This is a genomic window from Streptomyces rhizosphaerihabitans, assembly GCF_025399795.1.
Classification (GTDB): domain Bacteria; phylum Actinomycetota; class Actinomycetes; order Streptomycetales; family Streptomycetaceae; genus Streptomyces; species Streptomyces rhizosphaerihabitans.
The window spans coordinates 57,672-115,342 of record NZ_JAODTZ010000028.1; the positions used below are offsets into that span (position 1 = coordinate 57,672).

At 68.9% G+C, this 57,671-nt stretch carries 27 protein-coding genes and 1 pseudogene (2 of these 28 cut by a window edge); 14 read left to right on the top strand and 14 right to left on the bottom strand.

Annotation, left to right across the window (positions count from 1 at the left end):
* The 8 genes from N4G66_RS26045 to N4G66_RS26080 form a co-directional block, all read right to left on the bottom strand.
* A protein-coding gene (locus N4G66_RS26045) for a hypothetical protein (protein ID WP_261706625.1) crosses the window boundary here: on the bottom strand, nucleotides 1-161 show its 5' portion. It extends 64 nt beyond the left edge of the window; only the first 161 of its 225 coding nucleotides appear in the window; the start codon lies at nucleotides 159-161; the stop codon falls past the left edge of the window.
* Nucleotides 162-752: 591 nt separating this feature from the next.
* Nucleotides 753-1,427, bottom strand: a complete 675-nt coding sequence (locus N4G66_RS26050) for an aspartate/glutamate racemase family protein (protein WP_261706626.1) — start codon at nucleotides 1,425-1,427, stop codon at nucleotides 753-755.
* Nucleotides 1,427-1,771 carry a GNAT family N-acetyltransferase gene (locus N4G66_RS26055; RefSeq protein ID WP_261706627.1) on the bottom strand — a complete coding sequence of 115 codons (345 nt, stop codon included), beginning with the start codon at nucleotides 1,769-1,771 and terminating at the stop codon, nucleotides 1,427-1,429. The genes N4G66_RS26050 and N4G66_RS26055 overlap by 1 nt, the downstream gene beginning before the upstream one ends.
* 50 nt (nucleotides 1,772-1,821) lie before the next feature.
* Complete coding sequence (gene panD / locus N4G66_RS26060; RefSeq protein ID WP_261706628.1) at nucleotides 1,822-2,241, bottom strand: aspartate 1-decarboxylase; 420 nt, start codon at nucleotides 2,239-2,241, stop codon at nucleotides 1,822-1,824.
* Nucleotides 2,242-2,387: 146 nt separating this feature from the next.
* Nucleotides 2,388-3,479, bottom strand: a complete 1,092-nt coding sequence (locus N4G66_RS26065) for a DNA helicase (RefSeq protein ID WP_261706629.1) — start codon at nucleotides 3,477-3,479, stop codon at nucleotides 2,388-2,390.
* Nucleotides 3,476-5,329 carry a DUF1998 domain-containing protein gene (locus N4G66_RS26070; RefSeq protein WP_261706630.1) on the bottom strand — a complete coding sequence of 618 codons (1,854 nt, stop codon included), beginning with the start codon at nucleotides 5,327-5,329 and terminating at the stop codon, nucleotides 3,476-3,478. Before N4G66_RS26070 ends, N4G66_RS26065 begins: the two co-directional genes overlap by 4 nt.
* Complete coding sequence (locus N4G66_RS26075; RefSeq protein ID WP_261706631.1) at nucleotides 5,326-8,463, bottom strand: helicase-related protein; 3,138 nt, start codon at nucleotides 8,461-8,463, stop codon at nucleotides 5,326-5,328. The genes N4G66_RS26070 and N4G66_RS26075 overlap by 4 nt, the downstream gene beginning before the upstream one ends.
* A 63-nt stretch (nucleotides 8,464-8,526) precedes the next feature.
* Nucleotides 8,527-12,003 (bottom strand): sigma-70 family RNA polymerase sigma factor, encoded by a 3,477-nt coding sequence (locus N4G66_RS26080; RefSeq protein ID WP_261706632.1) that lies wholly within the window; start codon nucleotides 12,001-12,003, stop codon nucleotides 8,527-8,529.
* Nucleotides 12,004-12,469: 466 nt separating this feature from the next.
* Here N4G66_RS26080 and N4G66_RS26085 point away from each other — a divergent pair, with 466 nt between their 5' ends.
* The 4 genes from N4G66_RS26085 (at nucleotide 12,470) to N4G66_RS26100 (ending at nucleotide 27,234) form a co-directional block, all read left to right on the top strand.
* On the top strand, nucleotides 12,470-18,718 hold the full coding sequence (locus N4G66_RS26085) for a protein kinase domain-containing protein (RefSeq protein ID WP_391858883.1): 6,249 nt from the start codon (nucleotides 12,470-12,472) through the stop codon (nucleotides 18,716-18,718).
* Nucleotides 18,719-18,759: 41 nt separating this feature from the next.
* Nucleotides 18,760-21,708, top strand: a complete 2,949-nt coding sequence (locus N4G66_RS26090; RefSeq protein ID WP_261706634.1) for a DEAD/DEAH box helicase — start codon at nucleotides 18,760-18,762, stop codon at nucleotides 21,706-21,708.
* On the top strand, nucleotides 21,708-25,841 hold the full coding sequence (locus N4G66_RS26095) for an Eco57I restriction-modification methylase domain-containing protein (RefSeq protein WP_261706635.1): 4,134 nt from the start codon (nucleotides 21,708-21,710) through the stop codon (nucleotides 25,839-25,841). The genes N4G66_RS26090 and N4G66_RS26095 overlap by 1 nt, the downstream gene beginning before the upstream one ends.
* 142 nt (nucleotides 25,842-25,983) lie before the next feature.
* Nucleotides 25,984-27,234, top strand: coding sequence for a hypothetical protein (locus tag N4G66_RS26100; protein WP_261706636.1), 1,251 nt, complete (start codon nucleotides 25,984-25,986; stop codon nucleotides 27,232-27,234).
* A gap of 64 nt (nucleotides 27,235-27,298) precedes the next feature.
* On the opposite strand, the gene N4G66_RS26105 is transcribed toward N4G66_RS26100, so the two are convergent.
* Together N4G66_RS26105 and N4G66_RS26110 are read right to left on the bottom strand one after the other, a co-directional pair.
* Nucleotides 27,299-27,487, bottom strand: coding sequence for a DUF397 domain-containing protein (locus N4G66_RS26105; RefSeq protein ID WP_261706637.1), 189 nt, complete (start codon nucleotides 27,485-27,487; stop codon nucleotides 27,299-27,301).
* Nucleotides 27,484-28,339, bottom strand: a pseudogene (locus N4G66_RS26110) (helix-turn-helix domain-containing protein). Before N4G66_RS26110 ends, N4G66_RS26105 begins: the two are co-directional and overlap by 4 nt.
* A gap of 167 nt (nucleotides 28,340-28,506) precedes the next feature.
* Between N4G66_RS26110 and N4G66_RS26115 the strand changes: the two are divergent.
* A complete protein-coding gene (locus N4G66_RS26115) occupies nucleotides 28,507-28,983 on the top strand; it encodes an ATP-binding protein (RefSeq protein WP_261706638.1) in 477 nt (158 codons plus the stop codon).
* 21 nt (nucleotides 28,984-29,004) lie between these two features.
* On the opposite strand, the gene N4G66_RS26120 is transcribed toward N4G66_RS26115, so the two are convergent.
* Together N4G66_RS26120 and N4G66_RS26125 are read right to left on the bottom strand one after the other, a co-directional pair.
* Nucleotides 29,005-31,212, bottom strand: coding sequence for a serine/threonine protein kinase (locus N4G66_RS26120; protein WP_261706639.1), 2,208 nt, complete (start codon nucleotides 31,210-31,212; stop codon nucleotides 29,005-29,007).
* A gap of 664 nt (nucleotides 31,213-31,876) precedes the next feature.
* Nucleotides 31,877-32,275 carry an EVE domain-containing protein gene (locus tag N4G66_RS26125; protein ID WP_261706640.1) on the bottom strand — a complete coding sequence of 133 codons (399 nt, stop codon included), beginning with the start codon at nucleotides 32,273-32,275 and terminating at the stop codon, nucleotides 31,877-31,879.
* A 139-nt stretch (nucleotides 32,276-32,414) separates the two neighbouring features.
* On the opposite strand from N4G66_RS26125, the gene N4G66_RS26130 reads away from it, so the two are divergent.
* The 8 genes from N4G66_RS26130 (at nucleotide 32,415) to N4G66_RS26165 (ending at nucleotide 45,891) form a co-directional block, all read left to right on the top strand.
* Nucleotides 32,415-34,529: an AAA family ATPase gene (locus tag N4G66_RS26130; protein WP_261706641.1), complete on the top strand. Its 2,115-nt coding sequence runs from the start codon at nucleotides 32,415-32,417 to the stop codon at nucleotides 34,527-34,529.
* The gene (locus N4G66_RS26135; protein WP_261706642.1) at nucleotides 34,522-35,760 is read left to right on the top strand and encodes an McrC family protein; all 1,239 of its coding nucleotides are present in this window, start codon (nucleotides 34,522-34,524) and stop codon (nucleotides 35,758-35,760) included. The genes N4G66_RS26130 and N4G66_RS26135 overlap by 8 nt, the downstream gene beginning before the upstream one ends.
* Before the next feature lie 274 nt (nucleotides 35,761-36,034).
* Nucleotides 36,035-38,440 carry an AAA family ATPase gene (locus tag N4G66_RS26140; protein ID WP_261706643.1) on the top strand — a complete coding sequence of 802 codons (2,406 nt, stop codon included), beginning with the start codon at nucleotides 36,035-36,037 and terminating at the stop codon, nucleotides 38,438-38,440.
* A complete protein-coding gene (locus tag N4G66_RS26145; RefSeq protein WP_261706644.1) occupies nucleotides 38,437-38,835 on the top strand; it encodes a hypothetical protein in 399 nt (132 codons plus the stop codon). The genes N4G66_RS26140 and N4G66_RS26145 overlap by 4 nt, the downstream gene beginning before the upstream one ends.
* A 36-nt stretch (nucleotides 38,836-38,871) precedes the next feature.
* Nucleotides 38,872-40,509 carry a hypothetical protein gene (locus N4G66_RS26150; protein ID WP_261706645.1) on the top strand — a complete coding sequence of 546 codons (1,638 nt, stop codon included), beginning with the start codon at nucleotides 38,872-38,874 and terminating at the stop codon, nucleotides 40,507-40,509.
* 111 nt (nucleotides 40,510-40,620) lie between these two features.
* Entirely contained in the window at nucleotides 40,621-42,468 is a 1,848-nt protein-coding gene (locus N4G66_RS26155; protein ID WP_261706646.1) for a DUF4357 domain-containing protein, read from the top strand.
* Nucleotides 42,468-43,694, top strand: coding sequence for an McrC family protein (locus tag N4G66_RS26160; protein WP_261706647.1), 1,227 nt, complete (start codon nucleotides 42,468-42,470; stop codon nucleotides 43,692-43,694). Before N4G66_RS26155 ends, N4G66_RS26160 begins: the two co-directional genes overlap by 1 nt.
* 40 nt (nucleotides 43,695-43,734) lie before the next feature.
* Nucleotides 43,735-45,891, top strand: a complete 2,157-nt coding sequence (locus N4G66_RS26165; protein ID WP_261706648.1) for a UvrD-helicase domain-containing protein — start codon at nucleotides 43,735-43,737, stop codon at nucleotides 45,889-45,891.
* 7 nt (nucleotides 45,892-45,898) lie between these two features.
* Here N4G66_RS26165 and N4G66_RS26170 read toward each other — a convergent pair whose 3' ends face one another.
* Together N4G66_RS26170 and N4G66_RS26175 are read right to left on the bottom strand one after the other, a co-directional pair.
* Nucleotides 45,899-47,551, bottom strand: coding sequence for an SAM-dependent methyltransferase (locus N4G66_RS26170; RefSeq protein ID WP_261706649.1), 1,653 nt, complete (start codon nucleotides 47,549-47,551; stop codon nucleotides 45,899-45,901).
* Between the two features lie 264 nt (nucleotides 47,552-47,815).
* Complete coding sequence (locus N4G66_RS26175) at nucleotides 47,816-52,081, bottom strand: LamG-like jellyroll fold domain-containing protein (RefSeq protein WP_261706650.1); 4,266 nt, start codon at nucleotides 52,079-52,081, stop codon at nucleotides 47,816-47,818.
* A 291-nt stretch (nucleotides 52,082-52,372) separates the two neighbouring features.
* Between N4G66_RS26175 and N4G66_RS26180 the strand changes: the two genes are divergently transcribed.
* A protein-coding gene (locus N4G66_RS26180) for an RHS repeat-associated core domain-containing protein (protein WP_261706651.1) crosses the window boundary here: on the top strand, nucleotides 52,373-57,671 show its 5' portion. Its footprint extends 1,988 nt past the window's final position; only the first 5,299 of its 7,287 coding nucleotides appear in the window; the start codon lies at nucleotides 52,373-52,375; its stop codon lies off the right edge, out of view.

Consider the following 57,671-nt stretch of genomic DNA (forward strand, 5'->3'; position numbering starts at 1 on the left):
TGCCAGTGCGGTCGGCCCATCCTCTTGGCGCCACCGAGCGGGCCTCGCTCAAGGGCGCCTTCGATCCACCGGGCGAACCCGCGAGCGCCCTGTCCGGAGTCCTCGACGAAGCCCGGCTCCAGCCCCACAACACCGCACTGAGTGCACCGTATGTTGTTCACCGGGGGAGTGTATTGAACAGCTGCGGGCCCAGGTCATCAGGTCTGCTTCCTCTTGCCCGCGCCCGGCCGCAGGCGTGAGCCCCGATCGCTCACGCCTCCGGCCGGGCGCCCGTCGGGGCCGAACGCCGGACGTCCGTCAGGACAGCGGTTCTGGCCTGGGCTGGGGTTGCGGTACCGGGTCGGGGCCCGGCGGTTTCGGGATCGGGGAGGGGGACGGGACGGGCTCCGGTCCGGGGACGGGATCCGGGCCGCCGGGGTTCGGCGTCGGGTCAGGGAAGGGCTCCGGGCGGTCGGGGCTCGGCCCCGGGGTGGGTCCCGGCTTCACGGGGTCGGGATACGGATGCGTCATGGTGGTCCTCCAGCCAGTCGGTGCGTCGGCTCTGGACTTGTCCCACGCGTACCCGGCCGGGGCGCGCCCACTCACCCCGTCGCGCGGGGGACGGCGACCAAGTGGGCCCAAGGAGTGCGCTGCGCGGGTGCCTGGTGGGTCGCGCAGGGGCAATGCCCGGACCCGGACCGCGAGTGGCCTGCCCGCGGCGCTCGGACCACGGCAGGACCACCCGGGGCGCACTGCGCGGACAGCTGGTGGGCCTACGCGGAGTGCACCGCGCGGACCGCGTCCACCGCCGCGGCGAGCCCCGGGCGCGGGCTCGACAGCACCGGCACCGAGGTGGTGGTGAACCGCTGGGCCGCGGTCATGGACGCCTGCGCGAGGACGATCGCGTCGGCGTCGGTGACCGCGTCGGCGGCGTCGGCCACCACGCGGCCGCAGCCGTCCGTGTCACCCGCCTCGAACAGCGCCCACGCGCCGTCGACCAATTCCGTACGGATGTCCACGGGGCGGCCGACGCGACGGGCCTCATCCTCGACGAGCGCGACGGTCGGTTCCAGGGTGCTCGCCACTGTCGCGAGGACGACGACCCGGGGGCCCGCCGCCACCGCCGCGGCGGCCATCGGACGGTCCACGCGGAGCACGGGCACCCCGGCGTCGGTCCGCTCCGCGACCGCGCCGATGGTCGAGCAGGTGCAGAGGACGACCCGCGCACCGTCGGCGACGGCCCTGGCGAGCAGCGCCCGCACGTCATCGGCCACCGCCTCGGGCCCCTCGCTCCGGGCTCTCGCCAGCAGTTCCTCGTCGACCAAGTGGCGCAGTTCCAGGCCCGGGTGGGCCTCGTCGCGCAGCGCGTCGAAGACGGGGACATGCGTCGGGGAGGTGTGCAGCAGGGCGAGCGGCCCGTACAGGGGCGGGAGCGGGGCGTCGGCCATCAGAAGCGTCCCGGATGCGCCTTGAGCCACTCCACCGCGGCCTTCAGTAGCTCCGGGTCGGCCACCGGAGCCTCCTCGGGGTGCCGCTCCGCCCACTTCACGACGTACGGGCAGAGCGGCGCGACGACGACTCCCTCGCGGGCGGCGATGACGTACAGCTCGCGGGCGAGGGAGCCGGCGATGCCCCGGCCCTCGTGCTCGGGTTCCACGATGGTGTGCACGGGAACGAGGGCCCGGGCGGGTGCCTCCAGGACGAAGTACTCGATGTGCCCGACCATTTGGTCACCGGCGAACGCCTCAAGGCGGCCGGCCGACCGGTCGTCGCGGATCTCGATCTCACTCACGGGCACTCCTCGGGTCCTCGGTTCCAGGGGTCCTGCGATGCCGTCGCGGATCAGGCGGTGACGGCCTGCGGGCTGCGCTGCTGGTCCGAGCCCGGTACCGGCTCGGAGGGATCGGCACCGAGGGCCACGATCCGGTTGTCGCGGTCCACGTGCACGACGCTCGGCCGAAGCGCCCGCGCCTCGGCGTCGGTGACCTGAGCGTAACTGATGATGATCACCAGGTCACCGGGGTGCACGAGATGGGCCGCCGCTCCGTTGATCCCGACGACCCCCGAACCGCGCTCCCCCTCGATGACGTACGTCTCCAGGCGGGCGCCGTTGGTGATGTCGACGATGTGGACGAGCTCACCGGGCAGCAGATCGGCGGCGTCCAGCAGATCGGCGTCGATGGTGACGGATCCGACGTAGTGCAGGTCGGCCTGGGTGACCGTGGCACGGTGGATCTTGGACTTGAACATGGTACGAAGCATGAGGAAACTCCCGGAATGTCTGCTCCCTGCCTGCTTCGCAGGTCAAGGGCCTCCTCGGCACCCTACAACGATCCGGAAACGCGGTCGGCCTTCCCAAGGTTTTCAGAATTCACGCTGGCCCGTGGCCGACTCTTCTGAAGCCATCGTTATCCGCGAAGCAGGTCGCCGGAGCCCACCTGCGCGCAGAGAGGCGGCTCCGTGTCTCCCTCGTATGCCAGATGGAGCTCACGTCGTGCCCGGGTTGCCAGAACGTAGTACGTCATGCGCAGGGCGGCCGAGGTGGGATCGACGGCCGCGTCTGTATGCGTGTCCGGGATGACGACCGTGTCGAAGCCCAGTCCTTTGGCGCTCGCCCGGTGGACGAGCACGATCCCCGGGCGGCCGAGATCCAGCGTGCGGTACCGGTTGTTTCCCGCGCGGGCCTGAGACGTGTACAGCTGCGGTTTCAGCCGCGGTGCCCTGCGCTCCAGACTGCCGAGCAGTGAGAACTGGGTGTGTGTGGAATTCACGATCACACCGATGCTCTGCCGCGGGTGTCTTTGTGCCAGCAGAATCAGCAGGTCGGCCGCACCGTGACGCGGTAGATGGTGCAGGCGCGTTGGTGGCCCTTCACCTTCCGGGAGGACGGGCAGACCGCGCCCCGTGTGGAAGTGGGCGGCGAAGGAGGCGATCTGGCGTGTGTTGCGGTGGTTGCCGTCGAGTTCGAACCGTGTACAGCGGCCCAACCTCTCAGCTATCTCCGCGAGCGTGGCGTTGGTGTCGGTCAGGCGCTGGCACTCGTCCGCGAACACTGTTGTACGCGCTCCGAGCAGCCGGCAGAACCGATAGAACTCCGGGGGCAGGTCCTGGCCTTCGTCGACGACAAGAGTGAGTTCGGCGACAGGGCCCACCTGTGCGGCACGCTCGTAGAAGGCGGGCCAGTCGAACCAGCCGTCGGTGCCGCGCGGGGGCTGTCCCCCGTACCACTCGGTGAGCCACGCGTGTGCGGTCGCGACGCGCACGCTGCGGTCCGCCGGACCGAGCGTGTGTACGGTCGCGGCCAGTGACTGGCGGAGCAGATTGGACCGGGTCAGCACGACTACAGGGGTCCCGGTGAGAGCCAGCATGATGGCCCGCTGGACCGCCAGAAGGCTCTTGCCACTGCCGGGCGGACCGCTGACCAGGTGATTGCCGTCGAAGGGCAGCCCTTCGAGACAGGAGCGCTGTTCCGGTACAAGGTCGCGGTACGTGAGGGTCACAATCCCTCCAGGGCATCCGCCGCGGCGCTCCGAGCGGCAGTGACGATCGACTCCAGGTACCCGGGTACCTGTTCACCTCCGATGACGAGAGCCCGGTCGAGGAGGGTGTTGCCGGTCTCGCAACTCGTCTCGGGCAGCAGGGCGCAGGCGTGACAGGCCGCGCGATTGAGGTTGCCGAAACCTTGGCCGGCGTGCTCGGCGCAGAGGGGGTCGGCCGAGCACCAGGCGGCGGCTTCGGTCATCCGCAGCAGGGTCTCGGCGAGGCGCGGCGCCTCACCCTGTTGCACGAGCCCGCCCAGGGTCCCTTCGGCGTCCCCAGCCGCGGTGTAGATGAGGATGCCGTACTGGTCCTGTTCGGGCCGTCCGTAGATACGTTCGCGCAGGCTGGCCGTCGTGTAGCCGGATTCGAAGGAGAGCTGGCGGATCAGCAGGTGAGCGAGGGTGTGCAGGAGGACGAAACGCGGGGAGAGGCTTTCCCCGGTCAGGGCTTGAAGCCTGTCCTTCTGGAAGGAACGGTCGAAGTCCGCGCGGATTCCGGCAACGCGACGGCGCACCTCTGCCTCGCCCTCCCATGCGGTGAGTTCGGCCTTGTCGAGGGTGAGGAGGATGCCTTCACCGAAGACCTCCACAGCCGGAAGCCACTTGAGCCGCCGAGCCGTGTCGGCGGGGACAAGGCTCGCGTCCGGAGAGACCCGGCTGAACCCGGACAGGGCCCGCACCTCGCGCAGCCGGTCGGCGAGGACGATCCGTCCGATGCGGCGGTGCAGGCCTGCCCAGGGTTCGGCGGTCTCCTGGCTGAGCCCGAGGGTTGTCTCGCGCAACGCGAAGTTCCGCGTGGCGACGGGTACCGGTGTGGTGAACGCGGTCCACTCCTCACGGCTGAGGTCGGGGCGGGCCGGTGCCGCATCCGCGCCGGATGGGGCAGCGGCCAGGGGCTGCCCCGTCTCCTCGGCGAGCAGGGCGTCGAGGACCTGATCGTCCGCGCCGGTGTCCTCCTGGATCATCGCGCGGAACACATCGGCGCGCGGGGTGCCCGCGACCCGGCAGAGCGACACCCATAGGTCGTGCTCGCGTACGCGTCCGGCGAGTTCGTCGTCGCCCTGCGACACCGGCACGTCGGACTCCGGGATGTCGAGCGCCGAGTGCACGACCGGGTAGTAGAGGTTGCCCGCCGTACGTTGCACGATCTGTACAGGTTTCACGCACTCCGTGGCTTCATTGGCCCGCTGCCAGGGGTTGCGCCCTGAGCAGCGCATACCGTGTGTGCCGAGGATGTCGAGCAGGTCGCGCGAAGCCCCGCACCCCTGAGCCTTGCAGATGATGGAGAGCGCTTCGAGGCCGGAGGCGCGCTCGGACACGAGGAAATGGAGTCTCTCGCGTTCGCCGCACTGCCGGCGTTCCCCGGCTTCTCGCCGCGAGTGGGCCCAGAACCACCAGTCGACGTCGCTGAGATGGCCGGCCGCGCAGATCTGCACGAACCGCATGGGGGCCAGTGTCCGGCCGGGCGAACAGGACGGGCAGCGGGGCGGTTGTCCCGGCCTCTCGTCGGCGATGCGCCAGCGCTTCATACGGCGGCATGCACCGCAGAACAGCCAGGACGGGAAGCGGATGTACGGGGCGCCCGGAGCATCGGGGGTATCGAAGCGGTCATTGGCCGTGGGGGGTGCGGCGTAGAACCCGGTGACGCCAAGCCGGTTGGCGAGCCGGGGTGACTCGACGCGCTGTCTGGCCTTCTGCGGCCAGTCGCCGATACCGGTGGCGACGAACGACTCGCCCTGAATGTCGAAGACGGCCCCGACTCCGAAGGGCAGAACGGTCTGCGACTGGCGTACGCGAAGCGTGCGGCTCACAGGTCGGCCCCCTTGACCATCACCTGGCATTCCCGGTCGACGTTGCGCATGGAGTTAGGTGTCTCCCAAAGGCCGTAGCGTTGTTCGAAGCTCTTGATCAGGTTGGATTGGCCCTTGCCCTGGCTGCGGTAGTACAGCTCGCGGCCGTCTTTACGGGCCTCGCGTGCGGCGTCCTCCCAGTCGGCGAGGAGTTCCGCGAGCTCCTTGCGTACGGCGTCGGCGGCGTACGGTTCACCAGTGGCGGCCCGTGTCACCAACTCCTCTACGAGGGACTCCGCTTCAGGCAGTCGGTCGAGGATCTGACCCGCCTGGTTCTCGGCGGCGAGGCCGAGACGGTGCCGTACGAGGATGACGAGTGCGGCATGCAGGGCGCGCCGCCGGGACGGGACGGACCAGGGGGTGACACTGGTCGGTTCCACATGCCGGTAGAGCGAGCGGTGGTACACGTCGAAGGTCTCGTAGTGTGAACGGTCCCTGGGACGAGTGGCGTTGAAGAAGGTGACGACGAGACCGGGAACGGTGTGCCGACCGACCCGACTGGTGGCCTGGATGTATTCGGCCGTCGTCTTGGGCTGCCCCTGCATGAGCATCAGTGCGAGCCGCTTCACGTCGATGCCGACGGACAGCATGTTGGTGCAGGGCAGGAACGACACCGACTGCGGGTCGCCCCAGGGCTTTTCGAGGCGATCGAGGAGGACGGGCTGCTCGGCCCGCGGCAGGTTACTGGTCAGCTCTTGCACTTGATGGTCCATCAATTTCCTCACCCCCGAGCCTGAGTCCAGCCCTGTGAGCTGTGCGGGGATGTCGTCACCCGCCGCTGTGACCGTGCGGCCGAGTTCACGGAGGCTGTGATGGTAGGCGACGAGAGTCCAGTAGGCGTCCCGATGCTCTTCAGGCAGCTCGAAGGCGCCTTGGAGCATCGCGGCAGCGGTGGCTACGGCCGCGCGGCCGGCGGTATGCCCCTGGGCCATGACGCCGAGATAGCGGCGGCCGGGACGGGACGTGTCCGGTTCGGCGAAGTAGGAGTGGCGGGCGTCGAGTCCAGCGGGTGGGAAGAGCTGGGCGTCGCTGCCGTACAGGGCTCGGATCTGTTCGCCCGAGCGGCGGATCGTCGCCGTGGATGCCACGACCTTGGGTCCGATGCCTTCGCGGGTGGTGCACAGCCCGAGTACGGCCGCCTCGTACAGGCCGACCGTGGTACCGAGCGGGCCGGTGAGCAGGTGCAGCTCGTCCTGGATGACGAGGGACGGAGGCAGGTTGTGGCTGTCCGTGCCGAACAACCGTCCCGAGCGTGGTTCCCACGCGAGCCGGGCGAACTTGTCCACGGTACCGAGGACGAAGGTGGGCGGACGGTCGTACAACTGCTCATCGACGACGGCGACGGGCAGTTCGTCGTGGAAGGCGCACTCCTCGCGCGGGCAGAAGAACGCGAACGAATCCGCGCCGGCACGTACTCCGTAGTCCCCCATGTCGGGCGACTTGTGGGCAGGCATGATGCGCGTGCCGCACCAGGGACAGCGGTCCAAGATGAACACATCGTCGGGCCGGGCGGCACCGCGCACGTCGTCGAAGACCGCCCGGGCCTTCTCGTACGAGTTGGGGGAGGTCGCCTCGCCTACCCACAGCCCGATGGAGAAGGGTTCATCCCCGTAGGATGCCGGGTCGGTGCGGCGCAGGGTCTCCAGGGCGCAGATGGTGGTGGCCGCTCGCTGGAACTGCTGGGTGGTGAGAAGGCTCAGGGTGTAGCGGCTCAGCACCGCGGTTCCGCCGCCGTCGCTCTCCCCGCGGCGCAGCACCATGACGAAGGCGGCGAGCAGCAGGTACGCCTCTGTCTTACCACCGCCGGTGGGGAACCAGATGAGGTCGGTGGTCGTCCGGTCGCGATGCCGGGGGTCGGCCACGCCGTCCAGGGCCAGCAGGAAGAACGCGAGCTGGAAGGGCCGCCAAACGGCATGTGGGCTCGGCTCCGGCTCAAGGAGCACAGCATCGCGTCGGGTCCGGCGCTCTCCTGCCTGATCGCTGGCCGAGTGCCGCATCTGGAGGGCCATAGCACGGTTCGCGGTGCGGAAGGCACGCAGAAGTTCGGGCCGCGCGGGATCACAAAGGGTACGGACGCCCGACTCGATCCGGGTGACGGCGGCGTCGATGCGGGCCAGGACACGGTCGGCGGCATCGCGGCCCCAGGCGGGGATCTCGGTGTTCAGCTGTCCGACGTACCAGGCTCGATAGTAGGCGGCGAACTCCGCCAGTTCTTCGTGGAGTTGAGCGAGCGGTACGGCGGGATCGGCGAGGTGCAGCACGTTCAGTACGGGGGATCCGGTGAAACCGGCGGCCCGGACACCGCTGACCTCGGCCTCCGGCATGACGGCGGCCTTCAAGGCGACCACTTTCCGACCGCCGCGCTCATCACCTACGGCGTACTGTTCCTCGACCGCGCACCCGTGGCCGACGGCATGGGTACGGACGTGCCGGTACTGGAGCCGCAGCTCCTGCTCCTCCAGGTCACGGCTGGCCAGCCGCACGCTCGGATAGGGCAGCACACCGCCGTCCGCGGGCCGCGCCTCCAGTTCGACCTGGAAGAGCATCCGGTCCCATTGCGCGGCCTTGCCCAGTATCTGTTCGTGGTGAGCGGTGTTGACCAGAGCTACGGTGACGAGCTGTCCGGAGCCGAAGGCGCGTCTGCGGATTCGGATCTCGGCACGTCCGTCGAGGACGGGGACGCGGTCCGAGCCGGGGCCGAGGGCGTGGGTCTCCGCGGGCAGGGGTACGCGTTCCCAGCGGCGGCCCCGCTCACCGGTGGCGGCGAGCGTCTTGTAGCGCGCTCCGGCACAGCGGACCTCGACGGTGGTGGCGTCGGTGTAGAAGCTGAGGCCGAGCGAGGACGGCAGCCAGGAGTTGGCCTCGGGCACGGGATCCGCCGCCGGAGCCGTGTCCTCGGCCCCACCCTCCGTGCCGACACCCTCCAGCTCCTCGGCGGCGAGGTCCAGCTGTCTTTGAAGGTCCGCCTCCTGCGGATACAGCGTGCCCATGAGGTACTCGCGGTCCGGAGGCGCTTCGAGCAACTCGTGCTCCCCTGAGGCGGGGCCGACGAGCCGGCGGTGCAGGTAGGCGACGAGTTCCTGTCGGGGGTTCATGGTCGTGCTCCTGAATCGGTACGAGTGGTACAGGGCGCGGGGCGCACGGGGTGCGGGGCGAGGTCAGGACCGGCGCCAGCGATCCCGGAGCGTGGAGCGGTTGGCCGCGGCATCTCGCTCGGCGGCGAGCTGTTGTTGCAGCTCGGTGATGCGCGCCCAGGCATCGTGCTCGGCCTGGGCGATCCGCTCCGCAGCCCGCTGTTCAGCAGCCTGCACCTGACCCGTCGCCTGCCATCTGGCCGCGTGCAGTGCCGCGTCGCGTTCGGCGAGCAGGGTCTCTGCCTGGCTCAGCCGATGTTCCAGGCCCGCGATGCGGGCCTCCCCTTCCTCCCGATAGCGCCGCAGCCGCTGCCCTGTCTCCTCCGCCCTGCGTTGGGCTTCGTCCGCCCGCAGGGCCAACGATGCTGCCCGTTCCCCAGCCGTGCTCGCCCTTTGTTCTGCATCGTTCGCGCGCGGCTCGAACGATGCGGCGAGCTGTTCGGCGTTCTTTGCGCGCTGTTCGGCCCGCGCGGCACGTTCGAGGGCTGCGGCCAAGGCCGTCCGTGCGGCGCGTTCTTTCTGCAGGGCGTGTTCAGCTCGATCGGCCAGGGTCTGTCGTTCCTCACGGTGCTCATCCTGGAGACGTGCGATCCGCTCTTCGCTGTGTGCTTGGAGGTACCGCTCTCTCCGGAGCAGAGTCTTGTCCGCGCGGCGTAGCAGCGTCTCTTCCAGAGCGTCGAGCTGCTGTTCGGTGTCCGCGAGGGCGGCGGTGCGTCGGGCTTCGGCAGACTGCCGAGCCTCGGCGAGGTCGCGTCGGGCCTCGTCGCGTACCCGCGTCAGTTCGGCTTCATGTTCACGGCGTACGTCGTTGAGACGCTGCTCAGAGTCGTCATCCGCCTTCGCCTTGTCCCACCCGCTGCCGCGGTGTGCGGTCCCAGCCGGGGACACCTCCTCCGGGGTACGAGCGTCCAAGGTCAGACACGTGTCCTCCACAGGAGTCGGCTTCCGCGGTATGCCGGGCGCCTCCACCTGGGTGTCGTCCGGCGCGGCCGCCGCATCATGGTCCGGCGGGTTGACCGCATGCACCTGAGCGGTGTCCAAAGGTTCCGAGAGCGTATTCGAGAAGGACTCCATCGCCGGTCTGTCCGGCGAACCGCCGACGCGCGTCACCCTCTGGGCTGCATGCGGCACCTCTGCGACGAACTCCCGCAGCGAGTCACGCACAGCAAGGCGCGACTCGCTCAACACCAGCGGCTTGGCGGCCAGATATGCACGCGGGCTCACGCCGACCAGCGCCTCGGCGGGCCTTTCGAAGAAGTCCTCCGGCCGCAGACCGAGCCCCTTTACGGTGTCGAACACACGCCTCAGTACTTCTAGGGCCGTAATCTCAGGCCGGTCGAGTGCCGTCCTGTCCCGCACAGCACGCACGACGTTCTCGGCTGAGGACGAGCCGAGCAGAACGGCGAGTTGCGCATGCCCCAACGCCAGCAGCGCGTACTCGGCGAGCCACGCCACTCCCTCGCCGAGACCAATCTGCATCCGCAGCGCCCGCTGCCAGTCCGCTGTGTACTGAGCGGGGGCTTCCACCGGTTCGGGAGTGGAAGCCCCGCTCGCCTCGGTGACGGCCGGCGCCGAATACGAACGCTCGGGCGCAGGCTCCTCCACCGGCTCCGCGCACGGCTTCTGCGCCTGCTCCATACCCGACGTGGCATCGGGCCCGGTGACCGCTGTTCCAGGAGCGTGCGCCACCGGCGGTCCGGAATCGTCCGGGCGTCCCTCGTGGCGCAGGTCCACCGCCTCCCCCGGGCCAGGGGCGGGAACGGTGACAACCACCGACCGCCTGTCCGCCGCGGATTCCTTCGACTCTTCAGCGTCTACGGTGTGCTCGCCGGGCTCGGCCATCTTGTCCTGGCCAAGGTGTTCACCGTCCGGCGCCTCTGGCGCCTCAGTCGACTGCAGATGGCCTTCCTGCAAAACCTCCTGTGGCGCGGGAGCAGGCAGCACATCACGCACTTGCTGCTTCTTTGCGCTTTGTCTCCGGGCCCCGGCTTTGGCATGCGGACCCACCCCTTCACCAGGCGATGAGGCGTCGGCCGCTACTTCAGGGCCGGATTCCCGGCCATCCTCATACCGATACGCGTCGGTGAGGCCGGCCGTCCTCAGCCGCTCCCTGAAGGCGACCAGGGTCTTGGTCTCGATCTGCCGGATGCGTTCCCGGGTCACCCCGAACTCTCGCCCCAGCTCATCGAGGGTCGAGGGTTCGTCCCGGTCCAGACCGAGACGCCGGACAAGGATCCGGGCCTCACGCTCGGTGAAGGTGTCGACGATCGCAAGCGCCTGTTCCAGAAGCCAGGCGTCCAGTACGCCTCTGTCCACGGGCGGCAGTGGATTCGTCCGGCCGATGAAGTCGCCCAGGGTGACCCCGTCACCGACGACGCGGTCGAGGGAGTCGGTGCGCCGGCTCAGTTTCCGGGCTTCCTCGACCTTTTTCATGGTCATGTCGCAGAACACAGCCACGTCGGCGACTCCGGCGGGCCGCCCCTGCATCGAGAGGGTGCGCTCCGCCAGGGCCACCTTGCGGACCTGTTCGTGCATATGGACGGGAATGCGGATGGTAGCGCCGTCGTCCGCGATGCCCCGAGCGATCGACTGGCGGACCCACCAGGTCGCGTACGTCGAGAACTTGAAGCCCTTGGCCGGGTCGAACTTCCGCGCCGCCCGCATCAGCCCCAACGCGCCGTGCTGGAACAGGTCGTCGTAGTCCAGACCCTGATCCAGATACCGGGGAACCATCTTGTGCACGAGCCGCTGATTGTGCAGGACGAAGCAGTCCCGTGCGCGGATCCGGAGATCGTCGGCCGGCAGGCCGCGCAGAGTCTCGTCGTCGGCCTCCTCCGCCACGTGGTCCGGTCCGCCCCGGACCAGCACGGCAAGTCCGACCTCCGCCTCGGCGGTCAGCAGATGCATGTCCGGCCGTCGCCGGACCCGGTCGCTCTCAAGGACAGCCATGGCAGCGGCCACAGCGGCCGTGAGGTCCCCGACGTCCCCGCCGATCGCCGCTTCCGGCAACGGGAAGGGGTCGTCGTCAGCGAGCCCCGCCGACTCGTACCCCTCGGCGTCGGCGAGGTCAGTGAGATCCATCGCCAGGGCGTCGGCTCCCGGGGCGGCCACGCCGGTCTCGGCCATCACGTTTCCGGCCTCCGCAAGCGCCTCCGCCGGCGCGGCGACCTCGCCACGGATCCGGGCCCCCGCCCGCAGAGCAGCCGCGTCCCTCGGACCCAGTCCGGCCAACCGTGCCACGCCGTCCACCACGCGCGCGGTCACATATCCCTCGGGGTCGGCATACCGGTTCAGCAGGGCACTGACGGCACCATCGGAGGGCGAGGCGGAATCGCACACATTTTCTTCACTGGATCGTGCAACCTTTTCCACATCTGGACTGTCACCTCCTGCATGCACAGCCGCACCCCGGACGGGCAGCCCAAGCCTGCCCAGCTCCTCACGCAGCCGCTCCAGCTCGACACCACCGAGCCCCAGCGCGCGAGCGTGCGCCACGAACACGGATTCCGGCACAGTGCCGTCGACCGCCGCCCGCCGAAGCCGGGCCAGGAGCTCCGCCAGGGCGGCCTTCAGCCCCGGCCCACGACCGCTCTCACCCTGCGCACCAGGCCCGGGCGCACTGCTGGATCCAGGTCCGGACGAACCCTCCGGCACGCCATACCCTCCGACGGACTGGCACCTCACACGCCCCACCCCCTACCCGATGACGCCGCGAGCATATTTGCGGCACGTTGACAATGTCAACAGATTGACATCTACCTTCAATCACCTTCCTCGTGTACGGTGGCGGACGCCACACTCTCGCTCTGCCACGATGAGCTGTGCGGCAACGAATGCAGGGGGCACCTTCTGTTCCCAGGCCCCGAGCGGGTGCGGGAACAAGACGGCAAAGGCGAGGGGAGCAGCGGTGAGCCAGGAACTGCTGGGCGGCAGGTTCCGCATCGGGCATGTCATCGGCAAGGGCAACATGGGAGAGGTCCATCGGGCCGAGGATCTCCAGGCCGCCGAGGGCACCGCTGAGCGCACGGTCGCCGTCAAGACCATCCTGCGCCGCCGTACCGGGACCCGGATCGACACCGCCGCCGACCCCAAGGCCGCCGAACGCTTCGCCCGTGAAGTGCGCATCATGCGTCGCCTCGACGACCCGAACCTCACCCGGATCGTCGACGGCGGGGTGGCGGAGGACCATGACGGTCTGCCCTACCTCGCCATGGAACTCCTGAACGGCGAGACGCTGCGCGATCTCATCGAGGAGGAGCGGCAGCTCCCCGTCACCTGGGCCGCGTCGATCGCCGCCCAGATCTCCTCCGGTCTCGCCGCCGCGCATGCCGCCGGTGTCGTCCACCGCGATCTCAAGCCCGCCAACGTCATGCTGACCCAGGGCGGCATCGTCAAGGTCCTCGACTTCGGTATGGGCCGCATCGTCGACGACCCGGACGAAGCCCGGCTGACCAGCACGGGCGTCAGCGTCGGCACCGCCCGCTACATGGCTCCGGAGCAGTTCGAGGCCAAGCAGGTCACGCAGGCCGCCGATCTGTACGCGTTGGGCTGCGTGCTCTACGAGATGCTCGTGGGCGTACCCCCGTTCACGAGCGAGTCCCCTTTCGAGCTGGCCGCCAAGCACACCCGCGAAGAACCGACGTCCATCACCCTCATCCGGAGCGGGATTCCCGCCGAGCTCATCCGGCTCGTCGACCGTCTTCTCGCCAAAGACCCGGCGGCCCGTCCCGCCGACGCGGTGGCCGTACGCGACGCACTCCTCCCCCTGGCCGGACATGACGGCGACGTCTCGCCGCTGCCGCACTGGAGCGCACTGGATCCGACCCGCCCTCTCCGCAGCCCTGCGGCCCAGGCCCCCGCGCAGCGGGCCGCCTCGTCACCGAAGCCGGTGCCTCCCAAGGCCTCCGGCGCGGGCATGGACGTCTTCGGTGTCCACCGCACGCTCATCAAGGACTACCGCTCCTTCACCGAGGGCGGCACCGTCATCCGTGACGACCGCATCTCGGCGTTCGTCGAGGACGACCTCAACAACAAGTCGCAGTGGCCCGACCCGTGGCTGTCGCTGAACCCGTTCTTCCAGGGCGGCGGCACAGTGGTCGAACTCGCCGGCCAGAAGGTGCTCCACGACGAGTGCGCCCGTATCTTCCAGGCGAAGAAGACCGAGGGCGGCACGGTCCCCGACGGTCGCCCGCTGACACTCCACCAACATCAGCGTGAGGCCATCGACGCCGCCAAGTCACGTGCCTCGTACGTGCTGACGACGGGTACCGGTTCCGGCAAGTCACTCGCCTACATCGTGCCGATCGTGAACAAGGTGCTTCACGACCGGGACGCCGAGGGACCCAAGACCGAGAAGCGGGTACGGGCGATCATCGTCTACCCGATGAACGCACTCGCCAACAGCCAGCTCAAGGAGCTGGAGAAGTACCTGCGCGACGGTTACGGCGCGGGACACGAGCCGGTCACCTTCGCCCGGTACACGGGCCAGGAGGACGACGAGAAGCGCAAGGAGATCCGCGACAACCCGCCGGACATCCTGCTCACCAACTACGTCATGCTCGAACTGATGCTGACCCGCCCCGCCGACCGGGCGAGTCTCATCAAGATGGCGCGGGGGCTCGAGTTCCTCGTCTTCGACGAGCTGCACACCTACCGCGGTCGTCAGGGCGCCGACGTCGCCCTGCTGATCCGCCGGGTCCGCGAGGCCTGCCAGGCGCAGGACCTCCAGTGCATCGGTACCTCTGCCACCATGTCGACGGAGGGCACGCTCGACGACCAGAAGAACGTCGTGGCCGGAGTGGCGAGCACCCTGTTCGGTACACCGGTGCGCCCCGAACACGTCATCGGCGAGACACTGGTCCGCGCGACCCACGAATCACCCGACGCCGTTCCCGCCGAGCGTCTCAACTCCCCAGCAGCTCCTCGCGCCTACGACGATCTCGTGCGCGACCCGTTGGCCCGCTGGATCGAATCGCGCTTCGGCCTGGCCACCGACGCGGCCACGGGGCGGCTGGTCCGACAGCAGCCCACGAAGATCGAGGTGGCGGCGAAGGAGCTGCACGAGCAGTCCGGGGTCGCCGAGGAGCAGTGCGTCGCCGCGATCCGCGCCACTCTGGAGGCCGGCTCTCAGGCCCGCCACCCGGTGACCGAGCGGCCGCTGTTCGCGTTCCGGCTGCACCAGTTCCTCTCCAAGGGCGACACCGTGTACGTCACCCTGGAGGACAAGCTCTCGCGCCACCTCACCCGCTCGTACCAGCTCGAACAGCCGGGAAGCAACGGCAAGTTGCTGATGCCGCTGGCGTTCTGCCGCGAGTGCGGCCAGGAGTATCTGACCGTGTGGCGCACGGAGAAGGACGGTGACGTCCGGTACGAGGCGCGCCGGGACACGTCCGCGACCGGCGGCCGTCAGGGCGACGGCTACCTGTACGTCGACCACGAACGAGCGTGGCCGTCCAACGTCCAGTACGCCGTGGACGACCGCCGACTGCCCGAGTCCTGGCTGGAGTTGGACGACAAGGGCCAGGAGGTCGTCAAGAAGTCGTACCGCGACCGGGTACCGCGCGCCGTCACGGTCGATCCGCTCGGCCGTGAGGGGAGCGGCGAACTCCAGGCCGCGTTCATCCCCTCGCCCTTCCTCTTCTGTCTGCACTGCGGTGTCGCGTACGAGCAGACGCGCGGCCGGGACTTCGCGAAGCTGGCGACGCTCGACCAGGAGGGCCGCTCCTCCGCGACCTCGCTGATCTCGGCGTCGGTGGTGCGGTCGCTGAAGTCGGTGCCGGAAGAAGTCCTCGACAAGGAGGCGCGCAAGCTCCTCACGTTCGTCGACAACCGGCAGGACGCGTCCCTCCAGGCGGGGCACTTCAACGACTTCGTGCAGATCACGCAGTTGCGGGGGGCTCTGTACCGGGCGGCTCTGGACGCGGGTGAGGACGGTGTCCACCACGAGGAGCTGGCCTCCGCGGTGACGAACGCACTCTCCATGGACCCGGCCGACTACACGGGTGAGAGCGACCTGCCGCCCTCTCTGGCCCGCAACGCCGCCAAGACCCTCCGCGACGTGATCGCGTTCCGGCTCTATCTGGACCTGGAGCGCGGCTGGCGCATCACGATGCCGAACCTGGAGCAGACCGGCCTGCTGGAGATCGGCTACGAGGACCTGGACTGGGTGGCGACCAAGCAGGACCGGTGGGCGGGCACGCACGAGGCGCTGCGTGACGCCGACCCGGCGCTCCGGGCCGAGGTCATGAAGGCGCTGCTCAACGAGATGCGCCGCTCGCTCGCCATCGACGTCTCGTACTTCCGTGACGACTTCGACTCGCTCCAGAGGGCGAGCGAGGAGCGGCTGATCGACCCGTGGGTGCTGTCCGCCGCCGACAAGCCGAAGGTCGGCACCGCCTATCCGCACCCTTCCCGCCCCGGCATGGACCGCTCGGCCCTGTTCCTCTCGGCCCGCGGCAAGTTCGGCAAGTACCTGCGGCGCGCGGACACCTCGTTCAAGAAGCTCGACCCGGCCGATCTCCAGCTGGTCATCGAGGAGTTGCTGAAGGTTCTGGCCAAGGCCGGACTGGTGAAGGAGGTGACGGAGGCCCCGCAACGGGCGGGCCGCTACCGCAGGTCCTCCGCCCCCTCCGCGACCGGCTACCGGGTGGCCGCGCAATCTCTCATCTGGTGCGCGGGCAAGGGCGAGCGGGGGACGCACGACCCGCTGACACGCACCTACCAGAGCGGCGACGGTCCACGCGTCAACACCTTCTTCCGCGACCTGTACCGGGACGCGGCGGGCGCCCTGTCCGGCCTGTTCGCGCGCGAGCACACCGCACAGGTCTCGCCGGAGGAGCGGGAACAGCGCGAAGAGGCCTTCCGCAAGGCGGAGCTGAAACTGCTGTACTGCTCCCCGACGATGGAGCTGGGCGTCGACATCTCCCAGCTCAACGCCGTGATGATGCGCAACGTGCCGCCCACACCGGCGAACTACGCCCAGCGCTCGGGCCGCGCGGGCCGCAGCGGCCAGCCCGCCCTCGTCACCACCTACTGCGCGACGGGCAACAGCCACGACCAGTACTACTTCCGCCGTTCGGAGCGCATGGTGGCGGGCGCGGTCGCTCCGCCGCGCCTCGACCTCGCCAACGAGGACCTGGTCCTCTCCCATCTTCAGGGCATCTGGATCGCGGAGGCCGGCCTGAAACTGGGCCGAGCCGTCCCCGAGGTGCTCGATGTGTCGTACCCGGAGACGGGCGAGCGCCCGAGCCCCGCTCTGGAGCTTCTGCCGGACATCCTCGCGGCCTCTCTCGACGAGAGCGCCCGGCGCCGCACCGTCGACGCGGCCCTGCGCGTCCTCGGCCCGCTGCTGCCCGACTTCGCCGACACCACGTGGTGGCACGACGACTGGATCCAGGACCGCGTGCGGACCGTGGCGACCCGCTTCGACCGGGCCTTCGACCGCTGGCGTCAGCTGTTCCGCTCCGCGCTCGACGACCAGTACATCCAGAACAGGCGCCGCCTCGACTACAGCCTCACCGAGGGCGACCGCATCCGCGCCAACGCCCGCCGCCGTGAGGCCGAGACGCAGCTGAACCTGCTGATGAACGAGAGCGTCGACAGCAAGTCGGTCCTCTCCGACTTCAACCCGTACCGCTACCTGGCGTCCGAGGGCTTCCTGCCCGGCTACAGCTTCCCGCGGCTCCCGCTCGCCGCGTACATCCCGACCATCGGCCGCCGCCGCGGGGACGGCGACTACCTCCAGCGACCGCGCTTCCTCGCGATCCGCGAGTTCGGCCCGGGTGCGCTGATCTACCACGAGGGCGCCCGCTACCAGGTGACCCGCATCCAGCTGCCGCCGGACTCCTCGGGCGAGCTGGCGACCAGCGAGGCCCGCCGCTGCGGTCAGTGCGGCTACCACCACGACCCGGAGCAGCTCGAGGACCGCTGCGCCATGTGCAACGAGCCGCTGGGCTCGGCGACGTACGGGCTGCTGCACCTGCACACCGTGTACACGACCCGCCGCGAGCGGATCTCCTCCGACGAGGAGGAGCGGCGCCGCGCCGGCTTCAAGCTGGAGACGTCGTACCGCTTCCAGGATCACGGCACCCGTAAGGGCCGCCTGAACGCGGCGATCGCCGACGCCTCGGGCGCGCCGCTCGCCGAGGTCGCGTACGGCGACTCGGCGACCGTCCGGATCACCAACACCGGCCGGGTGCGCGCCAAGAGCGACGAGCCGGCCGGCTACTGGCTGGACCTCGCGGACGGCCGCTGGATGAACGACAAGGACGCCTCCGAGGCGTCCGGCGACTCCAGCGAACTGCCTGTCATCGACACCGACGGCAACGAGCGGCGCCGCAAGAAGCGGGTCATCCCGTACGTGGAGGACCGCCGCAACATCCTCGTCGTCACCCTCGACGAGGCCCTGCCGGAGCCGGTGGCGCTCTCCCTGATGTACGCCCTGGAGCGGGGCATCGAGGCCGCGTTCGAGCTGGAGGACGCCGAGCTGTCCAGCGAGCTCCTGCCGCCGGACGACGGCCCCCGCAACCGCATCCTGTTCACCGAGGCAGCCGAGGGCGGCGCGGGTGTGCTGCGCCGCCTCCAGGCGGAGGACGACGCCTTGGCCAAGGCAGCCGTACGCGCCCTCGACATCTGCCACTTCGACGCGGGCGGCAACGACCTGGGCGGCCCGCATCCGGACCGGCCGTGCGCGCTCGGCTGCTACGAGTGTCTCCTGACGTACGGCAACCAGCTCAACCACGCCCTCATCAACCGTCACTCGGTGCGGGACCTGCTGGTGCGGCTGGCGACTGCGACGGCCCGGCGGGAGTCGCGCGGCGAGTCCCGCTCGGAGCAGTACCGGCGCCTGCTCGACCAGGTCTCCCCCGCGGAGCCGACACCGGTCGAGGCGGCGGTAGGGGCATCGGCGGCCGAACTGGCGGCCCAGGGAGACTTCCTGGGCTGGGCGAAGGCACGTGGCCTGCGGCTGCCGGACGAACCGGGCTCGTTCCTCACCGAGGCGATGGCGACTCCCGACTACGTGTACCGCCTGCCCGGCGTGAACGTGGCGGTCTTCGTGGACTCGCCGGACAAGGAGCAGGACACCTTCCGGGACGAGGACGCCGAGGACCGCCTGTTCAACGCCCGCTGGGATGTCATCCGCTTCCCGCACGGCGCCGACTGGGACGCCGTCGCCGCCGCCAACGCCCGCTACTTCGGCTCTCCAGCCGCCAACTGACCGCCCATCCGGTCGACCATCACGAGGACTTGAAGACTCACATGGCACTCACGTACTCCGCCGGTTCCCTGGTGAAGGCCCGCGGCCGCGAATGGGTGGTGCTCCCCGAGAGCAAGCCCGATCTGCTCGTCCTGCGTCCGCTGGGCGGCTCGGACGACGACATCGCCGCCGTGTTCCCGGCGTTCGAGACGGTCGACGAGGCGAAGTTCGCGCCGCCGGAGCCGAGCGACCTCGGTGACCAGCGTGCGGCGGGTCTGCTGCGTACGGCGCTGCGGGTCGGCTTCCGCTCCGGCGCGGGCCCGTTCCGCTCCCTGGCCGGGATCGCGGTGGAGCCGCGCGCCTACCAGCTCGTGCCGCTCCTCATGGCGCTGCGCCAGAAGACGGTCCGCATGCTGATCTCCGACGACGTCGGCATCGGCAAGACGATCGAGGCCGGCCTGGTCGCGAGCGAACTCCTCGCGCAGGGCGAGGCGACGGGCCTGGCGGTGCTCTGCTCCCCCGCGCTCGCCGAGCAGTGGCAGCAGGAGCTGCGCACGAAGTTCGGCATCGACGCGGAGCTGGTCCTCTCCTCGACGGTCTCCCGCCTGGAACGGGGCCTGGACCTGGGCCAGTCTCTCTTCGACAAGTATCCGCACGTGATCGTCTCGACGGACTTCATCAAGTCCCCGCGCCACCGCGACGACTTCGTACGCCACTGCCCCGACCTGGTCATCGTCGACGAGGCGCACACCTGCGTGGTCGCCGACGACACCTCGACGGCTTCGCAGAACCAGCTCCGCTACGAGCTGCTGCGCCGCGTGTCGCAGGACGAGAACCGGCACCTGCTGCTCGTCACGGCGACGCCGCACAGCGGCAAGGAGTCCGCGTTCCGCAACCTCCTCGGCCTGGTCAAGCCCGACCTGGCGCACGTGAGCCTGGATTCGGAGGCGGGCAGGAAGCTCCTCGCGCAGCACTTCGTGGCGCGCAAGCGGGCGGACGTACGCCAGTACCTCACCAAGGAGGACGGTCTCAGCGACGACTCCCTCGCGGAGCGGACCGCGTTCCCGTCGGACCGCTACTTCAAGGACGAGACGTACAAGCTGTCGCCCGAGTACCGGGCCCTGCTCGACGACGCGATCGCGTACGCGAGTGAGCGCGTGGAGGAGGCTGGCAGCCAGGGCAAGCGGGAGGCGCGTATCGCCTGGTGGTCGGCGATCGCGCTGCTCCGCTCGCTGGTGTCGTCCCCGCGCGCCGCCGCGCAGACACTGCGCACCCGCTCGGCGGCGGCGATCGCCGCGTCGGCGGAGGAGGCCGACAAGCTGGGCGCGCCGCTCAACAGCGACGCGGCCGACAGCGACGCGATGGAGGGCATGGACGTCGCGCCGGGCGCGGAGACGGCCGAGGAACGCCGGCCGTACCTCGCGGAACTCGCCGACATCGCGGAGCAGTTGGAGGGCCCGGACAAGGACCTGAAGCTCAAGGCGCTGATCAAGCACCTCAAGGCGCTCCTCGCGGACGGCCACAACCCGATCGTGTTCTGCCGCTACATCCCGACGGCCGAGTACCTCGCCGCCCAGCTGGAGAACGACAAGGAGTCCGGCAGGCGCGGCCCGCTCGGCGCCAAGACCGTCGTGAAGGCGGTCACCGGCACGCTCTCCCCGCAGCAGCGCATCGAGCGCATCGAGAAGCTCGCGGAGGAGGCCGGCCCGGACGCCGCCGCCCGTCGTGTCCTCATCGCCACCGACTGCCTCTCCGAAGGCGTCAACCTCCAGCACCACTTCGACGCCGTCGTCCACTACGACCTGGCCTGGAACCCGACGCGCCACGACCAGCGCGAGGGCCGCGTCGACCGTTACGGCCAGCGCAAGGACCAGGTCCGTGTCATCACCCTGTACGGCGACGACAACGGCATCGACGGCAAGGTCCTCGAAGTCCTCATCAAGAAGCACCGCCAGATCAAGAAGGACCTCGGTATCTCCGTCTCCGTGCCCGACGAGCTGTCGACGGGTGTGACGGACGCGATCGTCGAATGGCTGCTGATGCGGGGCCGCGACGACCAGGACGCGCTGTTCAGCGCGGACGCGTTCAAGGTGAGCACGGAGAAGCTGGACAGCGACTGGAACTCGGCGGCCGAACGTGAGAAGGCCTCGCGTTCGCGGTTCGCCCAGCGTTCCGTCCGCCCGCAGGAGGTGGCCCGCGAGGTCGCCTCGATCCGCGAGGCACTGGGCGGCGCGGGCGAGATCGACACGTTCGTACGGGAGTCCCTGGGCGCCCTCAACGCCGTGCTCCGCGGCGACGGCGAGGACTTCACGGCCCAGGTGGGCGGCACGCCCATCGGCCTGCGGGACGCGCTCGCGCCGACGGTCGGCGCGGAGGTGATCGAGAAGGACCGCCCGATCCCGTTCCGCGCGGACCCGGCGGTGGCGAGGGGTGAAGCGGCGCTGGTGCGGACGGACCCGGTCGTGGGCGCCCTCGCGTCCCACGTCCTGAACGCCGCCCTGGACACCCAGGCGGACGGCGCCCGCCCGGCCCGCCGCTGCGGTGTGGTCACCACGGACGCGGTCGGCACCCTCACCACCCTGCTCCTGGTCCGCTACCGCTTCCACCTCACACTGCCCTCCCGCAGTGGCGAGAAGCAGGTGGTGGCGGAGGACGCCCGGCTGATCGCCTTCGAGGGCTCGCCGAGGAAGGCGGAGTGGCTGTCGCCCGAGCAGGCACGCGGCCTCCTCGACGCGACAGCGGCCGAGAGCACCGACCGGCACTACGCCGAACGCACGATGACGCGCCTGCTCACCCAACTCCCGGACGTCACCGGCCATCTGGAGACATACGGCGAGGAACTGGCCACCGAACTCGACGCCTCGCACCGCCGGGTGCGCCAGGCGTCGGGCGAGATCGTCCGAGGCCTGTCCGTCACCGTTCAGAAGGCCGCCGACGTTCTCGGCGTCTACGTCTACCTGCCCGCCGCCCCTGCCGCCACCCCGGCCGCTGCTCCTGGAGTGTCCGCCTGATGTCCGCCACCACTCGCCACCAGGTGTTCACCGCTGTCCACACGGTCGGTGGGCTGCTGCCCGCCGACATGCTGGTACGGATCTCCGAGGGCAAGGTCACCAAGGACCTCCGGGGCCTCGCCCCCGCCGACTACCGCATTCCCGGCTCCCGTTCGGTGCGCGACGAGGCGGAGCGCCAGTGGGACAACCTCAAGTCGCTCTGGCGTGAGCTGCGAGAAAAGCTCCCCGCCGAGCCCGAGGCGTCCGTCCGCCCCGACAGCACCGGCTACGCCCGCACCAACTGGGTGGAGCCCCTCTTCGAAGCGCTCGGTTTCGGGCACCTGTCCCCGGTCGGCTCCGGGGGCATCGTCTCCGACGACGGCACGAAGACGTTCCCGATCAGCCACCGCCGGGACAAGACGCTGGTCCACGTGACCGCCTGGAACGTCAAGCTGGACAAGCACCAGGGCGCCGGTTCCCCGGCTCCCCAGTCGCTCCTCCAGGAAGCCCTGAACCGCACCGAACCTCATCTGTGGGCACTACTCACCAACGGCCGCCAGCTCCGTCTGCTGCGTGACTCGAACGCGCTCGCCACGGCCTCGTACGTCGAGTTCGACCTCGAAGCGATCTTCGACGGTGAGCTGTTCAGCGAGTTCGTCGTCCTGTACCGGCTCCTGCACGCCTCCCGCTTCGAAAGCCCCGCTGGCGGTACGCAGTGGACCTGCTGGCTGGAAGTCTGGCGGGACGCCGCGATCCGTCTCGGCGCACGTTTCCTGGACGACATCAGCGAGGGCGTACGGCTCGCGATCAGGGAGCTGGGTACGGGCTTCCTCAAGCACCCGGCCAACGGCACCCTGCGCGAGAACCTCGACCGCCATACGTATCACGCAGCCCTGTTGCGCCTGGTCTACCGCCTGTTGTTCGTCTTCGTAGCCGAGGACCGCGACGCCCTGCACCCGCCCAGGACACCGGAGGACGTCCGCAAGCGGTACGCCGACTACTTCTCCACTGCCAGGCTGCGCGAGCAGTCCCGCCGTCGTCGGGGTACCTCGCACTCCGACCGGTACGAGGCGCTGTGCCTGGTCCTCGACGCCCTCGGCAAGGAGGAGGGCCTGCCCGAGCTGGGTCTGCCGGGTCTGGGCGGCCTCTTCGACGCCACACCGGCCGACGCGCCTCTGCGGGAGCTGTCTCTCGCAAACGTCCACTTGCTGGCTGCGGTACGCCACCTCGCCATCGTCCGCGACACGGAAGCAAAGCGCTGGCGGACGGTCGACTACCGCACCCTGGACGCCGAGGAACTGGGCGCGATCTACGAATCCCTCCTCGACCTCGTGCCCGAGCCCGGCGCGGACCGTACGTTCGAGTTGGTGCCCCGAGCGGGCAACGAGCGCAAGAAGACCGGCTCGTACTACACGCCGAGTTCGCTGGTCGACGTCCTGCTCGACTCCACCCTCGACCCGGTGATAGACGCGGCTCAGGAGCGCGGTGAGAAGAGGGCCGTCGAGGCAAAGCAGACGGACGAGGCCGCACGGGAGACGGTGGCCTCCGAACTGCTGACCCTGACTGTCTGCGACCCTGCCTGTGGGTCCGGGCACTTCCTCGTCGCAGCCGCGCGCCGTATTGCCAAGCGGGTGGCGGCGGTACGGGAGCAAACACCGGAGCCCACCCCGGACAGTGTCCGCCACGCGCTGCACGAGGTCATCGCGCGATGTGTGTACGGGGTGGATCTCAACCCGATGGCGGTTGAGCTTGCCAAGGTCTCGTTGTGGATGGAGGCCCTGGAGCCCGGCAAGGCGCTCGGTTTCCTCGACGCGCACGTCAAGCTCGGGAACGGGCTGATCGGAGCGACGCCGGCACTGCTGCGGGGCGGTATTCCGGAGGCGGCGTTCAAGGTCGTCGAGGGTGACGACGCGTCGGTGGCGCGGGAGTGGCTCAAGCGCAACAAGGACGAGCACAAGGGCATCGTCACGCTGGACGCCGCCGTCGACGAGTCGGTGAGCGTCACGAACACCGCGTTCGCCTCCGAGCTGCGCAGCCTCCTGGACGACTCCCCCACGGACAAGCTCGGCCAGGTCCGCAAGCTCGCCGACCGCTACCACGAGTGGGCCGAGTCCCCCACGTATCTCAACGCCCTGCACATCGCCGACGCGTGGTGCGCCGCCTTCATGTGGGAACAGACGGAGGCCGCGCCGTCGCCTGTGACCCAGCGCGTCTTCCTGTCGCTCCAGTCGTCCGAGGGCAAGGGCGCGCTGGCTGAGACCCACGAGGAGATCGTGCGACTGAGCCAGGAATACCGCTTCTTCCACTGGTACTTGGAGTTCCCCGAGGTCTTCACCGTGCCTGACAGTCCGTCGGCGCCAGGGGTTGATCCGGTGACGGGATGGGCTGGTGGGTTCGACTGCGTTTTGGGGAATCCGCCGTGGGACAAGGTCGATTTTAAAGACCAGGAATATTTCAGCGTGGTCGAACCCAGCATCGCCGCTATCTCCGGAACTGCACGGCGAAAAGCGATCGTCGAGTGGGCCGCCGAACACGCTGTGGAAGGCGCACGCTACTATGCGGACCGGCGGCGATTGAAGTCATCCTTCCTGTTTCTGGGCTCTTCAGGGGTATATCCACAGCTGCGCAAGGGGCTATCCGTCAAGGGCGTCACCTCGCTTCAAACCGACCAGCTCTTCACCGAGCGGTTCGTTTCGATCACTGCCCCCGAAGGCCGCTGCGGAACAGTCGTGCCGACCCAGATCGCCACTACCGCAGGTTCGCAATTCCTTTTTCAGGACCTGACTCAACGAGGTGCGGTGAAGCACCTGTACGACTTCGAAAACGGCAGGCGGCAAAAGCTTTTTCCCGCAGTGCACTCCAGCTATCAATTCGCGTTGCTCTCCCTCACAGGTCGCGGCTTGGCAGAGCCCTCCGCCCGCTTTGCGTTCTTCCTCGGCCATCCCGATGAACTCGCTGATAGCAGGGCAGTATTCGCGCTTGCGGCCGACGAAATCGCCGTCATCAACCCGAACACAGGCACCCTGCCCGTGTTCCGAACCCGTAGGGACGCCGACGTCACGGTTGCCATCCATCGTCGTGTACAGGTCCTGGCAGAAGAGGGCCGCGCGGACGGCAATCCATGGCGCATCACTTTCAAGCCAACACCTTTCCATCTGACAGACGATTCCGACTTGTTTCGCGACCGGATCACGTTGGAGACAGCGGGATGGGAATTGGAAGGGAACATCTTCGTGCGGGACGGCGAGCGAATGCTGCCGCTCTATGACGGCAAAATGGCACACATCTTCGATCACCGCTGGAACCGCTACTACGGCTTGGGCAACGACGACTACGATCGCGTCCCGCTGGAAGAGAAGAACAATCCGTACGGTGTGACGCAGCCTCGCCATTGGATCCAGGAAGCGGGTCGCATCCCAACCACACGTAAGGGCAAGGACGTCACGGTCGCGGGTGTGGACCTGCGCCTCGAAGAGCTGGAGTGGGAGCGGGAATGGCTCCTGGGATGGCGCGATGTCGCGCGGACAACAGATGAGCGGACAGCGATTCCTGCATTTCTACCAAAGGTGGCCGTTGGAAATAAGTTCCCGCTGATGTTCCCCCGAGTCACGGCAGAGCTTGTCGCAGCACTCGTCTCTGCTCAGAGCTCGCTGGTGTTTGACTACGTCTCCCGCCAGAAGGTCGGAGCCATCAGTATGGCGCTATTCGTCTGGAAACAACTCCCCGTCCCTCACCCCGACGGCTTGGCTGCCCACACACCCTTCCTCACCCCTCGCACCCTTGAACTCGTCTACACCGCCTGGGATATGCGCCCACTAGCCAAGGACCTCGGCGACGTCGGCGCCCCTTTCACCTGGAATGAAGCCCGCCGCACCCAACTCCGCGCCGAGCTGGACGCCTACTTCCTCCACCTCTACGGAGTCTCCGCGGCGGACGCCGACTACATCCTGGAGTCCTTCCAGACCGAGAACGGCGGCCTCAAGAACAACGAGATCGCCAAGTACGGCGAGTACCGCACCAAGCGCCTGGTCCTCACCGAGTACGACCGCATGGCTACCTCCGGCCTCACCCTGGAGAACCCTCTCGTCGACGGCGAGAACTACACCTCCACCCTCACCCCGCCCCCCGGCCACGGACCCCGCCACCCCGCCTGACCGAGCCCCTCTCCCGGGGTGCTGATGTCGCGTCTCCACAAAGATACTTGCAAGGTCCAGACGGGGGTCACTGGTCGGCCTGGTAACCCCCGGACGCATCCCGACTACTTCCCAACTGCGATAAACACTTCAGGAGCAGGCGTTGGACAACGAGATCCAGTTGATCAGTGACGGCGACGGGCTGGCGGTCATCGGGAACGCGACGGACGTCGAACGCTTTCTCGTTTCGGAGAGATTGCCGTCGAAGGACCTCAGGGTGCACCAGCTCAAGTCCGTCTTCGGCACCGGGGCCACAGTCGCGCAGGCAAGTTCGGACATTGCCGCCAACTCCGGTCGCTGGGTGAAGCTGACCGTGGAGTCCGCGGAGCGTGTCAAGAAGTACGGGCTGATGAAAACCAAGACACCAGGCATCAGCCACGCGATGATAGGGAAACCCGGCTCGATCAAGAACTGGCTTCAAATCGAGAAGGGGGTCGGCTCGTTTCTGACCAACCCCGCACGTCTGGCTGGTGTCGCGGGGCTCATGTCGCAGTCCTCGATGCAGCAGACCATGGAGGAGATCACCGACTACCTCGCCACGATCGACAAGAAGGTCGACGACGTGCTCCGCGGCCAAAAGGACGCTGCACTGTCCCGCATGATCGGCATGGACCTCGTGATCGAGGAGACCATGACCATTCGGGAGCAGGTGGGCCGAGTCTCCGAGGTCACGTGGTCCAAGGTGCAGACCGCGCCGACGACGATCGCGGAGACCCAGGCGTACGCGTTGCGTCAAATCGACGCTCTCACCCAGAGACTGGAGAGCACGCCCAAGATCGGTGATCTCTCCGCGGCGGTCAGGGAAGTCGAACCCAAGGTTCGGGAGTGGCTCGCTGTTCTGGCTCGCTGCTTCCAACTGCAGGACGCGGTCGCCGTGCTCGAACTCGACCGTGTGCTGGACGCGCATCCGGATCAGCTGGACCAGCACCGCCTCGGGCTTCGGACTGCCCGACAGCACCGGCTGGATCTCATCTCGCGGAGCACCGAGCGTCTGGTGGCCCGGATAAAAGCTGCTGCCGACGCGGCCAACTCGAAGGTGCTGCTGCACCCGACCAAATCCCCGGTGGTGGTCCAGTCGAGCAACCATGTGGTGACCGGCGTCCACGACTTCCGCGCGCGGCTCGGGATCGAGTCCGGTCGCCAGTCGTCGGAGGCGAGAAGATGGGGGGAAGCGGTAGCGGAGGTGAAGGACAAGGCGCTTGAGACGGGAGCGAAGGGCGTCGGTGCCGCCAGAAGCCTCGGCACCGTGAGCCTCGACCGGGCCAGTTCGGTCAAGGGGAGGCTCTCCAGCGAGATCGCCGAGCGAGCCCGCCGCCTGCGCCGGGAAGAAAAAGAACATGACGGGGAAGGCTGAGCGAGCGTCGACGACCCACACCGTGGGGCGAGCCATCAACCACTCGCCCCACGGCCGGCCTCTGTCAGTCCCGCGCCGCCGCGAACCCCACGAACCGCGACCACTCCTCACGCCCGACGGCGAAGTGAGGATGCGTCACATCCTTGGAGTCCCGGACGCAGACGGCCTGTTCGGTGAGGGCGACCTCGACGCAGTCGTCCCCCGAGCTGCCGCTGTAACTGGACTTGAACCAGGCGAGTTCCGTCGTACTCATAGCTCTCCTCGCAGTCTCTCCAACAGACCCCGCGAGTCTTTGGGGTTCAGGGCCTGCGAGCGCAGTGTCATAGCGTTGTTGGAGGAGACTCACCTCTTTCGGGTCGGAGATCAACCGACCGTTCTCCTGCCCCTCGGAGTACGCCAGCCGGTGCCCCTTCAGTGTCTCCAAGAGCCGTACGGGACCGTCCATGCAAGCATGGAACTCTGCATCCACCGGCATGAGTTGCAGCGTCACGTTGCGGGACGCCGTTCGCTCAAGCACGTGGTCCAACTGGCCGCGCAGCACTTCGACACCGCCCAGTCTGCGCCGAAAGACGGCCTCTTCCACGATGAAGTGAAACGGCACAGTCGGCCGCTCGTGCAACAACGTCTGCCGCTTGAGCCGCGCCTCGATCTGGGCCTCCAACTGCTCGTCCGTGAGCAGCGGAAGACGGTTCTCGAACAGCGCCCGCGCGTAACCCTCCGCCTGCAACAACCCGGGCACCAGCCTGCACTCGTACGTGCACAGACTCACCGCCTCCCGCTCCCGCCGGGCCCACTGCCGGAACCAGGCCGCCAGCCCCACATCGCCCCTCCCCCGCGTCACGAACTCGGAGCTCTTCCGCAACGCCCCCGTGTTCCCCAACACCTCCTCTGCCCGCTCGACGAACGACTCGTCGGGCATGCGACGCCCCAACTCCACCGACTCCACGGTGTGTTTGGAGAACTGAACCCGTGCCCCGAAGTCCACCCGGCTGAGCCCGGCGTGCTCGCGCAGGGCCTGGACGACGGCCCCGAAGGTCCGCAGACTGTCGGAGGGGTCGGGCTCGCGCTCCCAGTCGCATGCCGTCCCGTCACCGCTGTCCGTCATACGCGGCCACCTCCAGGTGCGTACGTAGCGTGCCGCGTCCCCGCGATCGACAGCACCCACAGTGACGGCGAGATCCACGTACTGTCCACCGAACGTGCCCGTACGCTGACGCAGCGTACGAGCCGCGCTCCTGGCGCACGCACCCGCACGCCCGCCACGGTGGCCCCATGAACGCCGCCACTCCCCAGCTCACCGACACTGTCTTCACGTTCGCGCAGCAACTCTCCTCCACCCGCCGGGGTGCCCGCCTCGCCCGGCTCCTGGCCATGGAGCGCCTGATCGCCTGGGAGATGTCACCCGGAATCATCGAGCGGGCGGAACACGTCGTCGCGGAGCTGGCGTCGAACGCGGCACTGCACGGCCGCGTCCAGGGGCGTGACTTCCTGCTGGCGCTGACCCTGGACAACGCGACCGGCACCCTCCGTATCGCGGTGAGCGACACCCGGGGCGAGTGCCGGCCCGCGATCCGCCCGGAACGCGGCCTGGACGACGGGACGGGCCGCGGCCTGATCCTGGTCGACGCACTCGCCGACCGCTGGGGCACGGAGCCGCGCTCACCCTCCGGAAAGACGGTGTGGGCAATGCTCGTGCAGCCCCCGCCAGGCGATCCGAAGTTCCGGGAAGTGACCGGAACCGTCGACTGACAGGGTGGGGCCGTCGTGGCGTCAGGAAGCCCAGTCCGGCAGGCGCGGATTGCGGACTTCTCCGGGGATGTCGCACCAGGGGCGCAGTTCCTTGTAAGCCTTCGCCTCGTCGTACCCGGGGTAGGAACCGTACCCGGTGTAGGCCTGGGCAAGGGCGACGCACGCGGCCTCGGTCTTGGTGTGCACCGTCCCCGGATCGAGTTGTTCGGCGCCGTTCACCGCGGCGTCGTAACAGTTGGTGAGGGCGCCGTGGTCATCCGTCTGTTCACCGCTGGCGGCGGCCTTGTCCAGGCCCACGACGGCGTCGGCGCAGTCGCGCGGCATCTTCGTGGTCTTGAAGCCGATCCCCCCGATCAGTTCGTCCACCGCGGCCTCGGCGACCTTGTCGTGCTTCCCGTAGGTGTAGAGGAGGTATTTGCTGTAGGGCAGCCACCACACGCGGTGGCTGTTCTTGCGGGAGCCGTCGTAGTCGGGGAGCACATCCGTGCCGAACGTCCAGCTCATGGCCTTCTTGCCGCCGACGTCGGTCAGCGGCTCGTCCTTCACGGAGACCACCGACTCGTCCGTGACGGTGTCGCTGTCCTCGCCTTCGACGGACCACATGGAGCCGGAGTCCTTCTGCCCCTCCTTGATCTGGTCCAGGGTCAGGTCCGGGGCGTACAAGAGGTGCATGCCGGTGTCGGAGTCCCCGGGCAGAGTGAAGTCAGCGCTGGTCGCGGGGGTCGTTTCCGAAGTCTCCGAGGTGTCCGAGCTATCCGAGGTGTCCCAGGAAGATCCATCTGCCGCGTCCTCGTCGCCCGAGCCGGAATACTCCAGCTTCGCGTCGGCGGGGAGCGTGACACGCAGGCCCCCGAAGAGGTCCACCGGTTCCGGCTCCTGTACGGCGGCCTCCTCGGCGCTCGGGGACTCGGACGGGGAGGGAGTCACGGCGACCGGGGTTTGGCGCGGCGCCGTCCGCTTCGGCTCGGACGTCGGGTCTGCGGCCGGGGGTCGGGCGGCGGCTCCGGGCCCGCTGTTGCCGGCCGCCACGGCACCGCCCACGACGCCCAGCACCGCGGCGGTGGCCACCGTGTAGAGGACGCCCCGACGCCGTCGCGCACGGCGCCCCGCGAGTGCGGCCGCCGATGCAGCGGGAAGCGAGGCCGGGACGTACGGAGAAAGGGGGACCAGGGGAACGTCCCGGCGTGCGTTCTGTGCGGTCGACGAGGGCGTCGTCCCTCCGGACGCCTGCGGAAGAGGAGGCTTTGAGACCGCCGGTGGAGCCGTGGCCTCCTCGTCGCTCACGGGTCCCTCGCCTGGGGGTTCCCCGTCGGAGGAGGGCTCGGCGGGCAACGGGACGTTCCAGCGCATGCTGCCCAGGGGCACGGTGACAGCGGTCTCGGCCCGTTCGAAGGACCGTGTGTAGGCCATGGTCGGGAAGACGACGGTCCCGGTCGGCCCGTACACGGCGGCCGCCCTCTCGGCGATCTCCGGGGCGCTCGGCCGCTGCCCGGGATCCTTGTGCAGGGCGTCACGGACGAGGGGCAGCAGGGCGTCGGGCACGCCCTGGAGCGAGGGCGCGGCGCTGACGATGCGGTGGTTGATCCCGGTAGGGGTTCCGAAGGGGTGGGCCGCTGCCGCGGCGTAGGAGACGAGCAGCCCCCAGCAGAAGATGTCGCAGGCCGGGAGGGTGGTGCCGTCGGTGAGCTGCTCCGGTGCCATCCAGCCGGGAGTACCGGTCGTCACCGATGTGGCGGTGATGGCGGTGGCGTCCAGGTGGTGGGCGATGCCGAAGTCCACGACGTGGGGCCCGTCGGCCGCGAGGAGGACGTTCGTCGGCTTCAGGTCGCGGTGGGCAACCCCCGCGCCGTGGATGCAGGCCAGAGCGCGGGCGACGGCCGCCGCGAAGGTCAGCAGGTTGTCCGCGCGCAGGGGCCCGGCCTCCCGGACGTGCTGATGCAGGGTGTTGCCCTGCACGTAGGCGGTCGCCAGCCAGGGCAGCGGGGCGTCGGGGTCGGCGTCGACCAGCGGTACGAGGTACGGGCCGGTGACCTGGCGGAGCGTAGTGGTCTCTCGGCGGAAGCGGGCCCGGTGTGCAGGGTCGTCGGCGAAGCCCTGATGAAGGACCTTGACGGCGAGGGGACGTCCGCTGTCGGGGTCGATCGCGTAGTAGACCGTGCCCATACCGCCGGTTCCGAGGTGCCGGATCGGCCGGTAAGGGCCGATGCGTTCGGGCAGGTTCACCGGCACAGGACACTCCTCGGTGCCGGGCACGGCCGTACGGCCGACACCGTCCGCCCGCAGAAATCACACCGCGGACCGTGCTGACGAGTCATGTATCCCCCTGGTGTTCTGCGCCTTCACATACCGATCGGGACGGTGCGACGCGGCCGACTTCGGGCGTCGGCAAGCCTGTGGCCGACCGGAGACTCGCCCTTGCGGGCAGTCGACGGTCGTGCGATGAAGCCCCCCTCATCAGCGGAGACACTCTAGTACCGGTTCGATCGGTGGCAGAGGGCTGCCGGCGCCACCCGCATGCAGTCCCGGCGATCAGTCGGCGTCACGACTCGCTCCGCGGCTCGACGTCCCGGCCCTCGCACGGCCGATCGTACACAGAAATACATGCTAACGGACGAGGTTAGTCTGTTGACACCGCCAACACTGACGCCCCTCATGCTCCCGTAAACGCCGTCGCCTGCCGACGGTGTTCCGGTCAACACCCGCAGGGCCTTTCCTGAGCGTCAGGCAAGGCCCGGCGTCGGCCGAGGTGTTTACCGGAACGTCTTTGCGATGACTGTGTCCCGCCCGACATCCTCAAGTGCGTTCGCGCGACGTCCTCGTTGTCGACTCGTCCAGCGTGACGGACGGTCACTCGACGTACCAGCGACCAAGCGGTCCGCCTGGGACTATCGCGTCACAGACCGGCCCGCTCCAGCAGGACCTTCAACGCGCCCGGCTTGACCTTTTGCACGGACCGGACCTGGCCGAGCTCCAACTCGTCCCGGCCCACCGGATTGCCGTACAGCAAGTCCGTGGGCTCGGGCAGCAGAGTCACATCGACCCGGTAGGCGAAGTCGGGGTCGTCGGGGTCCTCCTGCGGCTCGTTGTCGACCTCGGCCACCGCGGCGACCGCCGACTCCGGTTGACTGAAGAAGAACCACAGGCGGTCGCCCGGGTACATGCGGTTCCGCCGGCTGAGCCAGAGGTCGAGTTCGGGGTCCTCGTGAGCAAGGTGGCGCAAGGTCTCTTTGTCGGAAGGTTCTCCGTCAAAGGTGTCCTTGTTCGGATTGAGGATGTAGATCCAGTCCTGCACGATCTCTCCCGCCGCCGTTGCCCTCGCTGCCCAGGAACGACCTCGCCCTGCCGAGCATCGTGCCAGCCCTCTGCCTCGCACGCAGGAAGTCGACCAACCTCGCCACATCTGGGGAACCGCAGACGCACGCTCCGGCATCATGACCTCCATGGCAAACGGGGCGGATGTACTGACGGCGGCGGCGGCCGAGTTCGACCGGGGCAGCGTGGCGGACGCCGAGTCGGCTGCCGAGGACGAATGCAAGCAGGTGCTGTCCCAGTTTCCGCTGGAGGCATGGGCAGAGCTTCCGCTGGAGCGCTACGCCCTCGGGCAGACGGCGTCCCCGGGATCGGGTCCGACGTACTGCCGGCTGCTGGAGTTCCTCACGCCGAACCTGGGCAGCATCAAGGGCGGCAGTGCCGCGAAGCACATCATGTACCACCACGTCTCCGGCGAATGGCGTCTGGCCGCTCCCTTGCGCGGCATGGAACCGCAGGAGGCCTGGGCTCAGCTGCGCGGTCAGTTCGTCCAGGCCTTCGACGCCGTCGCGGCGGGAGACTTCGACGCCCTGGACGATCTCGAAGTGCTGCGGTACGGGCCGACGTTGGTGACGAAGACGCTGGCGACCTACTTCCCCGAGCACTTTCTGCCCATCTACGCGGGGGAGCATCTGCGCCGCTTCGTCGCCCTGTTGCTGGGCGACTCGGTGCAGGGCGACGCCCCGGCCTGGCGCAGCAATCGCCGTCTGCTGGAACTCGTGCGGGACCGTGCGGAGTTCGAGGGCTGGTCCAGGTACGAAGTGATGCACTTCCTGTACCGGCACTCCGACCCTCGGTCCCGGCAGCGCACCATCTGGAAGATCGCTCCCGGCGAGCGCGGGCGCCTGTGGGACGAGTGCCGGACGGATGGAGTCATCCGCGTGGGTTGGGAGCAGGTCGGTGACCTCGGCCTGTACCAGAGCGACACGGATCTGAAGCAGGCCCTGGACGCGCACTGGCCCCGCAAGAGCGGGGGCAGCCTGACACTCGCCCGTCGGCTGCTGGCCTTCCGTGATCTGGAGGAGGGCGACCGGATCGTGGCCAATCGAGGGGTGGACAAGGTCCTGGCCACGGGCACGGTCAGTGGGAACTACCGCTTCGAAACGGACCGCCAGGAGTTCCAGCACACCGTCCCGGTGGACTGGGATCTGTCGCACGCGCAGCGGCTGCCGGAACCCAGGCAATGGCGGTCCACCTTCGCCAGGGTCGACCCGGCCTTCTTCGCCAAACTCACCGCGTACCAGGCCGACTCCGGCGCCGGCGCGAACCAGGAACCGCAGAGCACGCCGGTCGCACTGCCCGAGGACGTGCAAACCGTCCTGGACGCCCTGAAACGCAAGGGCCAGGTGATCCTGCACGGGCCGCCCGGTACGGGCAAGACGCGGCTCGCCCTCGGAGCGGCCCTTGCCATGGACGGTCGCGCGGAGACCCTCGACGCCAGCGCCGACCAGCGTGCCAAGGCCCAGGCCGAAATGCTGCACGGCGACCGCGTCCACCTGGTCACCTTCCATCCCTCCTACGGCTACGAGGACTTCGTCGAGGGCTTCAAGCCGGACCTGAGTGCCACTGGTCCCGGGCTCACCCTCGCTCTCACGGACGGCCTGTTCCACACCCTGTGCAGCCGTGCCGCCGCTCATCCCGAGCAGGAATTCCTGCTGGTCATCGACGAGATCAACCGCGGTGACCTGCCGCGGATCTTCGGCGAGTTGATCACCCTTCTCGAACTGGACAAGCGGAACCTGCCGGTCGCCCTCCCCGTCAGCAAGCGGCACTTCTCCGTCCCGCCGAACGTACGCATCATCGGCACGATGAACACCGCCGACCGGAGCATCAGCCACCTGGACGCCGCCGTACGCCGCCGCTTCGCCTTCCTGCCCGTGGGCCCGGACCCGGACGCGGTCTCCGGGACAGTCGGCCCCCTGGACCTGGCCGCGTTCTTCGAGGCCCTCAACACGCGCATCACCCGCCACCTCGACGCCGACCACCAGATAGGGCACGCCTACCTGCTGCGCGACGGTGCGCCGATCGCCACCGATGAGGATCTCGCGGCGGCCTTCCACCACGAGGTGATCCCGCTCCTGGAGGACTACTGCGTCGGCCGGGCCGAACTGCTGCACCGCATCCTCGGCGGACTGGTCGACGCGGACACCGGGCGTCCGTTGCTCATGTCCCCGCAGGACCTGGCGGACGCACTGGCCACCGAGTTCACCAGCGGCGATTCCGGCCCGGATGCCTGACCCCACCCCGGTCCGGCTCGGCGAGTACGAGTCCGCCGCGCTGGAGTCCGATCAGCTCACGGCCCGGGACATCGACCGCCTGCACGCCCTCCAGGCGCGGGGCTGCCTGACCCTGGTCCCGGACCGTATCGGCTGGCGGCTCAAGGCCGACGCGACCGTCGGGGTCCTGGTCCTGGACCGTATCCGCCTGGTCGTCGCGCCCAAGTTCGCCATCCCGGGAGAGCAGCTCATGAGCTGGCTCGCCTACGCCCTCGGCACACCGGTCCCGGCGACGGCCAGGCGTTGGGCCACCGGGCCTGACGGATACGCCGACCTGGTCGCCGCCGCCCTGCTCGAAGAGTGCGAGCGGCTGCTACGGGAGGGACTGCGCCGGGACTACGTACGCCGCCGCAGTGTCGAACCCGTACTCCGGGGACGGCTGGACGTCGTCGCCCAGGCCACTCGCCGCTACGGGCAACTGGACCAGCTGCACGTCCGCACCTTCGACCGGGAGGCGGACATCTGGGACAACCGTGTTCTGGGGAGCGCGCTCAAGGCCGCGCTCGGTCTGACCTCCAGCCCCGACCTGGCGCGCGCCCTGCACGGCACAGCCGGCGCGTTTCCACAGGCCCCCACCCCTGCCGCGGCGCTCCGGGCGCTGGACCGCACCCACTACACACGCCTGAACGCCCGCTACCGCCCTGCCCACACCTGGGCCCGCCTCCTCCTGCGCGGTGGAGGCGTGACCGACCTGCTCAGCGACCAAGGCACCACGGCGGACGGCCTCCTGCTCGCCATGCCCGCGCTCTGGGAAGCCGTCGTCCGCCGTCTCGGCACAGAGGCCGTCAGCCCGTACGGCGGCCACGCCGTACCCGGTGGAAGCGGCGTCGGCATCACAGTGCGCGGAGATCTGGGCAACGCCTCGACGTTCCGGCCCGATCTCCTGCTCAGCCTTCCGGGACACGACCTTGCACATCGCACGCTGTTGCCCGTGGACGCCAAGTACAAGCGCTACGACCGCCACGGCGTGAGCGCGGCCGACGTCCACCAACTCCTCACCTACAGCAGCGGGTACGCGTCCAGCGACGCACCGGCGGCAGTCATCGTCCACCCCCAGCCGGGCGGCCACGCCCAGCGAACCCTCCAGGTGCGCGGCCCCGAATGCCCGTTGGGCGTCATCCACGTCCTCGGCGTCGACACCCGCGCCACGCCCGAGCAGGCGACCGCGTGGATGGGCTCAGTACTGCGGTGACCGTGGCACAGGCCAGCCGGTCCGTAACGGCCGCCCTGGGCCGTGAGATGCCTGCGGGACGGTCGACTCGGTGGATCGGGCGGCCCAGCGCATCTTCGTTCCGAGTCAGCCCCCGAACGCATGTACACACGTCCGATCCAAGTGAATTCATACAAGTCCGTTGACATCGTTAACAAGCTTCCGTCATGCTCGAATTGACAACGGCTCATCGTCCCCTCGCGTCGCCTTGGGCACGCCCGCCGCAGCCACCGAGAGCACTCGAGGAAGCCGAGCCATGAGCGACACCACCAGCCTCCGTGACCTGCTCCTCGCCCGTTTGCCCGGATCAGGGCTCTCCGCCGAGGAGCAGTCCCTGCTGCACGGCCTTCTGCCTCCCGCTCGCCCCCGGAACGCGAGCCGTTCCGGGACCGTGTACATGCGGTCCATCACGGCCTCCGGCTGGCGAGGTATCGGGCCTGCCGCCACGATCAAACTGAATCCCGGCCCCGGTCTGACGCTGGTGGCGGGCCGCAACGGCTCCGGCAAGTCGAGCTTCGCCGAGGCCGCGGAGATGGCCTTGACGGGCGACAACTTCCGCTGGCAGGGGCGCACCCAGGTATGGAAGAAGGGCTGGCGCAACCTCCACGAGCACTCCGCTCCCGAGGTGGCGGTGGAGCTCGGCTTCGACGCCGGCAGTGACAGTGAGGGCGCCAAGGAGCCCGTGACCGTACGCCGGTTCTGGTACGGCGATGGGCTCGAGGATTCCCGCACCGTCGTGGAGGAAGCCGGGCAGGCCACCGGCGAAGTCGTGCACGACGTGATCGACGCCGAGCAGCTGTCGCTGTACCGGCCGTTCCTCCCGTACACCCAGCTCGGGGCGGTGATCAACGGGCCGCTGACGACCCTGCACGACGAGATCTCGCGGATCCTCGGACTCGAACTGCTCAGTGACACCGACGCGGCGGCACGGGCTCGGGCCAGGACCCTGACCGACACCGAGAACGCCGCGAAGGCCCTCACCTCCACCGTGATCCAGGAGTTGTCGGAGGTCGACGACCCACGCGCCCAGGAGGCGATCACGGCGCTGTCCGGCAGGAGCCCCGACCTGGAGACGGTCCGGGCCCTGTTGCGGGGCCACGGCTCCGCCGACGAGGCGCACCTCGCCCGACTGCGTCGACTGGCCGATCTCGAGCGCCCGGACCGGCCGTCGATCGTGAAAGCCGTGACCCGACTGCGCTCTGCGGCCGCCTCGGCCGACGACGCACGTCACGGGTCCGCCGAGGACGCCCGGCAGTTGATCAGGCTGCTCGACGCCGCGCTGGAACACCGCCGCCGTCATCCCGCTGTCGCCGACTGCCCCGTATGCGGCAGTACGGACCTCTTGGACCGCTCCTGGACGGAACGAACGCGCGCACAGGTCGAAAGGCTCCAGACGGAGGCGGCCGAGGCGGACGCGGCACACCGCGAGCTTGCGAACGCGGTACGGGAGGTCCACGACTTGATGCGGCCCGCCCCCGTGTGGCTCCAGGCCGACGAGCCCTCGCTCGCCGCGCTCTGGCGGGACCTGGTCGCCTGCCGCACGGTACGTGACCCACGCGAGCTGGCCGACCGTGCGGAACGCGCCGAGGCGGTACTCGGTGATGCCTGTGACCAGGTCCGTGAGGACGCCCGCCGACGCGTCACGGCGCAGGACGGCCGCTGGCAGCCCGTGGCCGCACGCCTGTCCTCATGGCTGGGACAGGCGGAGGCCGCGCAGGCGGCGAAGCCCGCCCTCAAGCAGGTCAAAGCCGTACGCTCCTGGGTGCGCACGCTCACCGACGAGTTGCGGGACGCCCGGTTCAAGCCGTTCGCCGACCAGTCCGGGCAGATCTGGCGACTGTTGTGCGAGCGCAGCAGTGTCTTGCTGGGTGCCATCGGGCTCACGGGCATCGGTCCCCAGCGCCAGGTCAGTCTTCCCGTCTCCGTGGACGATGCCGACGCGCCCGCCTTCGGCGTCATGAGCCAGGGCGAACTGCACTCGCTCGCCCTCTCCCTGTTCATCCCGCGGGCCACCCACCAGGACAGTCCCTTCGGTTTCCTGGTCATCGACGACCCGGTGCAGTCCATGGACCCGGAGAAGGTCGACGGGCTCGCCAAGGTTCTCGACCTGTACGCGCAGCACCGGCAGGTCATCGTCTTCACCCACGACACCCGGCTCGAAGAGGCCATCCAGCGCCTCGGCCTGAGGGCGACGGTCATGCGGGTGTCCCGGCAGACCGACTCGGTCGTTCATGTCGCCTCCGTCAGCGACCCGGTGAGCCAGGCTCTGTCGGAGGCACGGGCCATCGCCCTCGATCCGCACCTGCCGCCGGAAGTCGCCGACCGGGTGCTCCCCTCGATGTGCCGTTTGGCGCTGGAGGCCGCCTACCAGAACACCGCGCGGCGTGCCCTGCGCGAGGCCGGCATCGGACAGCGCGCCATCCAGGAACGGGTCACCCGGCCGGGGCCCCTCACCGGCCTCGCGGCGCTCGCGATGGGCATGCGGGGGAAAGCTGGGCGCGAAGTTCTGGAAGCCGTCGCTCGGGACCACGGCGTGTGGGCCCGGGAGTTGATCCAGGGGCTGAACGAGGCATCGCACCAGGCACCGGCCACGCCTGTCGGTGACCGTCTGGCCCTGGTCGACCGTACGAAGCGGCTCGCCAAGGAGGTGCTGGCCCGGTGACCACTCCCGTGCGCTCGACCCGCGTGCTCCCCACGAACGAACTCCTGTCGGCCGCGGACCGGTTGCTCACTCCCTCGGACGACACTGCGCTCAACCCCGGTGTCCGGGCGCGCGCCGCGGCCACCCTCCTCCGGCTGGCCCTCGACGAAACCCTCGACGCCTTCTGGCGGTCGGTCAGCCCTCGGATGGCCCGTAGCACCGGCCGCACCCGCATGCTCTGCCTGCAGTGGTACGTCGCTCCCTCCGTCGCGCGCCATTGGTACAGCGTCTGGTCCGGCCTCAGCGCCGCCTGTCATTACCACACGTACGACCTGCCTCCTACCCCCGCCGAGGTGCGGGCCTGGCAACAGGACGTGGGTGAACTGCTCCGCGTCGTGGCCGCCGCCACCGCCTGAACCCCGCCCTGCCCCGTACACGTGAGGAGCAGCACGATGGACACCCGCCGCTATCGCATGGTGGTCACCAGCCGGACCGACTACGTGCGGACCGGTGCGCTCGTCGACGAGCAACTGCGCCACTGGCTCGCTCAACCACCCAAGCGCTACAACGTCGACGCGTTCGCCGAGGGGCGCAACGAGATAGCTCGCGGTGTCACACTCGACCACGACTCCGCCACGGGTGTCACCGGCACCTACGGACGATGGCGGCTCCGGGAGACCGCGCCCGGCGGCACCTGGCAGACCACCGTCGTTACGCGGCAGATCGCCGACGGGCCGACCTGGGTCCAGCTCGACGTCGAGCACCTCCCCGACGACGCCGAAGCGGCCCCCGTGCCCGCCAAGACGCCCCGGCTCGCGAAGCACCTGCTGGAGGCGCTCGACGCGCACGACGGCCTGGCGGACGTGACGGCCATGCCCCAAGTGGTCGAGGCGGAGGATGTCGAGGCGGTCATCGACGAACTGTGCGACACCGAACGACGCCTCCCCGTCGTCCTGGCGAGCACACCGCACGACGTGGACTTCGACGCCTGGTTGGAGGGAACGGTCGACCCTCTCGTCCGCCCCTTGGTCGGGTTGGCGATCCTCTACGTGCTCACCCCGGGAGCCGAGTCGGTCTTCAACCGGGCCCTGGAACATCACCGTGTGTACAACGGAGGGATCCGCACCTACCTGCCGGGCGTCGACCCGGCCTGGCCCGCCGACGGCCAGCGGCACCGTGTGATGTCGAAACGGCTGATCACCGAGAACCCTCGGCTGGCCGCCCGCATCCTGAACCAGCTCCCGCAGGGAATCGCCACCCGACTACCGCTGCCCGACGCCCTGGATTCCGTGCCGCTCATGCGCACACGCGCCAGGGACGGGGTCGGCGGCTCCGAACAGGAACGGCTGCGCGACGAGAACGACGCCCTGCACGAGATCCTCGAAGAGGCGGCACGCGAACAACGCGTCAGAGCCGACGAGATCCGGGACCTCAAGCGGGAGCTGCGTCAGGCGGAGGGCAACGAGGCGCAGGTCGTCGTCGACTACGACGAGCAGTACAAGGAACTCCACCGGGCCAAGGCGCAGATACGGGAACTGCAGAGAGAGCTCCTGAGGCTTGGCGCCGCCGAGCAGGCCTACGCGACGGTGGACCCCTCGGTCGACGCGCCCACGTCGTTCGCCGAAATCCTGGACCGGATCGGCGACATGCGACACGTCCACTTCAGTGGTCGGCGCAAGTACACCCTGGAACTCGACGACCAGGCCTACGGCTCGTCCTGGGTCCGGATGGCCTGGGACGCCCTGCTGGCCCTCCAGGACTTCGCGGAGGCCGTCGCGAGCGGCAAAGCGAACAGCGACTTCAAGCAGTGGTGTGCGGACGCGCCCGAGGGAGCTCACGTCATCTCGCCGCGCAAGGTCGTCAGGGACGAATCGAAGTCGGTGAAGGCGAACGGCGACTGGAGCCGGGCACGCACGTTCCCCGTGCCCCGCCACGTGCATCCGGACGGCAAGTTGTTCATGGGTGCTCATCTGCGGATCGGCGGAGGCAACACCATCGCGCCGCGCCTGCACTATTACGACGGGGCGTGCACCGACCACGGAATATTCGTCGGCTACATGGGCCCGCATCTGACCAACACCATGACCTGAGGCGTCGGCCCTCGGCGAGCGCCGGCTGTCGTACCCCGCGGGTAGGGTCGCGCGCAGTGGATCGGGAGGGCCGCGCGCCGCCGGGCGCCGGAGCGAAGCGAGGAGCGGGAAGTGAACGAGCGAGACGAGGCCGACCCCGAGGCGGTGCAGGCCGGGGCCGCCGGGGTGTACCCGGAGTTCCGGTTGCGCCTGCCCAATGGAGGACCACAGGCCCGGGGGCGGGTTCTGCCCGAGAAAGGGATGAACGGAAGCCTGAAGTTCCTCGTCCTCGCCGGCTCGCCGGTCCAGCCGGAGTCGACCCCCGGCATCGCCCCGTATCCAGCGGCCCAGCGCGAACGGCTGGTTGCGGACGGGGGCATCCGAACGGAGTCGGATCAGTGGCCGGATCGCTGGGAGACGACACGGGACATCGAATGCAACTCCCCCTCCGCCGCCGCGTCCGTGGTGTCAGGGCGTAGCACCGACGGTCTGGCGCAATGGCGCACGGAGGAAGGCTTTCCGCTGGTCGACTATCTCGGCAGTACGTGGCGCACTCCGCACAAGGCATGGCTGGTGCGCGGCTCCAACGTGTCTGGGCGTGACCTGGTGAAGCGACTGTGGTTGCCCGACGGCTGGGTGACTCTCGCCGCCACCCATCTGCCGCAGGTGGACGACGCGGAACCGACCAAGAGCCTGCTGCGACGGTACGTACAGGAGGGATACGACGCCACCACCTCGTACAGCCAGAAGCAGGTGATGGCCGACGAGCTGCACTACTTCCTGACCCAGATGCGGCAGGCCGACACGGTCTGCACCATCTCGGACGGCCAGTTGTACATCGGAACGCTCACGGGAGACGCGGAGCAGGTCGAGTCCGAGGGCGGGCTGTCGAATCTGCGGCGGAAGGCCGAGTGGAGGTCCGCGGGTATCCCCTACGACGAGTTGCCGGAAGCCCTTCAGCAGAAGCTGTCCGTGCAACACGACGTCGTCGACCTGACCTCCCTGCTGGCACTCGTCGAGGGGCTCGGACGGAGCGACGAGGAACTCACGCAGGAGGCCCAGGCCATAGAGCGCGATCCGAGCGTGGAGGTCCCGGCGATCATCGCCCGCCGTGAACCCGAACTGCCCGGCCCCACGGACAAACTGGCGGCCGAACTCCTCGTGCACGACACGGCGTGGCTGCGCGAAGTACGCGATCTCCTGGCCGATGATCGCCAACTGGTGCTGTACGGGCCGCCCGGCACCGGCAAGACGTACCTGGCGCTGAAGTTCGCCGAGTTCCTCGGCGGCGGGCCCGAGCAGGTGAAGCTCGTGCAGTTTCACCCGTCGTACGCGTACGAGGACTTCTTCGAGGGCTTCCGGCCCCAGGAGGACCCGCAGACCAGAGAGGTCGCGTTCCGGCTCACCGCGGGCCCGCTGCGCGAACTCGCCGACCTCGCCTCCCGCGAGGGAAACCGGCACATCCCGCACTTCCTGATCATCGACGAGATCAATCGGGCCAATTTGGCGAAGGTCTTCGGCGAGTTGTACTTCCTGCTGGAGTACCGCAACAAGTCGGTTCGGCTGACCTACTCAGGCGACGACTTCGCGCTGCCGCCGAACCTGTTCGTCATCGGCACGATGAACACCGCCGACCGGTCCATCGCCCTCGTGGACGCGGCGATGCGGCGCCGCTTCGCCTTCGTCGAGCTGTCGCCGCGTACGGAGCCGACACGCGGGCTGCTGCGCCGCTGGCTGGCCAAGGAGGGCAAGGACGCGGAACCCGCCGATCTGCTCGATGCGCTCAATTCCCGTATCGACGAACCCGATTTCCGGATCGGGCCCTCGTACCTGATGAAGAAGGGCGTGTACCGGGAGGGCGGCTTGGAGCGGACCTGGCGGACGAAGATACTCCCTCTGATGGAAGAACACCACTACGGGGAGGGCGTGGACATCGAGAAGCGGTACGGGCTGGCCGCGCTGCGGGAGTCGCTGGGGTGATGTCCGCAACTGAGTCCGTGGTGTCCGTCGAACTGGTCGAGCACGCGCCCGCGACACGTCTCGTGCTGCCGGACGCCGTCGGCCGTGCCCTGGCCGCTTCCGACATCGTGGACGCGACCCCCGATCCGTACACGCCCGGGCACTGGTTGCTACGGGCCGGCAGCAAGGTCGGAGCCGTAGCCGTCACAGCACCGGACGGTGGCGGATCCGTAACCGTGCGCATCACACCCAAAGTGCCCATCGTCCGGCTCTTCTTCCTGCTCGGCCACAGCCTCGATCCCAAGAGGAACTGGCGAGACAGCGAGGTTGAAGTCGCCCAACATCGCGACCTGCTGCCTGCGCTGGCTCACGCCGTGGAACGACAGGTGGACCGGGCACTGCGGCAGGGCCTGTTGCAGGGGTACCGGCCGGCTGAGGAATCTGCGGTTGTCGTCCGGGGCCGCGTGAGGGAAGCCGAACAGATTCGACGGCGCTTCGGGACGATGCTGCCGATCGAGGTCGCGTACGACGAGTTCACCACCGACATCGCGGAGAACCGCATCCTGCGCACCGCGGTCGAGCGCCTCCTGCGCCTGCCCGGCGTCCCCCGCGATGTCCGTCGCAGGCTCCTGCACCAGCTCGCCCGCCTCGCCGATGTCACCGCGATCGTGCGCGGCCAGTCCGTCCCGAACTGGCGCCCCACCCGTCTCAACTCCCGCTACCACCAAGCACTACACCTCGCCCGGCTGGTCCTGGACGGATCCTCCGCCGAGCACGCACCGGGCGGACTCCGCATCGACGGATTCCTCTTCGACATGAACAAGCTCTTCGAGGACTTCGTGACCGTGGCCCTGCGGGACGCGTTCCGAGGCACCAGCCACGCGGCCCGGCTTCAGGACCCGCACCACCTCGACCTGGCAGCCGCGATCCGCATGAAGCCCGACCTCGTGCTGTACAGGCCGGACGGTGTTCCGTGTGCCGTGGTGGACGCCAAGTACAAAGCGGAGAAACGGCACGGTTTCCCGGACGCCGACCTCTACCAGATGCTCGCTTACTGCACGGCCCTCGGTCTGCCGGAAGGACACCTGGTCTACGCGAAGGGCAACGCCTCGCACGCCGCTCACCAGGTACGTCACTCGGGCATCGTCATCCATCAGCATGCCCTCGACCTCGACCAGGAGCCAGCCGGGCTGCTCGCGGACATCGAGCAGGTGGCCGAACTGCTGGTGCACACCTCGCGCGTATGATCGGCCGCGGAGTGTCCGTCCAGGGTGGGGAGTGCACCTCGTGCCACAGCTCGCGTTCGCCAACAGCTTCTGGGAGAGCTTCGACATCCTGGAGAAGCCCGTCAAGGCCGGCGTACGCAAGGCGATGCAGAAGTTCCAGCAACTCACCGTGGCGGAACTCCACGCGGACAAGGGGCTCCACCTGGAGTCCGTGGAGAACGCCCGCGATCCGCGCATGCGGACCATCCGCATCAACGACTTCTGGAGGGGCGTCGTCCTCGCACCCGACGACGGCAGTGATGTGTTCCTGCTCGTCAACGTGGTCCGGCACGACGACGCCTACACCTGGGCGGCCAAGCGGCTGTACACGACGAACTCCGCGACCCGCGGGCTCGAAGTCCGCAACGTGGTCGCCATCGAGCAGCTGACCCCGGCTCTGGAGAAGGCCGCCGCGGCCGCCGACTCACTGCTCTTCGCGAAGTACTCGGACACGGTACTGCGTCACCTCGGGATCGACGACCAGGTCCTCAAGGCTGTACGGACGATCGTCGACAAGGCGCAGTTGCAGGCGTTCGAGACCCTTCTGCCCGAGGACCAGTGCGAGGTGCTGCAGTACCTCGCCGAGAAGTTCAGCCCAGAGGACGTGTATCGGGACGTGGTCTCGGTACGCCGCCCGGTCGACGCGGGGCCCGATCCGGACGAGAGCCTGGCCGTCGTCATCGCCAACACCAAGAGCCGTATCACCCTGGTCACCGGTCCGGAGGAACTCTCCGACATTCTGGAGAAGCCGTTCGCGGCGTGGCGGGTGTTCCTGCACCCTTCGCAGCGCCGGGTCGCCTACCGGGTGTCGTACGGCGGTCCCGTCCAGGTCACCGGCGGGCCTGGTACCGGCAAGACGGTCGCCGCGCTGCATCGCGTGAAGCATCTCCTCACGCGCTCGCCCGACACCCGCGTGCTGCTCACCACCTTCACGAACGCGCTCGCCGCCTCACTGCGCGAGAACCTGGCGTTCCTCCTGGACAACGACCCCGCCCTGCTCAGCCGCGTCGACGTCACCACGGTCAACGCCTACGCCCATGGCGTCGTGAGCCGTCTCGACGGCAAGTCTCCCTCCCCCATCGGGGACCGGGACGAGCGTCTGCTGTGGCAGCGTGTGATCAAGAAGCTCGGACTGCCCTGGACCGAGCAGTTCCTGGCTCAGGAGTACCGGCACGTCATCCTCGCTCAGGACCTGCGCAGCCTCGACGCCTACCGCACCGCTGTCCGGCGTGGCCGCGGCAGCGCCCTGTCGTCCGTGCGGCGCGAGCAGCTGTGGCCGGCCGTCGAACTGTTCGACGCCATGCTTCGTGACCAGAAGACCACCACACACTTGAAGGTGTGCGCTCGCGCAGCAGAGCTATTGGCTGCTTCCGCACCAACCCACGACCACGTTGTGATCGACGAGGCACAGGACCTGCACCCGGCCCAGTGGCGCGCACTGCGCGCATCCGTAGCCCCCGGCAGCGACGACCTCTTTATCACGGGCGACCCGCATCAGCGGATCTACGACGCGAAGGTCTCACTCGGCTCGCTCGGCATCGCGGTGACCGGACGTACCCACCGCCTTCGTATCAACTACCGCAGCACGGAAGAAATCCTCGCCTGGTCGACGGCCATCCTCAGCCCGGTGTCCGTCGACGACCTGGGCGGTGACGGGAACGACTCCCTGGCCGGCTACCGCTCGCTGCTGCACGGCCGTCGGCCGCACACGGAGGGCTACGGCGCCGAGCAGGCGGAGGTCGCGGCACTCGTCGAACGCGTCGAGGGCTGGATCTCGGAGGGAATACGCCCGTCCGAGATCGGTGTGTGCGCGCGCTTCAACGTGCTGCTGGACAAGGCGTACGACAAGCTGACGGCCGCCGGGATTCCGGTGGTCCGGGTCAAGGACAACCCCGGGCCGGAGGTGGACGGGGTGCGTCTCGCCACGATGCACGCCATGAAGGGGCTGGAGTTCCGCTGCGTCAGCGTCCTGGGAGTGACGGCGAGCGCTGTGCCGTTCGTCCGCGAGGTGACGCCTGCCTCCGTTGACGCGCTGCAGCGTGACTCGGACCTACTGCGGGAGCGGTGTCTGCTGTTCGTGGCATGCACGCGAGCGCGGGAGGCGTTGGCAGTCACCTGGAGCGGAGCAGCCAGCCCGTTCGTTCCGCAGACCGATCCTCTCCGTGGGGCACTGGCGTGACGTCCCGTCATCCCTCAGGAGTGAGAGCTCCGTTGTCGAGACCGTCCCTTGCCAGTGCCGCCGCCTCCCGGCTCAGCTCCACCACCCTGCGCGCCCGCTCCTCGAACTCCTGGAGCATGCGAAAGACCGCCCCGTACCGCCGTTGTTCGGTGATCTCCATCTGTGGGATGCGGGCGCCCTTGCCGTCGAGACGGAAGGTGCCGCTGGAGCTCGTGGAGCGCCGGGCGTTGGTCGCACTGCGCAAAAAACCCTGCAGGTAGTCGGTGTCGAGCTGGTCGCTCACCGAGACCGGCTCCGGATCGCCGAACTCGACGAGTCCTGCGCGCACAAGGTCAGCGACACTGACCGTAGGCCCGTCCAGGGAACCCAGGCCATCGCCCGCGACCAGGGCAGGCAGCAACTCCGCCAAAAGCCGGACCTGTTGCCTCAGTTCCGCACTGATGGCCTGATATTCAACCGCGTAGTCACGATGGGAATCCTCGACGTAACGGCCGGGTGTGAGGTCCACGGCATCGTCCAGCAGATCGATCAGGGACACTTCGGCCATTTGCTCGGGCTGGGGTTCCAGTGAGCCGTCCGGATCACTGGCCGTCAGATCGATCATGACGACACCGGTGACAGCGTCCCCAAGGGTCCGCGGGCGGCGCAGGTGCCAGATGTGCACCGGTAGCGCGTGTGAGGCCGCCGAGCCGGACGGAAGAGCGGTGACCTGGGTGAGGGCACCCCGTCGTACGAGCTCGGCACGGATCCGACGGCCGGCCTTACGGTAGGCGACAGAGGCGGGGAGAACCATGAGGACGCGACCGCCGGGCGCTGTGTGCGCGTACGCGTGTTGGAGCCAGGCGAGTTCACCTTCGGCCCGGGACGGGATCCCGAACTCCCATCGAGAGTCGAGCAACAGGTCCTCACGCCCCCAGTCGGGTTCGCCCACCGGCGGATCACAGACGACCAGGTCGGCCCTGAGGTTCGTCCAACGGTCGTCGCGCAGGGAGTCCCCCGTGACGATGTCGACGTCGGTGCGCCCCGTGAGATCGGCACGTAGCTGCGAGAACAGGGCGCTGCGGGGTTCTGTCTCCTGTCCGTAACGCCTGGGTCCTTGTTCGGGACCGACGGCGAGCAGCAGGGTACCGATGCCACAGGCCGGATCGAAGAGAGTCGCATCAGATGCCACCGGACCGACGAAGTGGCGTATGGCACGGACGATGCGCGGCGAGGTGACCTGATCGGATCCGGCGCGGCGTACGGAATCGGTGAAACGGTCAGCCAGAGCATTCACAGCCTCGGCCGTGCCCTCGCTCGCTGCCAGATCCCGCGCGAACCCGGCGACGTCCGTCGTGAGCCCCTCGGGTGCCCCGCCCTCAGCGAGGAAACGGGCGACATCCACGAGCCCGCCGACCATGTCATCACCGTATGTTCCGCGCAATGCCTGCCACAGCTGTACTTCGAGCGAGACTTCCTGCCCTTTGCGCTGCCTGTCCAACCAGGCCTGCACCTCGGCCAGGTCGAACAGCGGACTGTTCACACCGCCGCCGGCCGGATTCGGAAAGTCGCCGTACCGTCGCCGCCAGTTCGATACGGCAGCGCGGGTGACGCCCGCCAGCCTGGCGATCTCGGAACCGGTAACCAGCGAGCCGGCCTGCGGGGCGGGGGTGTCCTTCATACAGGTCACGGTACACAGGGTCAGTCACACCATCAATGAACGACTTGTTGACGACGCTAACAATGTCTATATACACGAGATCTCTGTGTACAAAACCTCCCTGCGCCGCCACTTCTGAAGTGCCGCGGGCACCCCGCCGCCAAGCCCGGCCAATTGCTTACTGGAAAGGGGTGCGCGACGGAGCGGCCTGCCGGAGGGCGCAAGCGCGGCGGTCCGCCCACCCCTCGCCGGGGTGGGCGGACCGCCGCGTACGGCAGTTGGGACTCAGCCGAGCTGGGTCGGAACCGGGCGGTTCCGGTCGAGTGAGGCGACACCGCCCGGAGTGAGCGCCTCGGTGAAGAGCTGTACGTCGGCAACCTTGCCGCCGGTGTACTCCCCGTAGGTGCCCTTGTAGAGACGACGCCCGATCTGCAACGGTCCCGTCGCGTTCCAGACCGTCCCGCCGTAGGCGGCGGTATCCGCCAGGTCACCATTCACGTAGAGACGCAGTTGCTGCGTGTCTGCGTCGAAGACGCCCACCAGGTGGAACCACGCGTTGGTCTTCGGGCTCTGCGCGCCCGTGGTGGGTCCGTAGGCGCTGGTGAAGTCGCCCCCCGTGTCGTCCGCGTGGGCGTGACCGAAGGCGAAGGCGTGCGCGCCGCTGGAGTAGTACAGCTGGAGGCCGTTGGCGCTGGTGCCGGACTGCGAGACGAAGGTGGAGTTCGCGGTCAGGCTGCTCAGGTTGGCCCAGGCCGAGACGGTGTAGCTGCGGCTGGTGTCGAGCACGGGGCCCGAGGTGGCCGCGTAGCCGGTGCTGCCGTTGAGAGCGAGCGCGCTGCCCCGTGCGGCATCGGCGGTCACAGTGGCGCCACCGTTCAGGGTGAGGCCGTTGGCCGGGCGGACGTTGTCCGCCGCGCCGTCCAGCTTCCACCAGTCGGCGGGCCGGTGGACGTGCCCGATGCTCACCGGGGCGGTGAACTGTGCCAGCCCGCCTTCGGGCGCGACACCCGGGTACTCGATCATCCGGCCCGACCTGGAGGCGGCGTACAGCGCGGGGAAGCCGGTGCCCTGCACGTCGCCCGGAGAGGCGGCGGTCGGGTAGTCCTGCTCGCCGATGCCGACCGGAAGCACTGGCTGGGCGGCGGGCAGCACATTGCCGTTGGCTGCGGCCCACTTCTGGTCGGCGATGTTCTTGCAGTCCCAGATGACGACCTGGGTGCGCGGGTTGCGGTTACTGGAGGGGTCAGCCAGGCAGCGGCCGGACTGCGGGTTCTTGAGCGTGCCCGGGTAGGGGCCGGAGACCCATTCCTGGGAGCCGGTGTTGTTGCACTGGTAGAGCTGTACCAGGGTGCCGTTGTCGGTGTCGCCCTTCACGACGTCCAGGCACTTGCCCAGCGCGTGCACGGTGTGGTCGGTGCCGAGGGTGAAGTTCTGGGCGTCGCTGCCGTTGCAGGTGTACATCTGCGCCGGGGTGCCGTTGGCGGTGCGGGAGCCGGCGATGTCCAGGCACAGGTTCTTGTTGTTGGTGTCGAGTACGCCGGAGACCAGCGGGGCGTGCCGCGGAGCGGTCAGCTTGGCGGTCGGGACGCCCGCGGCGAAGGTCAGCGGGAAGCTGCTGACGGCGCCGCTGGCGTTGTCGCGGACCCACAGGGTCGGGACTCCGCCGACGGTGCCGGGGGCGAGCAGCGTGGTGTCGGACCAGTCGCCCGTGCCGATCTTCACGCCCGGGCCGAGGTTGCAGCCGGCCTGGAACGTGCCGGGGTAGTACCAGAGTTCGCCCTTGTCGACCGTGATCAGGTCGGGAACGTCCGCGTACTGGGCCAGTTTGCCGGGCGCCAGGATCTGTGTGACGTTGTTCCAGGTGCCGTCCGAGCCCTTCGCGGGGCAGGAGTCGGAGTTGCGGATCGGAACGACGTTCTGGGTCAGGGTGAAGTGCCCGGCTGTCCCGCCGGGGGTGACCGCGTCGTTGGCGTAGAGGTACAGCTCGTGGGTGGTCTTGTCGAAGGCGAACAGGTCGTCCACGTTGGTGCCTGTCGCGGTGCCACGGTGAGCGACGAGGTAGTTGTCCCATCCGGTGCCGTCAGGGCTCTGGGCCTCGGTCGACACTGTAGTGGGCGGGGCGGCCGGATCGGCGTTGCCGCGGACCAGGACCAGCTCCCCGTCGGTGGTGGGTGCGGCCAGGTCGGGGACGGCGTCGCCGTCGAGGTCACCGGCGGTGACCTTGGTCTTCGGGTTCCAGGGGGCGAAGAAGCTGTACTGCCCCACAGTGCCCTGGGTGTTGCCCGCGTTGTCGACCGCCCGGACGTAGAGCGTGTGCGCGCCCCACTGGGCGGCACTCAGTACGAGCGGGACCTCCGCGGTGGCTGTGCCGCCGCTCCCGGCGACGGCGTCCACCTTGGCGCCGCCGCTGCCGGGGATGTTGGCGTCCAACGAGTACTCGAACCGGTCGATGCCGCTGCTGACACAGCTGCCCCGGGTGCAACCGGTGGGCGTGGGGTCGTTCGCGGTCACCTTGATCTTGACGCCTTCGTCGCCAGCGTGGCCAGTGGACGCCTTGTCGGCGCCGAGCGGCGGGAAGACCACGGAGTCGGTGAAGGAGGGGATGCTCGGCGCGCTGAGGTCGATCTTGAAGTAGCAGTTCGGCGACCAGCCGCTCATCAACGTGCCGTCGTCGGCCCTGACGTGCCAGCCGTACTGGTGCCCGTCCGCCACCTTGAAGCCGATGTTGACCCGGGTGGTGCCACCGTCACTGACCCAGCCGCTGACCGGCTTGCTCTTGCTGGCGGAGCTGCCGTCGTCGTCCGCGATCTTGGTGTCCCACACCTCGTACCGGGCGCGCAGGTTGACCCCGCTCATGTCGGTGTTCAGGTGCGCGTTCAGCGTGATGTCGGAGGTGTCGCCGGCGAGCCCGGACTCGCCGATCCAGCCGTCGGCCGCGCCGTCGCAGCCGTTGCTCGCGGGATTGACGGTGGCCGGTGTGGTGCCCAGACGGTCCGGCTCCGAGGGCGCGATGTCGAACACCGTGGTCAGGTACGGGTTGGTCGCGAACCGCACGAAATCATAATTGCTGGATGACTTGGACTCGTTGCCCCACAGGCCGAAGGTCCAGCTGTCGTCCTTGCCCGCCAGCTTCTTGATCTGGCCCGTCACGTCGAAGTTGACGTCGTGGTCGCCACAGTGCTGGCTCATGTTGGAACTCTTGACCTTCTGCGTACCACCGATGTAGCCGTCGCCCGCGAGCTTCGGCTGATGGTCCCAGTCGGTGTTCTTGCTGATCCCGGTCACCGTGGCGAGCCGCACGCCCGTCTCGTTGTCGCAGTCGAAGGAGGCGCCGTAGGTCGAGGTCAGGTGCACAACGGACTTGGAGATCACCATCGGCTTGGTGAGGTTGCCGGTATTGAGCTCGTAGTACGCGCGGTTGAGGCCGAAGCATTCCCGCCAGTGCTCGTAGCCGACCCCCTCGCCGTTGTCCTGTGCGTCGTCGTACGGGCTCTGGGAGGGGCAACCCTCCTTGACTGTGATGAAGTGGCTCTTCTTGCTCGTGATCGGGCTCGTGTACGGGTCGATGAAGAGCGGCCAGACCGTGTCCTTGCCGCCGAGCAGGTTCGCGTCCGGGGTCAGGGTGAGTGCACCCGGTTCGCTGGTCACGCCGATCGGTTTAACCTGCGCGCCGCTGCCTGGCTGTTCCGCGGTCGAGATGGTCTCACCCGTGGCGCCCTCCACCACCGGGCCGTCCGCTGCGCGTGCGAAGTGGCGGACCCCGGTCTTCTGCGCCGGGGTAGCGACCTGTGCGCCGGACGAGTCCCACATCATCGGGGTGGGTGAGCTGAACAGGGCGGTGCCGTCCGACGCGGTGGCGGTCACCTGACCGTCCAGGTCGGCGCTCACTGCCATGCCGTCGCTCGCCCTGGTGGTCAGCCGGAGCGAGGCGAGAGCGGGGTCGGCGGCGGCCTTGGCGTCATGGACGATCAGGACCTCGTGGAAGCCACCCTGGTCGGTGGTTCTCACCTTGAGGTCCACTCCAGGCAGTACGTCGCTGTACTGGGCGCTGTCACCGCTGACGACCGGGGTCGGCAGGCGGAACGGGAGGGTGTACGACAGCCGGTGCCCGGCCTCGTCGACGAGGGTGGCCAGCGGCCCGTCGCCGCCGCCGGAGACGGTCAGCGCCGACGGGGTGGCCCTGGTGGAGAACGTGCCGTCTGAGTTCCTGGCCAGACCGGCGTCGACGTCCGTCCACTCACCGTCCTTGCGGACGCGGGCAGGTTGCAGGTGGGTGGTGAGGGTGAAGGTGCCGTCCGCGTTGGCGACGGTCTCCGAGGTCTCAGTGGTCAACTGGTCCACGGTGAGCGGCTGTCCGGTCCTGGCCGCCACGGCGCTGGCGGTCGCGAGCGGCGAACTGTCCGTGTCGTCGGCGACCGCCGACGGTGGCGGGCCTGCCGCCGAGACCGGGCCGACGACGCCGAGCAGCAGGCCGGTGACGGCTGCCGACAGCGCCAGACGGCGTGTCAGATTGCGCGCCGGATGACTCCGGACGCGGGTGTACTCCCCCATGAATCGCCCTTTCGAGAGCGTGGGCGGCGCCCCCGGCACGCCTCTGTGGTCCTTCTCACAGGGCGCGTCCCCCCGAGGGTCGTCGCATGTCGGAATTGCGGTGATTCTTCGCATCGCGCCCCGCTGTGAAAACCTTATGAGGGGCCTGTGTGAGGGCTGTGATCAATGCGACCGGTGAGAAAGGGTATTGCTGCGCGCATGACATGGCAATACGGTTCCAACCTGACCAGACAGGCCGTCAGCTGACCACTGCAATACGGCTTCTGGACCTTTTCTCATGGGGGATCACACATGCGCGTAAGACCGCGCGGAATTCAAGGTGCCCAAAAACGGGCCTGGTTGAGGCGGGCGACCCTCTGGGTCGCCACGACCGCCGCCTTCTCACTGGCCGTTCAGCCGGCCGTCGCCGACGTCGTGGTCGGCGGCTACCAGTACAAGGACGAAGTCTGGGCGGCCGATCCGCTGCCCGAACAGCCGAAGGTCCCGGGACATCCCGCGGACAGCTCAGGCCTCGAGGAACCCACCCCGCCGCCCGGCGCCCACAAGCTCGCCCGGCACGAGGTGAGGGCCCCGAAGTGGCCCGTCGGCGGCAGCGCGACCGTCGACCTCGGCCAGGCACCCCAGGTGCGCAGCCGGGCCGCGGCCACGGCGGGTGGCAAGGTGAAGGCCGCCTCGCTGCCCGTCTCGCTGTCGCCCGCCGCACCGTCGGCGATCGGCGGACGCGCCCGCGCACTCGTCGGCCGGGGCGCGCCGGTGGAGGCAGCCCGTACGGTACGGGTGCAACTCGCCGACCGTGGACAGGCGAAGAAGGCCGGTGTCGACGGCCTGCTGGTCGGCCTGTCGCGAGCCGACCACCGCACCGGCGCCGGCGGCGTCTCGGTCTCGGTGGACTACGGCGCCGTCGAGCAAGCGTACGGCGGTGGCTGGGCCTCGCGGCTGCGCCTGGTGGCCATGCCGGCGTGCGCCCTGACGACACCTCAGATCGCGGCCTGCCGTGCCCGCACACCGCTGGAGTCGGTCAACGACCCGCGGGCGCGGAAGGTCACCGGCACCATCGCCGTGCCCACCGGAACCGCCACCAAGCCGAACGGTCATCTCGCCGTTCCCTCCGCCCGTACCTCCCTGGCCTCCTCGGGCGTGGCGGTCGCGGCGGTGGCGGGCAGCAGCGGTTCGCAGGGCGACTTCGGCGCCACCTCGCTGTCCGCTTCGGGCGCCTGGTCCTCCTCAGCCTCGGGTGCCTTCACGTACAGCTACCCGATCACAGTGCCACCTTCCCTCGGCGGTGAGGCGCCCAACGTCGGCCTGTCCTACGACTCCCAGTCGGTCGACGGCGAGACCTCGGCCCGCAACTCCCAGTCCTCCTGGGTCGGCGACGGCTGGTCCTACAGTCCCGGGTTCATCGAGCGCTCGTACAAGAGCTGCAAGGACCAGGGCGTCAAGGACTCCGGTGACGAGTGCTGGGGCGGTTGGAACGCCACCATCCAACTGGGCACCCACAATGGCCAGCTGGTCCGCGACTCGGACGGTGAGTACCACCTCCAGGCCGACGACGGCACCCGGATCCAGCGGCTCACCGGAGCGACCAACGGCCTTTGGGACGGCGAGTACTTCAAGGTCACCACGACCGACGGCACCGCCTACTACCTGGGCTTGAACCACGCCCCCGGCACCACCGACGACAGCGCAACCGACAGCGCCTGGGGCGTGCCGGTCTACCACCCCAAGTCGGGTGACCCGTGCCACGACTCGGACAAGGGCGACGACTCCCAGTGCGACAAGCCGGTCGGCTACCGGTTCAACCTGGACTTCGTCGTCGACCCGCACGGCAACGTCCAGCGCTACGACTGGGCGACCGAGTCCAACTACTACAACATGGGCTACGGCCAGGTCGCTGAGGACGACAAGGGCGGCACGATCACCAAGTACGTCCGCGGCGGTCACCTCACCCAGATCTCGTACGGCTACCAGCTCGCCGACGCCAAGGCGGGCCGCGAACCGGCTGCCAAGGTGGTCTTCCGCACCGCCCAGCGCTGCACCACCTCCGACACGGTCTGCAAGGCGGACAACCTCTCCTCCAAGACCGCGAAGGACTGGCCGGACACCCCGTACGACCTGCACTGCGAGTCCGACTGGAAGAACAAGGTCAAGGACGACGACACCGACGGCGTCTGCCTGACCAGCGGTCCGACCTTCTGGTCGACCTACCGGCTCAAGGGCATCGACACCTCGGTCCGCACCGCCTCCGGCTGGCAGGACGTCGACAGCTACGACCTCAAGCACGTGTTCTCGGACGCGGGCGGCACCTACGACCCGGTCACCGGCAACACCCAAGACCCGAAGAGCACCGGCTCGCTCCAGTCGGTGATGTGGCTGTCCTCCATCGTCCACACCGGCAAGGACACCTCTGCCGGCGGCGACAAGCCGATCACCCTCGACCCGGTCACCTTCGCCGGCATCGAGATGGACAACCGCGTGGACGGCCTGACCCCGGCCGCCCCGCCGCTCTACCACCCGCGGATCTCCAGCGTGCAGACCGAGACCGGTGAGTCGGTCGCGGTCACCTACCGCGCGCCGGAGTGTTCGCGGGAGAAGAAGAACATGCCGGCCGGGGCCGACAGCAACACCATGGCCTGCTTCCCGGTGTTCTGGAACACCCCCGGCGGCTCGGAGCCCATCAAGGACTGGTTCCACAAGACGCTGGTCGCGCAGGTCACCGACAGCGACCGCACCAAGGCGGCCTCTCCCGCCAAGGTCACCAACTACGCCTATAGCGGCGGCGCGGCCTGGCACCGTGACGACTCCGACCTGACCGACGACAAGCACCGGACCTGGAACGACTTCCGCGGCTTCCGCACCGTCACCACCACCACCGGCACGGCGCCCGACCCCGTCACCCAGAACACCGTCTCCTACCTCCAGGGCATGGACGGCGACTACAAGTCGGACGGTTCCCGGCGCAGCGTCAAGGTCAAGAACGCACTGGACGAGGAGATCACCGACAGCCCCTGGCTGGCCGGCACCCCGTACCAGGCCCTGGCCTACACCAAGGCCGGCGGCACCGTCGTGGGCCGCACCCTCACCGATCCACCCACCTCCAAAGTCACCGCCTCCCGGGACCGCACGGCGTGGACGTCCGAGGACCCCAAGCCCGACCAGCTCTCCACCCTGCCAGACATGACGGCGCGCCAGATATCGGCGACCTCGTCCCGCACGATGGGGCTGCTCTCCGACGGCACCTGGCGGACCACCCGCTCCAGCACGACCTTCGACGGCAAGGGCCGGATCTGGAAGGTCGACGACGAGGGCGACGTCTCCAAGCCCGCCCAGGAGACCTGCACCACCACGGCCTACGCCGACGCGCCGACCGACAACCCGATGATGCTGGTCTACCCCAAGGAGACCATCAGCGTCGCCGGATCCTGCGGCACCGCCCCGGGCAAGGACACCACCCTCTCCGACAAGCGGATCTTCTACGACGGGGACGGTTCGGTCGACAAGGTCGGCACCCTGGGCATACTCGGCCAGAACGGCGACTCGCTCGGTCTGGTCACCGCGACCCAGTCGGTCACCTCGTACGACGCGAGCGGTGACCCGAAGTACCAGACGCTCGGCGGCATGTCGTACGACAAGTATGGCCGGGTCGCCAGCAGCACCGACGCGGCGGGCAACACCACGACCACGTCGTACGAGCCCACTTCGGGCATCCTGCCCACCACTCTGTCCACGGCCAATCCATTGAAATGGACGGCCACCAGCACGGTCTCACCGGGCCGCGGCTCGGTCACCCATGCGGTGGACGTCAACAAACAGGTCACCGACGCGACCTACGACGCGCTCGGGCGGCGGGAGAAGGTCTGGTCCCCCGGCCGGGACAAGGACAGTGAGAGCCCGGACCGGACGTACAGCTACGACGTCCATGGCGCGGGCGACAACCCCACCCCGTCCTCGGTCACCACCAAGGGCCTGCGTGAGGACGGCTCCTACAGCACCTCCGTCACCATCTACGACGGCACGCTGCAACCCCGCCAGACGCAGTCGACCCCGGCGGACAACTCGGCCGGACGGCTCATCTCCTCGACCTACTACGACTCGCACGGCTGGGCCGTCTCCGCCATCGCGGCGTACTCCGACGCGGATCACGCCCCAGGCAGCACGATGTGGGCGGAGACCAACCGCACCGGCCCTTCGGTGACACGCACGTCGTACGACGGGCAGGGCAGGCCGGTCACCAACACGATGGTCTCCTTCGCCAGCACCCTGTTCCAGTCCTCGACGGACTACCGGGGCGTCGACCGGGTCGACAGCACGCCACCGCAGGGCGGCAAGGCCACCTCGACCTACACCGACGCCCTCGGCCGGACCACCTCCACGGTGGTGCGCGACGCCACACCGGACCGCAAGCTCGCCGGTGGCGGCAAGCTGGCCTCGGGCACCTCGCTGGTCTCCGCCGGTGTCCGACTGGCCATGCAGGCCGACGGCAACCTGCTACTGACCGCGTTGGCCGGCGACAAGGTGCTGTGGTCGTCCGACACGGCCGGCAAGCCGGGCGCGTACGCCGTCATGCAGACCGACGGCAACTTCGCGGTCATGGACGCCACCGGCAAGACCGCCCTGTGGTCCAGTAAGACGTCGGGCCACACCGGCGGCTACCTGAAGGTGCAGTCCGACGACAACGTCGCGGTGTACGACGCGTCGAACACCGTGCTCTGGTCGACCGGGACCGCCGACAAGGCTGCGGCCGCGGACATCACCACCCGCTACACCTACACGCCCGCGGGACAGGTCGACACCGTCAAGGATTCGGTGGGCAACGCATGGTCCTACGACTACGACCTGCAGGGCCGCGTGGTCTCCCGGACCGACCCGGACACCGGCACGTCCACCTCGCACTATGACGCGCTCGGGCGGCTGGACCGCACGACCGACGCCCGCAAACAAACCTTGTCGTTCACTCACGACCTGCTGGGCCGCCGGAAGGCCGAGTACTCGGGCGACGGCACGACGGATCCGTCCAAGCTGCTGGCTGAGTGGACCTACGACGAGCTCGGCAAGGGCCTGCCCGTTGCGTCCACCCGTTACGTCGGCGGCAAGAACGGCAGTGCCTACGTCCAGAAGATCGATTCGTACAACGCGGTCGGGCAGCCGGCCAGCACCTCGACCGTGATCCCGGCCGCCGAGGGCGCGCTGGCGGGCACCTACACCGCCAAGGCTTCCTACACCGAGACCGTCGGTCTGACGGCGGCGACCACGTACGGCGCCGACGGAGGCCTTCCCGCCGAGACCGTCGGCTACGGCTACAACCTCGAAGGCGGCCTGGTCAGCATGGGCTCGCCCAGCCGACCGTACGTCGCCACGGTCAACTACAGCCCGCTCGGGGAGGTACTCCAGACCACCGTCGGCACCCCGTCGAAGCAGCTGCGCACCGCGCAGACCTACGACCAGGCGACGGGCAGGCTCGCCACCAACCGGGTCACCCTGCAGACCAACACCGCCAACCCGATCTCCGACACCACCTACGGCTACGACCAGGCCGGCAACATCACCGCGGTCTCCGACATCCGCTCAAGCGGCGGCGCGGACCGGACCGCCG

Coding starts and splice junctions, on each gene's coding strand:
- N4G66_RS26050 (WP_261706626.1), bottom strand. CDS start 1,427: ATGGCCGACGCCCCGCTCCCGCCCCTGTACGGGCCGCTCGCCCTGCTG.
- panD (WP_261706628.1), bottom strand. CDS start 2,241: ATGCTTCGTACCATGTTCAAGTCCAAGATCCACCGTGCCACGGTCACC.
- N4G66_RS26075 (WP_261706631.1), bottom strand. CDS start 8,463: ATGAACCCCCGACAGGAACTCGTCGCCTACCTGCACCGCCGGCTCGTC.
- N4G66_RS26085 (WP_391858883.1), top strand. CDS start 12,470: ATGGGAGAGGTCCATCGGGCCGAGGATCTCCAGGCCGCCGAGGGCACC.
- N4G66_RS26090 (WP_261706634.1), top strand. CDS start 18,760: ATGGCACTCACGTACTCCGCCGGTTCCCTGGTGAAGGCCCGCGGCCGC.
- N4G66_RS26095 (WP_261706635.1), top strand. CDS start 21,708: ATGTCCGCCACCACTCGCCACCAGGTGTTCACCGCTGTCCACACGGTC.
- N4G66_RS26105 (WP_261706637.1), bottom strand. CDS start 27,487: ATGAGTACGACGGAACTCGCCTGGTTCAAGTCCAGTTACAGCGGCAGC.
- N4G66_RS26115 (WP_261706638.1), top strand. CDS start 28,507: ATGAACGCCGCCACTCCCCAGCTCACCGACACTGTCTTCACGTTCGCG.
- N4G66_RS26130 (WP_261706641.1), top strand. CDS start 32,415: ATGACCTCCATGGCAAACGGGGCGGATGTACTGACGGCGGCGGCGGCC.
- N4G66_RS26135 (WP_261706642.1), top strand. CDS start 34,522: ATGCCTGACCCCACCCCGGTCCGGCTCGGCGAGTACGAGTCCGCCGCG.
- N4G66_RS26140 (WP_261706643.1), top strand. CDS start 36,035: ATGAGCGACACCACCAGCCTCCGTGACCTGCTCCTCGCCCGTTTGCCC.
- N4G66_RS26150 (WP_261706645.1), top strand. CDS start 38,872: ATGGACACCCGCCGCTATCGCATGGTGGTCACCAGCCGGACCGACTAC.
- N4G66_RS26160 (WP_261706647.1), top strand. CDS start 42,468: ATGTCCGCAACTGAGTCCGTGGTGTCCGTCGAACTGGTCGAGCACGCG.
- N4G66_RS26170 (WP_261706649.1), bottom strand. CDS start 47,551: ATGAAGGACACCCCCGCCCCGCAGGCCGGCTCGCTGGTTACCGGTTCC.
- N4G66_RS26175 (WP_261706650.1), bottom strand. CDS start 52,081: ATGGGGGAGTACACCCGCGTCCGGAGTCATCCGGCGCGCAATCTGACA.